A 57,671-nucleotide genomic window follows, 5' to 3' on the forward strand; every position below is an offset into this window, starting at 1 on the left:
TTATTTCCATAGGGTCGTTAAACGGCGATAATAAAATTCATATTTTTTATCTTGTTTCCCTTACAGTAAGGTTCCTTTTATCAGTGGCTTATGTGGTAATTGGTCTACTTAATACCGATTTTCATCCTGTCGTTTTCGCCTTAAACTTTTTTGTTTTGTATTTGTGTTATACGTGGTTTGAAATTTATTCCTTATTAAGTAACTTGCGGGCCGATTTTAAAAACAATGAAAAATCTGAGTAAAATATTCCTTATTGCATTTCTCTTCATCTCTTTGGTAAGAGGTGCTGCATATGCTAACGGACCTGCAGAATCCGGTGAAGAAAAGAAATTTAGCCCTGGCGACCTGATTATGCACCACATCCTGGATGCGCATGAGTGGGAATTTGCTCATGGTCTTGCTATTCCTCTTCCGGTGATCATTTATTCTGAAAAAGGCTTAGATGTGTTTTCATCATCTCATTTATACCATAGTCCTGACAGAACTTACAATGGATATCATTTGAATCATCATGATAAAATTGAGCCAGTAGATAAAAGCAGAACAATCTACGATATTTCTATTACGAAGAATGTTGCATCAATGTTTATCAGTGTGGCAATACTTGTATTAATCTTTATAGGAATTGCTAAATCTTATGGTAAAACGAAAGGCAAAGCACCTAAGGGTATCCAATCTTTCTTCGAGCCAATAATAATGTACATCAGAGATGACATAGGTAAAGGCACAATCGGACCTAAGTACGAGCGTTTTATGCCTTATCTTTTAACAGTATTTTTCTTTATTTGGTTTAACAACCTTTTGGGGTTATTCCCAGGTGGAGCTAACCTTACAGGAAATATAGCAGTTACATTTATTCTTGCATTGCTTACCTTTTTGGTAACCACATTTAGTGCAAACGGCAATTACTGGAAACACATATTGTGGACTCCTGGCGTGCCACTTCCATTAAGAATTATTATACTTCCTATAGAAATCGTCGGAATGTTTACCAAACCATTCTCTCTTATGGTCCGACTTTTTGCCAACATTACAGCAGGTCACATTATCATACTAAGCTTTATAAGCTTGATCTTTATGTTTGAAAGCTATGCTGTTGGATTTGCTAGTACAGCGTTTGCAGTATTTATGTCGATGCTTGAGCTGTTTGTTGCTTTATTGCAGGCATATGTATTCACTCTCCTTTCTGCTATGTACTTTGCATCGGCAGTAGAAGAGCACCATGATCACGATTATGATCATGGACATTGATATTGAGTTTAGTATTTAATAGCGAAGTTTTTAGAGCGTATTTGTTTAACTATAATTATATAATCATGCTTAACACTATTTTAATGGAAGTTAGCCTTTCTCTTTTCGGTGCTGGTATCGGTGCTGGTCTTGCTGCAATAGGTGCTGCATACGGTATCGGTCGTATCGGTGGTAGCGCTGTTGAGTCTATCGCTAGACAACCACAAGAGGCTGGTAAAATTCAAACTGCTATGCTTATCGCAGCTGCTCTTATTGAGGGTGTTGCTCTTTTCGCAGTGGTAGTTTGTCTATTGATCTATCTAAAAGGTCTTGCTTAAAAACTAAACTCCTGAATACAGACATTAGGTCTGATTCAGGAGTTTGAATTTTATAGTTAAACAAAAGAGGGAAATTTCTTAAAACAACATATATGTTAGTCCAACCTGATTTCGGTTTGTTATTTTGGCAAACAGTAACATTCCTAATAGTATTATTTATCCTGGGAAAATTTGCGTGGAAACCAATTCTTGGTGCCCTTAAAGAGCGTGAGGCAGATATAGAAGAGGCTTTGTCAGCTGCTGAAAACGCTAAGGAAGAATTGAAAAGATTGCATGCTGCAAATGAAAAATTACTTCAGGATGCAAGACTTGAAAGAGATAAAATATTAAAAGAGGCAAGTGCTGTTGCTAATTCTATTATTACCGAAGCTAAAGATAAAGCAACGGCAGAAAGCAATAGAATTGTTGAAGGAGCAAAGATTGCAATCAACAATGAAAAGCTTGCTGCAATGACAGAAGTTAAAAATCAGGCTGCTACAATTGCAATTGATATTGCAGAGAAACTTCTTAGAAAAGAGCTTTCTGATTCGACAGCACAAAAGGAACTAGTTTCAGAATATTTGAAAGAAGCTAAATTTAACTAAGATGCACGAGTCGAGAATAGCAGCGCCATATGCCAAATCTCTTCTTGAGCTTGCTCAGGAAAAGGGAGTACTGGAAGAGGTTCAAAAAGACATGGCGGGTTTTGCAAAAATCTGTAATGAAAATAGACAACTTGTAACTGTATTAAGGAATCCGGTAATAAAGCATGAAAAGAAATTGTCAATTCTGACGACTCTTTTTAAAGGCAAGGTAAATCCTGTTACTTTTTCAATTTTTCAAATACTGACAAAAAAGAACAGAGAGGCGTTTTTATATGATATCGCTGTTGAGTTCGGAAATCAGTATAGAAGAGTTAAGGGGATTCAAAGGGCAGTTCTAACTACCGCGACGCCTATTACAGAAGAGCAAAGAGCAGCTTTTGTTAAAATGGTTGAAACTGCCAAAACTAAAAAGGTTGAGCTTGAAGAGCATATTGACGAATCAATTATGGGAGGATTTGTACTGAATATCGGAGGTGACAAACAGGTTGATCAGTCCATCAAAACCAAGCTAGTACAATTAAAAAGTAAATTCAAAGATAATCCATTTATTTCTAAATATTAATCATGGAAGTAAGACCAGACGAGGTTTCTGCGATATTAAGAGAGCAGTTATCAAACTTCAGAACTGAAGCTGAGTTAGAAGAAGTAGGCACCGTTCTTCAGGTAGGTGACGGGGTTGCACGTATATACGGGCTATCAAAAGCTCAATCCGGAGAGCTTCTTGAGTTCCAGAACGGATTAAGAGCATTGGTGTTGAACCTTGAAGAAGACAATGTAGGAGCTGTATTACTAGGTGACTATAGTGATATTAAAGAAGGTGATACAGTAAAACGTACAAAGCAGATTGCTTACGTTAAAGTAGGTAATGGTCTTGTTGGCCGTGTTATTGATACACTAGGAAATCCAATAGATGGTAAAGGACCTGTAACTGGTGATTTGTATGATATGCCATTGGAAAGAAAAGCTCCAGGGGTAATTTTCAGACAGCCGGTAAATGAGCCTTTACAAACAGGTATCAAAGCAATTGACTCTATGATACCTATTGGTAGAGGACAAAGAGAGCTTATCATCGGTGACAGACAAACTGGAAAAACAGCTGTTGCAATCGATACTATCCTTAATCAAAAGGAATACTATGACAAAGGTCAGCCTGTATTCTGTATATATGTTGCAGTAGGACAAAAAGCAAGTACTGTTGCACAGGTTGTGGCTGCTCTTGAAAAAGGAGGAGCAATGGCTTACACGGTAGTGGTATCTGCATCTGCAGCTGATCCTGCTCCAATGCAATTCTTTGCGCCATTTACAGGTGCTGCAGTTGGTGAGTTTTTCAGAGATACAGGAAGACCTGCTCTTGTTGTTTATGATGATCTTTCTAAGCAGGCAGTTGCTTACAGAGAAGTTTCTCTTCTTTTGAGAAGACCTCCGGGACGTGAGGCTTATCCAGGTGACGTGTTCTATCTACACAGCCGTTTATTAGAGAGAGCTGCGAAAATCATTGCATCTGATGATATTGCTAAAAACATGAATGATCTTCCAGATTCACTTAAAGGAATCGTTAAGGGTGGTGGATCACTAACAGCATTACCGATCATCGAAACTCAGGCTGGTGACGTTTCTGCATATATTCCTACAAACGTAATCTCTATTACTGACGGTCAGATATTCCTTGAAACTAACTTGTTCAACTCAGGCGTTCGTCCTGCGATCAACGTTGGTATTTCAGTATCTAGGGTAGGAGGTTCAGCTCAGATTAAATCAATGAAGAAAGTAGCTGGTACTTTAAAACTTGACCAGGCGCAATTCAGAGAACTTGAAGCTTTCGCTAAATTCGGTTCTGATCTTGATGCTGCTACTAAATTGATTATTGAAAGAGGTAGAAGAAACCTTGAAATTTTGAAGCAAGCTCAATATTCTCCTGTTGCTGTTGAGTTCCAGGTTGCAATTATTTACGTTTCATCTAATGGATACATCGATAACGTTCCTGTAAAAGACGTTAAGACCTTTGAAAATGAGTTTTCTAACTTCCTGAAAGTTTCTCATAAAGAGACTCTTGATGCTATCCGTGCAGGTAAAATTGATGATTCAGTAACTGAAGTTTTAAAGAAGGTTGCTAAAGACCTTGCGAAGAAATATAATAATTAATTATGCCAAGTCTTAAAGAGGTCAGAGGAAGGATTATTTCCATTAATTCTACACAGCAGATTACCAAAGCCATGAAAATGGTTGCTGCTGCTAAGCTTAGAAGAGCTCAGGACAATATTATCAAGATTCGTCCTTACGCTGAAAAGCTCAATGGAATATTAAATAATATAACTGCAAGTCTTGAAGGATCTGTAGAAAATCCATACTCTGAGATAAGAGAAGTAAAAAACGTATTGATCGTTGTCGTTACTTCTGACAGAGGTTTGGCAGGAGCTTTTAATACTAACTCAATAAAAGCTGCTCTTGCTCTTGTTAATGGAAGGTACAAAGCTCAGTATGAACAGGGAAATGTTAAATTTCTTTGTATTGGAAAGAAAGGATTAGATACTTTCCAAAAAAGAGGAGCTAATGTAATTCCTGATTATGCAGGAATGTTTCATGAGTTAAATTTCAGTACAGCAAGAAAAGCAGCTGAGTTTGCAATGGAAGGATTCCTTAATAAGGAATATGATGAAGTTGTTATAGTTTATAATGAGTTCAAAAATGTTGCGACTCAGGTTGTGAAAACAGAACAGTTTCTTCCTTTGATTCAGGATAGTTCTGAAGAGCAGAATTCTTCTAAAGATCAGGAAATTGATTATATCTTTGAACCTTCTAAAGAAGAAATTGTCAAAGGATTAATTCCTAAATCTTTGAAAATTCAGTTCTACAAAGCTTTATTAGAGTCTTTTGCTTCTGAGCACGGTGCTCGTATGACTGCGATGGATAAAGCTACCGAAAATGCCAAAGAACTTTTGAAAGAGCTTCGTCTGATGTACAACAGAACAAGGCAGGCTGCGATTACCAAAGAGATCCTGGAGATTGTTGCCGGAGCAGAGGCACTTTCTAAATAAATATTAAGTAATATTGAAAAAAGCTCATCTACTTTGATGAGCTTTTTTGTTTTATCCGGAAAATATTTGATACAGAGACTTTTCCAATTTGTCATTTTCTCAAATCTTTTTATTAGTGTAAGTTCCATTACGCTTACATTATCTACTTTTCTTATACTCAATACTAATTTTGGATCTCACGATGTTCCTTTCTTACTTTTTATTTTTGCTTCGACTTTCCTAACCTATAATGTGCATATCTGGTATAAAAAAGCAGGAGATGATGCTTCACTGCCTAGAAATATCTGGAGAATGCGGCATTCTGTTCTCATAAAGAACTTGTTTGTATTTTTTTTGATGGGCTTACTCGTCTCTTTGTTTTTTATTTCGAGTAAAGTAATTTGGTTTACAATGCATCTTGCTGTATTTAGTCTTTTTTATTCTGCACCTTTATTAAATTTTAAAAGAATTCCTTTTCTGAAAATTTTTCTCATTTCCTATGTCTGGTCTGTTAGTACAGTAGTTCTTCCTTCCATTAATAAAGGGCTTGGTTTTTTTGATAAAGAGGTGATTGAAATTTTTGTACAGAGGTTTATTTTTATCCTAGCACTTGCCATACCGTTCGATATTAGAGATATAGAATTGGATAAAAGAAATAACATCGATACTCTGCCTACTTTAATGGGCTTTGGAGGGGCAAAGTTACTTTCTGTTATTTTACTGATTCTATTTATTTTGTTGGGTTGCCTTTTTTATGGTCTGGATTATACCTTTTATTCACGTCTGGCAATCGGAATTTTAGCAATATTTTTAATTTTAAAAATAAAGAGATCCAGGTCGGATCTCTATTATATGGTAGGTATAGACGGAATAATGATCCTGTCTTATGTTTTTTTGTTTGTTTTTAAGATGCTTTTTAGCCTTGGTATTTAAATTCCCCTTTTTCAGATTTGATTGTAAGGGTTTTACCTTCACCTTTTTCAACCTTCCCAACTATTTGTGCTTCAATATTGAATGATTGGGCTATTTTGATGATTTCCTGAGCATGTTTTTCCTCAAGATACAATTCCATTCTGTGCCCCATATTGAAAACTTTATACATTTCTTTCCAGTCGGTTCCACTTTCTATTTGTATTACCTCAAATAATGGGGGAACAGGGAATAGATTATCTTTTACAATGTGTAAATTTTCTATAAAATGAAGAATCTTTGTTTGTCCGCCTCCGCTGCAATGGACTGCTCCATGAATGTTTGACCTGTGCTGATTGAGAATTTCTTTCATAACAGGGGCATATGTTCTTGTTGGTGATAATACTAATTTACCAAGATCAACAGGAACATCATTTATTTTATCAGTTATATTTCTTGAACCTGAATATACAAGATCAGATGAGATTGCCTGGTCGAAGCTTTCAGGGTATTTTGCAGCTAATTCTTTTGAAAAAACATCGTGTCTTGCCGAAGTTAGGCCATTGCTGCCCATTCCTCCATTGTAAAATTTTTCATAAGTTGCCTGTCCATAGGATGCCATACCCACTATTACATCACCTTCTTTTATTCTGTCATTACTGATTACGTCACTTCTTTTCATTCTTGAAATTACAGTACTATCTACAATTACTGTTCTGACGAGATCGCCTACGTCAGCAGTTTCTCCACCTGTACTGTATATTTCTATACCATTATCTCTTAGCATTTGAAGAACATCTTCAGTACCATTGATGATTTCAGCGATTACCTCTCCCGGAATCAGGTTTTTGTTCCTTCCTATTGTGGAGGAAAGTAATATTGTATCCAATGCTCCGACACACAGCAGGTCATCAATATTCATAATAATGGCATCTTGTGCAATTCCCTTCCAGACAGATATATCCCCGGTTTCTTTCCAGTAAATATATGCAAGTGAGGATTTTGTCCCGGCACCATCTGCATGCATAACATTGCAATAATCCTTGTCTCCTCCTAAAAAATCGGGTACAATTTTGCAGAATGCTTTTGGGAACAATCCTTTATCAAGTGTTTTAATAGCATTATGTACGTCTTCTTTGGATGAGGAAACTCCTCTCTGCATGTATCTGTCGTTACTCATTTAATTAATTTTTGGAATTACAAAAATAAAAAAAGTCCCGGTTTCTGACCGGGACTTTCTAGGATTTATCTTTAATGATTATTCAGACTTAATTTCTTCACTTGTGCCTGTACTATCTTCATCTTCACCTTTCATCTTGATCTTTATTGTTTGATCTCCTTCAGCCTCATCCTTTTTCTTAATGGTTATATTAGGATTTGTTACATTGGTGATTGTAAACTCTGTACGACGGTTTCTCTGGTGATCTTCTTCAGTCTGAGCATTTTTAACAAGAGGCTTGTCCTCTCCATAACCTTTCGGTGTAATTCTATCTTTTGCTATGCCCTTGGAAATAATATAATCTACAGCTGACTGAGCACGTTTTTGAGAAAGTTTTCTGTTGTAATCTGCGGACCCCCTTTCATCTGTATGCGAACTTAATTCAATTTTTATCTCTGGATTGTCAACGAGTAATTGAACAATTTTTAGCAATTCCAAAGCTGCATCCGGTCTGATATCCCACTTGTTAAAGTCGTAGTAAATATTATCAATTACTATGGTTACGCCAACCTCGATTTTGGGTAATACCATTTTATAAGGAATTTTTATAAAGGATTCACCCGGACCTAATTTTTCAAACGGAATTTTGGTCCCGACAGTTGAGAGTTCTCCATTGCTTTCTTTTAAATAACCAAACCTTGCTCCTATAATTTTATAACGGGTTTCTGGTTCGATCTCATAGGTATATTTCCCGGCAGCATTTGAGGTAAGTGCTGCAATGGTATCTCCCTTTGCGCTTACCAGCTGAATTCTTGCTGAGTCCAAAGGTATCTCTGTTTTATCATCCTTAGTAACTCCCACTATTAAACCATCCAGAATATAATGGGCGATTTTAATTTTAGACTTGTCAAGAAACTCATAAATATCATCATCTCCTTTTCCATTTGGTCTATTGGAAGAGAAATAACCAGTCAACGTATCTTTAAATGTAATAGCGAAGTCATCATAGCTTGTATTGATAGGACGACCTAAGTTTTCAATTTTTAGTTTGTTTTTGGTTGAATCTTTTCTCACAACAAACAAATCCATACCTCCCAGAGATGGGTGTCCATCTGAAGAGAAGTAGAATATCCCTCTGCTATCTTCATAGGGGAAAAGCTCATTACCTCTGGTATTTATTGGAGTGCCAAGGTTGGTTACATTTCCCCATTCTCCTTTTTCATCCTTTGTTGCCTTATAAATATCTACCCCTCCGTTAGCATCACCGCTTTCTCTGTTTGATGCAAAGTAAAGTGTTTTTCCATCAGCAGAAAGAGCAGGAGAGGAGTCCCATGCATCCGGGTCACTTATTGGAAGCATCTTAGGCTCAGACCAGACACCAGCTTGCAGAACTGATTCGTAAATATCCACGTCTTTAGCGCCTTTTTTGCTACCTGTATTTCCACGAGAAAAAATCATTGTTTTGCCATCTTTGGAGAAGGTTGCTGACGCTTCATGCGCATCTTCAGTATTGATAGCTTCAGGGAGTTTTCTTGCCTGGCCACTGAAATAGTCTGCACCATCAAAAATAAACTCATATAAATCCGTAAATCCTGTTCCTGAGGCAGTATGCATTTTTTGTGCATCTCTGTTGGAGGTAAAATACAGCTTGTCATTTTTGAAAGTCGGAGAATATTCTGTAAATGGCGAATTCAGCTTGTCAAGGTTTTTAACCTCGAAATAAGACTTCTTCTCAACTATGTCATTAAGAACTTTAAGATTTTCCAGCTCATTCTTTGCCCTGTTTACAAGGTCAAAGTTCTGGCCTATTTTAACATAATTTGAAAGTTGTTTAGCTGCGCCAACATAATTGCCAACCGCTTTAAGTGCAAATCCGTAATAGTAATATGCTTCTTCCTGATTGGTATTGTTTTCTACAGCTTTCGCATAAAAGGGCTCAGCCTCCTGCATTCTGTTGGACCGTCTGAACGATTCTGCGATATAATAATTCGCATCTGATGGCCCTCCTTTACTTACAGATTGCTGAAAGTTTTCAATTGCAGGCTGATATTCGGCCTGCTCATAATGTTGCATTCCTTTTTTATAGGATTTCATGGCTGAAGGAGTACAGCCTGCAAGAATTACCAGTAAACAAAAGAATTTAGAAAGATTGAGCTTCATCTTGAGTTTTTATAAATAGTCTAAACTATGCTTTGCACAAATATGCATATATTAAAAGAGTATATGCTGAAATTATTTCAACATATTCCCTTAAAATATCAAATTTAAAAAACTTTTTGAAAAATATAATTATTTGCCTGTCAGTTATTAAAAAAACGGGATGCCCAAGAGTTTTTAGCGGGTATTTCCCAGTTCATTTGCAATTCCTGAAGACTGCTAATTGTATTGTTATAGATCAGAGTTTCCTTTGTAATTATACCTTGCTTTATGGCAGTGGAAACTTCGTTAAATTTTACAATGTGGATTGGAGATGAGGCATTTTTGTACGCCACTAAGGATCTGTCGAGGAGATTAGTGCCTGTCTGTGAAGCTATCTCTCTTATTATTACGACAGATTTATCAATAGAACAACCACTTGCATCTGATATACTTTCATCAACAGCTAAAATGATAAATCTGTTGAATCGGATTTCAAAAGTGCCTGTGAGCTTTCTGCCATGACTTTCCCATCCTGAAATGAATGTATATAATTTTTCAGAAATATAGTCCTGTTCTTCTAACGAAAATTCTCTGTCCGATTGATATACCCAGACTTTAGAAGTTTCTGGAAAACTGGCAATTTTGGGTTGTTCTGGAATAATCATTTTATAGTCCTTCGTACTTGGCAATTAATTCTGCAATATCGTAAACTTTTATTTCAGATTCTTTTTCTTTGTTTTTAACTCCATCAGATAACATAGTCATGCAAAAGGGACAAGCTGCTGCAATAACTTTTGCTCCTGTTCCGATCGCCTCTTCTGTTCTTTCAATATTTATATCCTTGAAACCGGGCTCGGGTTCTTTAAACATTTGTGCCCCACCTGCTCCACAGCACAAACCTTTAGTTCTGGATCTTTTCATTTCAACCAGTTCAGCATCCAGAATTTCAAGTACTTTTCTTGGTGCTTCATATATATTGTTTGAGCGTCCAAGGTAACAAGAGTCATGGTAAGTTATTTTTTTACCTTTAAATTCACCTCCCCCCTGCAATTTTATTTTTCCTTCATTAATAAGTTGTTGAAGGAATTCAGAATGGTGAAGCACTTCATAGTTTCCACCAAGTTCCGGATATTCGTTTTTGATGGTATTAAAGCAATGAGGACATGCTGTTACAATTTTTTTTATCCCATAAGCATTCAATACTTCAATATTACTCACTGCCTGAACCTGAAAAAGGAATTCATTTCCGGCTCTTTTCGCAGGTTCTCCCGTACATGATTCTTCTGTCCCTAAAACTGCAAAGTTAACAGATAGTTTATTTAAAATTTTAACAAATGCTGCAGTAATTGATTTTGCACGTTCGTCAAAGGAGCCTGCACAACCTACCCAGAATAAAATTTCCGGAGTTACTCCTTTTGCTGCCAGCTCGGCCATTGTTGGAACATTTATCATATTTTCACTCATATCTTTATCAACTTCAATTATTTATTGATTTAATTTTTGAACCCAGTTTAACCTGTCCGAAGGGGAAAATTTCCACGGTGCAAAGTTGTTCTCAATATTGGAAAACATACCATTCCATGCAGCAGGAGCTTGTGATTCCTCCATTATTTTGAATCTTCTGAGCTGAAGGATAATGCTAACCGGATCGATATTTACTGGACAGGCCTCAACACATGCGTTGCAGGTAGTACAAGCCATAATCTCTTCCACTGTAATATAATCCCCAAGTAAAGATTTACCGTCCTGATGGTCTTTTCCGTTTGCTTCAATATTCCTTCCCACTTCTTCAAGTCTGTCTCTTGTATCCATCATGATTTTCCTGGGACTCAGTTTTTTACCTGTCAGATTAGCAGGGCATTGAGATGTGCATCTGCCACACTCTGTGCAGCTATATGCCTCCATTAAATTTTTCCAAGTCAGATCTTGAACATCTTTTGCCCCAAACCTTCCGGGTGCTACATTTTCATTGCCTGAATCAACAGGAAGATTAAGCATTAATTTAACCTCTTTGGTTACTTCAGGCATATTTGATAATCTACCTGCCGGGTCCAGTTTACTGAAATAAGTATTGGGGAAAGAAATAAAAATATGCAGATGCTTTGAATCTGTGAATACATACATGGCAAAAGCAAATATCCCCATGATATGTGCCCACCATCCAAATCTTTCAATAAATATCAATTCAGAAGTTCCCAGACCATTAAATAATGGCTTCAGAAAACTTGTAAAGAAGAAATCACCTGTAGAAATATAGTGTTCAGAGCCTCTTGATTGTAGTATGCCATCAGAGGTGTTCATGCTAAGGAAGCAAATCATAAGAAAAATTTCAATGGAAAGAATAAGGTTTGCATCTAGCTTTGGCCAACGCTTCATTTCTTCTCCATCAAATCTTTTTACTTTTATAATATTTCTTCTGACTAAGAAAATAGCACATGAGACTAGTACTGAAATGGCCAGGAATTCGAATATATTGATCAGGGAAGGATATAAGCCTTTAAAGACCGGGGCAAATATTCTGTGGGTTCCAAACAGTCCGTCAATTATAATTTCAAGGACTTCAATGTTTATGATTATAAAGCCGAGATAAACAAAGAGGTGAAGAATGGCAGGTAAAGGTTTTTTAAACATCTTTTTTTGACCCAAAGCAACCAATACCATCATTTTAAGCCTTTCTCGCGGCCGGTCATACAGGTTGACGTCTCTACCCAATAAAATATTTCTTCTTATTCTCAAGATGCTTTTTGTTATGAAAAATCCTGATACAGAAAGAAGAATCAAGAAAATAACCTGGGGTAAAAATTCCATAAATGAAAATATTTTAAAATTTATGTAAATATTGTTTGTTTAGTTATCAAAACCTAATATCTTTGCGCCACTTAATCGGGAACGTAGCTCAGTTGGTAGAGCAAAGGACTGAAAATCCTTGTGTCGGTGGTTCGATTCCACTCGTTCCCACAGGGGCCTCAAAAGGGCCCTTTTTTATTTTTAAAACGAATAATATAGTAAAACCGGGTTCTGGAGCTTTATTTTTTTCTTCTATCATATTCGTATCTCTTTCGGGCCAAATTTAATTTTAAAATTTATTAAGAGATTGATTCAAATTACAACCAGTTAATAATTTAAATCCTCTTGGATTGTTTATTCAATCACTATCGATTTAATGAGAAACTTGGTTGCATTTATTGAGGATTAATTTATATTTTTTTGCTGATTTTTGAGCATTCAGTTCAGAGTTTATTTGACAAAAAATAAGGCTGCCCTTTGTTAGAGCAGCCTTGGTGAGTTTTATAAAAGGAACATTTAATTAATGTCCTAAGTGCTTCAACTTTATTACTTCTTTCTCTGTCAGATGTCTCCAGTGACCTCTTGGTAAATCTCTTTTTGTTAGCCCTGCATACATAACTCTGTCCAGTCGGGCTACTTCATATCCCAAATGTTCGAACATCCTTCTGACAAGCCTGTTCCTGCCTTCATGTACCTGAATTCCGATCACCCAGCCATCAGGAGTTACAAATTCAAGCTGGTCTGGTTTAATTGGACCGTCTTCTAGAGTAATTCCGTTCTTTAACCTGGCAAAATCTTCATGACTCATAGGCTTGCTTAGCTCTGCCTGATATAATTTTTTTGTCCGGTTAGATGGATGCATTAATTTCTCCGCAAGTTCTCCATCATTAGTGAAAAGAAGCAAGCCTGTAGTATTTCTGTCAAGTCTTCCAACAGGGTAAATTCTTTCAGGGCCTACGTTTTTCACAAGGTCCATCACAGTCTTGCGTTCATTTTCATCATCAGTGGTGGTGATAAAATCTTTAGGCTTGTTGATGAGTACATATACAAGCTTTTCAGGGGAAAGTATTTTACTGCCATACTTAACCGTATCGCCTTTCTTTACTTTATAGCCCATTTCAGTCACAACTTTTCCGTTGACTTTGATAAGTCCGTCGGAAATAAGTACATCTGCCTCTCTTCTTGAGCATACTCCTGCATTAGAAATATATCTGTTTAGTCTTATTTCGTCAGATGAAGTTTTATTTCTAACACCGGATTTCTTCCCTTCAGTTTTTTTGAAGGGTCTTTTTGAGCTTGTTTCTTCAGACGATTTTTCGATATCATTATCCCCCCCGTCATATTCTTCATCCTTAGATTTTGAGAATGACTTTTTGAATGATGGCTTATCTGAATAGTTTTTTAATCCTGTCTTTTTGAAAGGCCTATCTTCCGGTTTCCCAGAAACTGTTTTCCAGTCTTGTTTCGGCTTAGAAAAAGATTTCCCAGATCGTGTTTCCTCACTTTTCCCTCTCGGTTTGCCCCTAAATGACTTTTCATCTGAGGACGATCTTTTTTTGCTATCAAAAGTTGAATCTGATTTTCTTCCTCTTTTTTGATCTCCTTCTCTTTCTCTCCCTTTAAATTCAGGAGTTTTGGCTTTAGGATCTTCACCAAATTTATTTCTTACAAATTTATTTCTTCTATTGTCAGAATCTCTTGATGAATCTTTTTTAAAATCTCTTCCTTTTCCTGATCCAGACAAAGAGTTTGGTTTCCTTCCTTCTGCGGATTTTTTACCTTTAAATTCGGAGGGTCTTTCTGGTTTTCCTGAATCTCCCTGAGAATCAAATTTTCTTCTTGGTTTTCCTGCTGGTACACGACCTGCTGGTGTTTTCTTCGCAGCAAAAGAAGATTTTCTGGAGGGGCGGGTTCCTGATGCTCCATCACTCTTTGGTGTAGAAGATTTTTTTGAAGAAAACTTAGAAGCCTTGTCTCTATCCGAAGCCCCTCTGCCTTTCCTCTGAGGTTGATCCTTTTTCATAATTCAATAATATTATTATTCAAAGTTCATAAAAAAATAATCAGGAAATTATGTTCCTGATTATTTTAATACAAATAAATTTTTTTTGTGGGAATTTTATTGCTCAGGCTCTAATGGGTTTTGACTTTCTGAGGAAAAATCTTCTTCTGATTGGGAATTGGAATTGGCCTGAGAAGAAAAGTCTCGAAAAGTATCCTGAGTGTTGTTTTCCTTATTTTGAGTTTCCGTGCTATTGCTGTCCTGAGCCTTAAATTCCATTTCTTCTAACTCAGCAGCAATAATTTCATGTTCTTTTTCCACCTCGTCGCCGATCTCATTTTCATCTTTCGAGAAATCTTTTGGCATAGGCAAATCTTTAAGACTATTGATGCCGAAATATTCCATAAACTTGGCGGTGGTACCATATAGAATCGGCCTGCCAACCCCATCAGATTTACCTTGAATTTCAACAAGTTCTTTTTCAAGAAGTTTTTGAATTGCATAGTCGCAGTTTACTCCTCTGATCTGCTCTATCTGATGTTTGGTAATAGGTTGTTTGTAAGCTATAATAGCACAAGTTTCAAGTGCAGACGTCGATAATCTTTTTTTAGATTTTTGCTTGAGCAAAATACTAATACTGGATTGATAGGCAGGTTTCGTCAGAAACTGATAACCTCCTCCCATTGAAAAAACTTTAAATGGGTAATTATCATCTTCATACTTTTGAAGAAGATTCTCCAATGAAGCTTGAATATCTTCAATAGGTACCTCTGCTTCAAACATTTCAGAAAGACAGGTTCTTATATCTTCCGCCTTTATGGGGTCGGGAGAACAAAAGATTAAACTCTCAATATGATGCTGAAGGAAATCCAAATTAGTCTTTTCTATTAAGTTTTGCCTCTATTGAATGCTGGGTGTGAGGAACAGCACGAAGACGTTCTTTTGGAATAAGTTTTCCTGAATCTACACAAATACCATAAGTTCCGTTTTTAATTCTGGCCATGGCATTTTCAAGCTGCTGAATAAATTTCTGTTGCCTTGCAGCAAGCTGTGTAAAGCTTTCTTTTTCGGCAGTATCAGCACCATCTTCAAGCAGTTTTAACGTACCTGCTGTATTGTCAGTTCCAGAATCATTTCTTCGGCTCAGAGTTTCCTTAATGTAATTTAATTCTTTTCTGGCTCTATCCAGTTTGTCAGCTATAAGCTGCTGAAACTCCTTTAATTCTTCGTCGGAGTATCTGAGTTTTTCTTCTGCCATAACGCGGATTTATTTTATATTAAAAAACGGGACGAAAAGTTTACCTCTTTTTGTTGAGAAACGGAATTCCCTGATTTTTGGTGCAAATTTAGTATAAAAAATGGTATCCCTGGGAAAGATCCAATAAATTAATTGTTAAAACTTTGTGGTCAGCAAGTTGAACAGAATTATTTATTTAAGGGAAATTTCCCTTATTAGAAATTATAATTCTGTTTTACCGCTTTTATGCGTGAAATAATTGACTGTCTGTCCATTTCAATATGGTGTTTCATACGCAGGTAGCGGTCTATTACATCTACTTCCTTGTTTTTTTCCATACAGGAAGAAATTATATCATTGATCAGGCATTTCATAAAATGCTACATTTAGATATTAATATACTGAACATCAGTATGATAATATAACCGCCTTCTTAAACTTTTGTTTTTCCCCGTTCAGACGGAAAATTTCAAATATGATCATATAAACTCCAATGTCTGCTTTCCGATTATCCTCAGCAATCCCATCCCATTGGAAAAAACCTTCATTTCCTAAAAGTTGATTAGATGCAATTTTTTTTATCTCTCTTCCTAGTCCATCAAGAACTGTGATGGTTGCGATTTCACCAGGATTATCAAGTCGGTATGTCAATAAAGCAAAATCATTTTTGCCGTCATCATTAGGAGAGAACTTCAATGGTTGTACAGAAAAGGAATTTTCTAAAGTCTCAAATTCGAAATGCTGACTATTACCATAGCCAGGAGTTGACCTGATTCCGGATGCAGCCGAATGCCAGTTAGATTCATCTGCTGTCGGATTTGTAAAAGAAATCCTTTCGAGACTGATCCCTTCAGGATCTTTAAGGATCTTATGATGCATTTTTTCAGTGTAGCTAAAACTATCAAAAAGTTCACCCGATGAATTTAACAAACTAATATTTCCTGAGTCATCATTAAAAGATGGCATTGAACTCATTTTTATAAAATTTTTGGATTTACCATTCGGATATTGATTTATCAATGATTTTGGATCGGATGTCAATACCAGAAATTGCATGGGCTCCATAATCAGTGGTCTAGTGGAAATTGAAAAAGTAGTAGCATTCTTATTTTCTGCATTGAATATTCTCCAGTTTTTAAGGTCAATAAAATGAGCTGAATTGTTATAAAGCTCAACAAAATCAGCTCCTCCGGGATATGGGTTAAACAGGATTTCATTAATCAGAACATCTCCTTCATGGGGAATTTCAGGTAAAGCAAATGATACCTGATTTTTCGCTATGTAATTTCCGTTGCAATCTCTTATTCCATTTAATGAAATCTGATATAATGTGCTGACCTTTATGGCATTGGTAAGAGCAATCAGAATATTTTTATTCTCTTTATACATTGCGTTTTGTATCCCAGTTTCAGGTGATATTGTAATGTTGTCTTCTCTGATTTGATTAGAAATATCCAGTTTTTCATCTAATTCAATTAGAATAGTCAGAGAATCAAGAAGCTGGACGTTTTTAATTATCGGTCCTTGTAAATCCGGTTTGATTGAATTTACTGAATTTTCACTACCAGGTGTGCCTCCTATTGATGCAACTGACCCATCCCAATTATCACTTTCTCCACAAGGGTTTGAAAGGTCTATCATTTCTAAAGCGACACCTCCTTCCATACTTAACCTATTGGTAAACCAGTCCAAAGAATAATTGACAGAATGAATAATTTTTCCCGATGGATCTTTAAGGTTAAGAGAGTCAGATGCATTATTCAATGATGGCCAGGGAGTAATACCAATGACTTTTCCGAAAGGCCTAAATTCAGCAATCGAAGGTGAGGGACAGATAATGAGGTATGACTTGGGAAATATTTCAACTGATGGTAATACTCCTGAAACAGAAGGATCAGAAAATCGCCATCCGGCAAGATTGATAGTGTCAAAAGAATTGTTGTACAATTCAATATATTCTTCTTCCGGAAGCCCCTTGCTGGGGGTAGGGTCCGAATAAATTTCAGTTATTAAAACGCTGCCGGGCTCTATTGCTGGTCTGTAATTAAATTCAAAAGAGTCTTGCAGTGTTTCTTTCAGGTGAAGATCCAGAATGCCATCAATAGCAAGTATATTTTTCCCTTTTCTGAAGATGACTTCAGATTTGAGAATCAAGACAGAGTCGTTAACAAAAGCTATATCTCTGATATAAGAATTGTTAATTTTAATATTATGAGTTTTAACGGATCTGGAAATTTTTTTGTTGAATTGAATAACAATGTCAGTGGCGTTGGAAACTTTTAAATCAATTATTGAAAGAGGAGCTCTTTGAATTGAAATGTCATCAAAATAAAAGTCTTTATTTCTGGTTGAACTGTGTATACAGGTTATCCCAAAGTAATCTCCGGTTTTATAAGTTGAATCTTGAAAAGAGAGTTCAGGTGAAAAATCGAATCCACCTAATGTGTCCGAAAAAACTTTCCACATATAGTTTAAATCTCTTATAACTTTAATTCTTAAAGTATTGCTGTTCTTACCTGCTCTGCCTGGAATTCCTGTACTTAGTTTAATAGAAGAGGCTCCATCTTGTCTGTATAAATCAATTCCATCAATGTTTCCACTTGATCCACCGATTTTCAAGTAGTATCCATATAATGAATTGGTCAGGTTAGGAGAGGAGCTGGTTAAATAAATCTTTACATAATTGCTGCTACTGGGGTTAAACGGCATTTTTACCCAAAAATGCCATTCAGCGTTTGTTGTTAAAATATTTCTTGTAGCTAGGTAGATTTCTTCACTTTGCTGCTTGCCGGAGCTTTGAAGCTGCAGATCTGCATTTATAAAAAATAAAGCAGTATCTCCCGTCCACCTAGGGGATGAGTTGAAATTATTATCAGAGAAAGAGTCATTAAACTGTGCAAAACTCTGAATATAAGAGAATAAAAAAAGTAAGAAATAGCTGGTTTTCACATGGTAAAAATAATAATAAATTGATTAATTTTGCCTTTGAATAAAAATTCAATAAAAAATAATACAAAAATGAAAATTGCAGTAGTAGGTGCTACCGGCTTAGTTGGTGGACAAATTTTAAAAGTGCTGGAGGAGAGAAATCTTCCTGTAACAGAACTATTACCTGTTGCTTCTGAAAGATCTGTTGGAAAAGAAATCATTTTCAAGGGTAAGCCATATAAGGTGGTCGATGCAGCCACTGCAATCAGTAAGAAACCTCACTTTGCAATATTTTCTGCTGGTGGAAGTACTTCTCTGGAGCTTGCTCCAAAATTTGCAGAAGCTGGTATCACTGTAATTGATAACTCTTCTGCCTGGAGAATGGACCCTACAAAGAAACTTGTAGTTCCTGAAATCAATGCAAATACCTTGACAAAGGAAGATAAAATCATTGCTAACCCAAACTGTTCTACAATACAGATGGTAGTTGCATTGAATCCTTTGCACAAAAAATATAAAATCAAGAGAATTGTAGTTTCTACTTACCAGTCTGTAACTGGTACTGGTAAAAAAGCTGTAGACCAATTAATGAATGAAAGAAACGGCGTTGATGGTCCAATGGCTTATGCATATCCGATTGACCTTAATGTAATACCTCACATTGATGTATTTACAGAAAATGGATATACAAAAGAGGAGATGAAAATGATCAATGAGACTAAAAAGATCATGGGAGACGATTCTATAAAAGTAACTGCCACTACAGTAAGGATACCGGTAATGGGTGGGCATTCTGAATCAGTTAATATTGAATTTGAAAATGAATTTGATATGGAAGAGGTTAAAAAGATCCTAGGTAGCGCTGAAGGTGTTATTTTGGAAGATGATGTGAAAAATCTGAAATACCCTATGCCTATGAATGCTCATAATCGTGATGAAGTATTTGTTGGAAGATTAAGAAGAGATGAAACGCAGCCTAAAACTTTAAACATGTGGATCGTAGCTGATAATCTTAGAAAAGGTGCAGCAACGAATGCTATTCAAATTGCAGAATATCTTCTTAAGAATAAAGTTGTAGTTGCTAATTAATAATTAGGATCACTAATAAAGATAAAAGGGGATTGACTTAAATGTCAGTCCCCTTTATTTTTTAAAAGATTTTTTTTGCGTGACATTATGCAAAATCATGTTATTTTTTGTTGTTAGGAGCTGCTTCGTAGGAGAGTTAAAGAGTCTCTTCCTGTAAATTGAGATATCCAAAAGTTGTCGAATCCTTAAAACAGTATGATCGGATAATTAAAATTAAGACATTTAGTGCTGTTTAATTAAAGAATTTATGAAGAAAAAAATTACTTTTACCTTTCGTATTTGAAAAATGCCTCATTGAGTTTACAGACTACTAGGGTTTTTCTTTATTTAAATATTTATAGAATGACGACACTTAGGTCAATGACCGGCTTTGGAATGGTAAAGTCGGATGCTGAAAATATTGAAATTAAGGTGGAAATTAAATCTTTAAATTCCAAGTTTTTGGATTTGGGACTTAGACTTCCAAAAGAATATCAGGATAAAGAAATGGAAATCCGAAATATGGTGAGCAATACACTTGAAAGGGGGAAAATCAGCATTTCTTTGGATGTGCAAACAAAAGTTGATGCCAAACCGAGGGTTTCTATAAACAAAGAGCTTGTTAAAAAATATTATGATGATCTTGTAGAGGCTGCAGCTTTTGTGGGAACTAAAGAAAGTGATCTTTTCAAGATTGCTTTAACAATGCCCAAAGCAGTGAATCAGGATCTGGATAATGAGGATAATTCAAAAGAGTGGGAAGTAATAGTATCTGTTATTGGCAAAGCTCTTGATCAATGCGATAAATTCAGACAGGCAGAGGGAGCAGCACTTGGTGAAAAGTTAAAAAGCTATATCATTCGAATTAAGGAATTGCTTGAACGAGTTTCAGAATTTGATCCACAAAGGATTCAAATGATACGTGAGCGGATTAAAGCGCATTTTGTAGAGTTTGGCAATGAACAAATGGACAAAAGCAGATTTGAGCAGGAGCTTATTTATTACATTGAAAAACTTGACATTACTGAGGAAAAAGTTAGATTGAACAATCATCTTGACTTCTTCCTGGAAAATATGAAAGTGGATAAGAGCGGAAAGAAGCTTGGCTTTATAAGTCAGGAAATAGGAAGGGAAATAAACACTATCGGCTCTAAAGCTAACGATGCGAATATCCAGAAGTTGGTAGTTGAAATGAAAGAAGAACTGGAGAAGATTAAGGAACAATCCCTTAATATCCTTTAATGTCGATTTACTTTTTACTGTCCCAGAAAACAGAGGTAAAAATTAGTATCATTCCTATGTTGGTGTTTAACAATTTGTTCCCCATAGTGTATTTGAAATAGTCAGCGGGAAACAGTGTAAACCATGTAGCTGCAACAAGGCAGATGAGGGCAAGGCCAAGAAGGTAATTAAATACCCTCATCAGCTTAATATTATTTGTAAAAAGTACAATACAAGCGATTAAGCCCGCATCAATATAAAACATATTTGAAACAAGAGATTTGCTAAATAGATCTGCATTCAAAGGATAGTATTGAACTGCAAGACCTATTAAAACGAAAACAGGACCCAGAACTTTTAGCAGAAGAGCGTTCATTCTTAATTCGATTGCTGCCATTTAAATTTTCTTTACAAAGGTTGTAATTAGACTGAAGACCTCTTTAAATCTTGTAAGAGGTAAAGTTTCCGGTCTGTCCATTACATCATGGTATGCACTTATGCCACCAAGGGTATAAAAGAAGAAAGCTGGTACTCCCTTTTCTGAGAAAAAGAAATGATCAGAGTTTGCCGCCGGACCTCTTCTTTTTATCGCAGGAAGTAGCTTCAGGGTTTCGTTTATTTCAAGTAATTTATTGTATTCTTCAGGGTGAAGTGTGGCGTTTACCACTGTCATTCCGTCATCCCCTGTTCCCAGCAAGTCCAAGTTGATCATAAATTTTATCTTTTTCAATGGAAACAAAGGGTTTTCAGTGAAATATCGTGACCCGATCAGACCAATTTCCTCGGCTCCGAAAGCCATAAATACAATTGTAAATTTGGGTCTATTCTCTTTTTGAGAATAGTATTTGGCTAATTCCAAGAGCATTGAGACTCCACTTGCATTGTCATTCGCTCCTGGGAAATATACTTTTTTGCCCATTGTACCCAAATGATCATAATGAGCAGAAATAATAATAACAGAATCGGATTTGCCAGAACCTTCTACAATTCCAATTACGTTTTGTGAACTATAGTTTTTTTTCAGAATAGCGTCCAACTTGAATCTGACCTTTTTAGTGCCATCTGGGAAAGAACTTTTGGCTACCTGAAAAAATGAATTGCTGAATTGTTTCTGAGATAATGAAGCTGTTAGTTTTTTATCATGGAGTTCTATAATACATTTTCCTTCATGAATTTTATCCAGGATTTCAGGTTTTTCTATTAGTTTATTATAAAATTTAACATCGTAGATTACCGCTTTGTTTTTGGTTTTCTTTGATAAAAAGGACTTTAGCGCATTTTCATTATAAAACACCATCGTGTCAAGAAATAATGCCCTCACATTACCATGTCCTCCCCTCGAGATACAATTAGCTATGTAATCTTTCCCAGTAACAAGTTTTTTCTTATCTGTTTGCAGTGAAATTCGTCCTTCAAAGCAATTGACATCATATTGAAAATGTTGAAAATAATCATCTCGGATGGGTTTAAGTCCGGATTTCTGAAATTCTGACTTGATAAAATCGGCAGCTGTTTTTGCTCCATCAAAATTTGCTCCTCTTCCATGCATTGAAGGGCTGCATAATGTATCAAGATAAGCTCTGACTCTGGAGATGTCTTGAGAAAAACATTTATTTGCGGTGAAAACTGCAATAGCTAAAAAGAATGCCAGATTCTTTCTCATAATACAAAACCTGTTATAAGTTGGAATATAATAAATGAAGGGTGAAGATAAATGTTATTTCACCTCAAACTTTTTCAGCAGAAGATTTTTTCTTAATAAAAATAAGAGGAAAAAATGTCCCTGCAGTGTTTGCTATAATATCAAGAAGGTCAAAATTCCTGTCCGGAACAAAATATTGAAGGCACTCCAAGGTAAAACCATAAAGGAAACTGATTAAGAATGCCTTTCTTATTGTATTAACTTTTAAGGCCGGGTAGGAGTTCTGAACGTTAAAGCTTTTTACCAGCAACCAACTCAATACAAAAAATAAAGTAAAATGAACCAGCTTGTCAATTTGAAAAAGACTGGAGAATGAAAATTGAGGAATTGCTTTACCTGACATGAGGTAGAGTACTAAAATTATAAGCACCCATGTCCAGGTAAAGACAATAGTAAATTTTTTACTCATATTTTAGTACTAAACTCCAATCAACTTTTTGTATGCCGTGGCATCCAATAATCCGCTCAGTTGATCAGGGTTTTTAATGTTGATTTTAATAACCCATCCTTTTCCGTAAGGATCGCTGTTTACTAGCTCAGGACTTGACTCCAGATCTTTGTTAAACTCTACAATCTCAGAGGTAACTGGCATGAAAAGATCAGAAACGGTTTTTACAGCTTCTACTGTTCCGAATACCTCTCCTGCATTTACTGTTTCTCCAACAGAGTCAATGTCGAAGTAAACGATATCTCCCAATTCGTTCTGAGCAAAGTCTGTGATACCTACGATAGCAGTATTGCCTTCTATTTTGATCCACTCGTGTTCTTGTGTATACTTTAATTCTTCCGGAAAATTCATTTTGTCTAAATTTTTTAATTTCTGTTCAAAAATACACTTTTTTTTAAATTGAAGAACATTATGACAGGGTGAACCTTAATTGAACGCCAAAAGATGTTGTTGCTCTTCTGTATGAACTTGAAATTCTCGGAGTATTGATCGTCCGCTCAAAGTAGAATAATAGATTAACTCTTTGGTTTACTACATAACTGATGGTCGGCCTTAACTGGAAGTTGAGGTTACCGTTTGTTACAACTGCAGGATCTCCGATTTTTCTTTGAACCGTTTTTAAATCACTGACAGTGACATCTATTTTTACATTCAGCTCATTCTTCAAAGGAGGAATTTCCCTGCCCTGCCATCTGAAAGGGAACTTGAACCCTGTTTTAGCAACACCTATACCCAGCACAAGATCATTTTTATTATTTTCCTGTATCTGAGCATTTGACATACTCAATGCAAGTCTTCTGTCTTTTCTGTATTCAACCTTATAGGTCATTTTTCCCTTGGTCCGAACGTTAATACCCACTAACGGTGCAAATGTTTCCTGAATAACCACCTGGTCTACTACATAAACAGGGACAAGTTTGCCATCTATTACTGAAGATGGCGGTGCATTTTCAATGTCGGAGTTGGGGTTTATTTCTTTAGAACCATAAGCGAGCGAAGAGGTAAAACTTGACACACTGTACTTGCTCGTATATCCATGAGAAATAATTACACTTGGGAATAACTTTTTAATTTTATCAATTCTGGTTAATCCTGAGAAATCCACCCTCCAGTTTGGCAGTGGAATTTTAGGGAATGATGTTAAGCCCACTTTAGAAGCATCTTTGCCTGAATAAGCGGCAATAAATGCAGGAATGAGTACATCCTGGGAATTTAGGCTGTAGGTAGTATCGCCCTGGTTATTTGGATATTGACGTCTTGAAAAAATAACTCTTCTGTTCTCTACAAACTGATCAAAGGTTTTTGAAGAGTATTTTCCTCCGCTTCCTTTTCCTTGAAAGGCAGTTCCTATACTTATAAATGTTACTTCATAACGACCATTTCTATAAGGGTTGTCTGAAACGAAATCATTGCCAAATTCGTCAATTCTGAAAAACTCTTTATAATCGCTCGCTTTAGTCCTGGACGCTTCCACCTGAATTCTCAGATCTTTAACAGGCTCCAGGGCTGTTCTTAAATTGATAGTTTCGGTCTTTACCTGGGTGAGTGGTGTTGTTACATTTCTGAAAGCAGCATTTTTGGTAATGTAACCATTTTCTGCAAATTCCCTCTTGAATTTTTGAAGATCCTGGTCACCCAGAATAAAAGGGAGCATTGTGCCAGCATTAACACCTTCTCCTATACCAAAATATTTTGCAATAGGCATGTAGCCCGGCATCAATATCCCTTGGGTTAGATTGTATGTAAAATTGATAGTCTTAATGCTAATGACAGCTTTAGTTACCGCTTTGAGCCCTTTCATCTCGGGTTTAGGAAGTTTTTGAGTCGTGTCTTTTTTGATTTCCGGTTTAGGCAGCTTTTTGGGTGGAGGGCTGTTTAACTCTTTCAGAAATTTAACTCTGTTGTATATTTTTTCAAGGTTTATTTTGCCGTTTACTCCAAAAGTACGTTCATTTCTGACAGAGTTTCCAAGCGTATCTCTTTGATATAAGGCTCCTGAATTCCATGTATATCCTGCAGTATAGCGGATGTCTGCACCAATCCAGTCAGTAATAGGCAGCTTATCAAATGGAACTTTATAATTTGCTCCGAGCGACTGGTTATAGTCTTTCATGCGACCAAAGTGTCTCAGATTTTTCCAGATTGTGTCCCTGTTTTCTCTTGAGTCAGGAGCATATTTAGTAGTTTCATCAATTATAGCGTTGGCTGTAGCTGAATAATCTATTGATAAACTTCTTGTAAAGTTCCAAACAAGGCCGTACACCCTATTGAAGGTAAACATCTTTTCATAATAAGGAGCTGATAGAATGCCATAAATCGGACTTGCTTCATAGAAAACAGTTGTTTTGGCTCTCCTGTCAAGATCTCCTCTGAAAGAAATTGTAGATGGAATAAAGTTAAAGTTTAAGTCTTTGATGAGTTTGAGGTATTTTTTGTCAAATGCCTTTACTTTTTTAAAGGGCTCAAATGGTTTTGCCTGGCTGGTGAAGTTATATCCCAGACCACCTTTATACATTTTAATGGTAGAATCCTGTACAGTAGAACTTGTTCTCCTGGTATCGCTATACCCGAGGGTTAGAGACAGATTTTCTATATCCCATAAATGGCTTTTGGCATCTTTTTTGGTCTTTACTTTTTGTATGTTTGTAAAGTTGATAGCTCTCCTAGTTGTCTGGGTAAGTATAAGATTTTTATACGCATCTCTTTCTGTGTTTGTACCAAAGCGGGAGAGGGAGTTCTTCATAAGTACATCCGGATCAAGGGGGTCGTACTTAGGGGAGATTACCTCTCTGTCATAGCCTACAAACAGAGGAAGACGTATTCCAAGTTTTTGTGGTAAAAACTTGTCAAGGCTGATATTACTTTGAATCCCCCATTGTAAAGTATTGTTACGTTCCCTTTGAGAAACTTTTTGCTCAAGAGTACCAAATCCTACAGATGTATATCTTAGTGATCCCGAAACAGTGGCAAGATCTGCCAGCTTAACATTTGCCCTTGCAGTAGCGGCCCACCCCGGACTTTCCTGAAAGTTTGTTGCCCTTAACTCATTAACCCAGATACAGGCAGATTTTGGCTGTCCGTCTTTAGTATATGGGTTTCGGATACCTATCATAATGGTTTGTACAGAGCTTATGTCTGGCCTTCCAACAACAGTGATTACTCTGCCATTAACAGTTTGAGAGAAGGGGCTGCTCATAATTCTTCCGGATTTATCACCCAGAACTTTAACGTCTATAAGGTCTGCAATACGCAGGTTAAGTTCGTTTTCCGATCTCCAGATCTGGTTTACATCTCTACTGCCTTGTGGAGTGAGATAAAGAGGAATGGCGACTTCATAGAAATTTTCTTTAAAGTCTGTTCCTAATCGGATGAATGCTTCTAGATCTCTATCTTTTGTATTGATATCTTCTGTCTCAGCGTGGACAAACATTCTGAGGTTTTTGTAGTTCAGAAGATCAAGGTTGATGATCTTATAGGCAGCTCCTGCTTTTTTATCAGGAATGTCGTCTGCACAAATTCTCAAAGACTGTTCATTTAATCTTCTGTTATTCTGAGCTGTGGCATCCTGATCTCTTGAGAACCCGGGAGGTAATACATATGGTATTTTACTCCCTTCTACTTTACCATTTTCTTCAATACTAACTGTTGAAATATTAACAGGGGTCACAGAAGGCTCAAGGAACTCACCCGTATTTTCATAAAGAGGTTCATTAAACGGTCTCCACTGACTTGATACCAGCTGAAGTTTTACAAACCTCATAACAACAGGATCTTCAAAGCCGGTAACGTACATTCTCATGAATTTAATCGTCTTGAAACCATTGATATTACCGACAATTGAATCGGGCTCTCTGATCGGTATTCTGAATTGATACCAGGTAACTCCGCTGTCTCCCGTTACTTTATCAACCACGTGATTTTTACCTATTACAAAATCATTCTCATTAATATTGATTTTATATTCATAATATTCGTCAAGATCATTAATGGTGTTATCAGCATTCAAATCTTCATTATCAGGAAGTGTAGAGTTCGATTGAGTGAAGTTATTGTCACCTGCTGCGATAGGAGAGTTGTTCTCCATACCATTATAGTTTTTATATCGCTGAAGCACGCTAAGTTGTTGAGCATCATTTTCTTTTCCGAGGTAATGTCTGAAGTTATCACCTGAAGGGTCGCCAAGAATTACATTTTTCGCGTCTTCTGTAATACCAGGAATGGAAGTTACCTTTGTAAGAAAATCATTGAAATAACTTTCCTCTGCATTATTGTCAAGACCATCCAGACCTACGTCTTGTCTGCTTCGTGTGGTAGGGTCATTATCAAAGGCATTGGTAAGAAATGTTCTTGTAGTTACTTTACCCCATTGGTTTTCCTTAACTCCATCAGTAGCATCTGCATCGGTTACCGGAAGTCCGTTTTCGAAAGCATGTTGTCCGTCTTTCATGACGTCTTCTGAAATACTTCCGAGGTTAAAGAATAACTGACCGCCTTTTGTTACTCTGCTGTTTTTACTGTCATCCAGATATACAGGAACCTTAGATTTAGATGAATTAGGGTTCGTTCCTGTCATAAAGGGATTCATCATCCAGAATTCTATGTATTGCACATTTGCATTATCAAAGTCAATTTCATTACGAAAGTCTCTGGTAATAGCTCCCCAATTTTTTGATGGATTTGGAAGCTCTCCAGAAGCGTTTAGATTGGGATTATAGTTATATGGCCCTCTTTCACTCGGGAAATAAGCAAGGTCAAAAGTTGTCTGGTTAAGCGTATAGACCTGCCTATCCTGGTTGGGAAAAATTTCCTGAGGTCTTACAATTCTGATAAAGTGGTTTTGAATATGCTCTTCAAGGCCTTTAGGTACTCCGGTTCCGTTGTTGCGGTAAAATACGTTGTCTATATTGTACCATGCAAGTTTTGCTCTGCCGTAAGTATATTCTGTAGTTGTGCTGGTGCTTTGCGGAAAGCGTTTGGGTGTACTACCAATTCTCCACTTAGACCATGATCCGGTTATATCGTTAGCAGTTTTTGCACCTTCAAAGTCATCAATAAAAGCAGTACCGCCATTTTTGGAAACGGCTTTTGAATGCCCTGGAATAAGCTGGGCAACTTCACCGGCAGCAGTTATTGTAGAAGGTGCTTTCGTCTGGATTCCGGGTAAAAGGTCAACAGCTTTGGTAAGAATTCTGGAATCTTTCCTAAAGTTAGCATCAAACCCAAGCATAGTATTTCTGCTTGGTTCATCACCTATACTAACCCTTGTAATATTCGGAGTCTCATTCTGATGCAGCACTGTAGCTCCTAAAAGGAAATCATCGTTGATTTTATAGTCAAAGCGGGTTCCGAAAAATGATTTTCTGCGGAAGTTGAAGATATCCTGCTTTTCATATCTCACTTTAATTTCTTTATTGGAAGCAAGAATACCTTCATTAGTAATGGTCAATCTTCCTGTCCCGTCAATTGTGTAATCAGAACCATATACAAGAGGCACACTTCCTGCTGTCACGATGACTGATTCCTGAGCTATATTTATACCTGGTAGTTGTATGGAGTTTGTAGCTGTGGATTGATAGCGGCCTTTCAGATAATATTTATTCTTGGAAGCAACAAGCATCGCATCCCTTTGTGTAGAGTCGTAAAGTTCGGTGAAAACGTATTTGTTGATGAGATTTTGTTCTGTATTAGGATCAAAAAATTGATTCATATTGGTACCGAATGGCTCAAGCACAGGAAAGATTATCCGTCCGTATTTGGAATCTATGGTTACATCCTCTACATAGTCAAAGTTACCATCAGCAATTGGGTCATTATTCATATTCAGCCTGTCAAGGCCGGTCATTTTAAGGATGGTTCTCCCTGAAGCGATTGTGCCTTCCTGCAACACAGGCAGATCCAGTCCACTATAGTCATTCTTGTAAATAACCCTTAGCTGGAAATTGTCTCTTGTAAGCTGCGTTCCTCCTACCTGGTAAATGTTCTTCATCATCAGGTCCCATGTTGGAAGTCTTGTCTTTGTGGCAGAGGGCTTAATCATTTTCAGGATTATTAAAGAATCACCAGTAATATTGGTGATGTCTTCATTCATCTCACCTACTTTGTAAGTTTTACCCTGATAAGTATATTCAAATGCTACTGCAATACCGGCATCTTCCTGTATCTGTGTATTCAACGTGATGTAGCCAAGGTCAGGTTGAAACTTATAGTCTGTAGGTAAAAGTTTTCTTGCACTTTTGATAATCTCATAATCAGTTCCTTTGGTAAGGCCCTGGCTATTGAGGTTAGCTTCCATATTATCCGAAGTTCTGTAATTTCTAACCTTATCGTATAGGTTATTACTTTCGTTGCTCGCAGCCTTGTTAGAATTGCCCTGTAAATTTTTGTTATAAGGAGTTGATTCGCCGAGATCAAGATACCCTATAATACTTCTCAGGTTTTGGGTATTATTGGTCCTATTTGTAACGTATACATCTACCCTTGTAATTTTTACTCCGGAGTTTAATACAGGCAGACTGGAAAGAGAACCTTCATAATTGTTTCTGAAGAATTGACCAAGGAAGAAGTGTCGCCTGTCTTCATAGTTATCCGCTTTAATGTTAATTTCCCGTGCCTGTGATCCTCCTTGGATTCTTATTTCTTCACTTTTACCTCTTTGGCTTGAGAATACTGATGTTACAGACAGCCTTCCGAATTGTAATTTTGTTTTAATACCAAAAAGGTTCTGAGGGCCCTGCATGAGAGTACTGTTTAAAGGAAAGCTTACAGTACCAGCTTCTATCTTTTGTATGATATCTTCTTCAAATCCGGTGTATTCAAGTTTAAGATTGTTCTGAAAGTCAAATGTGGCCTTAGTGTCCCAGTTGGCAGTAAGCTTAAGTTTTTCTCCGATCTTTCCAACCACGTTCATACTGATCTGCTGGTCAAAATCAAATCCACCAGTCCTTTGTTGCCTTACAGGAATATTGGGGTTATTGACGCGTTGCCATTTGCCTCCAAAGTCCAGCATTACCAAGCCATTAGGTCTTATGTCCACGAAATTACTTCCGAAAGGTCCTTCAAGACCACGCACATATATTTTGGGGATAAGGTTACCTCTGGAAGAAACAGGGGTTTCCCCATCAAGACCCTGTGACTTAGATTTCCAGTAAGACTTCATCATTTCTTTCTGACGATACGTTGAGTATTCCTCGAAAGTCATAGTGGAAGGAGGTCTATAATCTAATTCACCTACTTTTTCATAGATATTATAATTCTCCATGCTTGAATCAAGCTCCACTTCTGTTTGCACATTGGTTGGGTTTTTCAGCAGAAAAGGAGATTTAGAAGACCTGTTGGAAAAAGGGTCACCCTCTCTGTCATTAGGATTGTAGTTAGGTCTTTTCTTTCTGTCTTTATTCTCTTCAGTTGAATCACCTGGCGGCCCAGATCTTCTGTGATTATAGGTGATATTGCTGGGCTTTCCGAAGGAAACCCAGGTATAAAAAGTTACACAGCTAAGTGTTGCTACGAGTATGTATTTATTCAGATTCAGCACTTGAAAAAAAAAATTATGCTGTTTTAAGCGCTTGTTTAATTAAATTTTCCAAAGAGATATTATCCCCCTCTTTTTTTATAATGCTATCAATACTCTTTTCAGCAACATTTTTAGCGATGCCCAATGTAATGAGTGCGGATAACGCTTCACCTCTGATTAAATTGTGTGAAGATTTTGTTAAATTCAATGTTGTTTCGTTTCCTACCGGTTCCTTCTTGATTTTATCTTTTAGTTCCAGGACTATCCGCTGAGCTGTTTTAAGTCCTATGCCTTTTATTGACTGAATGGTACGTACGTCTTCCTGAACAATAGCTCTGCTTAATTCTTCTGCATTTAATGAAGAGATAATCACCATGGCAGTCCCTGGTCCAACTCCGGAGATAGATATCAGGTCAAGGAAAATTTTTTTCTCTGCAACATGAAAAAAACCAAAAAGGGTATGGGCATCTTCTTTAATATGTAAGTATGTATGCAGTTTTATTTTTTCTTCATCCTTAATTAAAGAATAAGTTTGTAGAGAAATTCTGATCTGGTAACCAATTCCGTTAGTTTCAATTATTACAAAGAATGGATCTTTGAATGTTAACTTACCCTCTATATATGCAATCATATTTGCTGATTAAATGTATGGTTCTGAGTATCTACCACTGCTATAGCTGCCATATTGACGATTTCTCTGATTGAGCTGCCAAGCTGAAGTATGTGCACAGGTTTTCTCATTCCCATTAATATTGGTCCGATTGTCTCAGCTTCACCAATTTCCTGGAGAAGTTTATAGCAAATATTGCCAGCAGCGAGGTCTGGGAATATAAAAGTATTTGCACCTTCCTGAGCCAGAGCGCTAAACGGATAATTTTCCTGTTGAAGTTTTGTGTTCAATGCTATATTTGCCTGAATGTCCCCCTCTATAACGAGTTCCGGAAACTTTTCTTTTGCAATTCTTGTTGCAATTGCAGATTTTTCCGGAACCACTCCTTTTGATGATCCAAAATTCGAATAAGAAAGTACTGCAATGCGTGGAGTGAAATCAAAAAAGCGGACTGCATTTGCTGTCAGTCCTATCAATTCTGCTAATTCTTCGGCGTTTGGATTCTCATTTACTGTAGTATCAGCAAAAAAATAGGGCCCCTTTTTATTAAGGATGATATACATTCCAGCTACTTTTTTGGTGCCTGGGGCTACTCCGATAACCTGTAAAGCGGGTTTAATTGAAGTTGCATAGTCTTTAGTCAGACCAGTAATGAAACAATCTGCTTCTCCTTCATCCACCATCATAGCTCCAAAGTAATTCCGATCGCGCATCATCTTTTTTGCTTCATCTGGAGTGATGCCCTTTCTTTGACGTTTTTTATAAAATTTCTCCCCAAAGCTATAGCGTTTCTCTCTTTCCTCCATCGGGTTTATAATTTCACATCCGGACAGATCAATCATATATTCATGACTCATCTTCCGGATCTTTTCTTTATTGCCCAGTAGAACTGGTATGCCTATACCTTCGTCAACTATTGTTTGCGCAGCTTTAAGTATTTTGAAATGTTCACCTTCAGCAAGAACAATCCTTTTAGGGTTTTGTCTTGCCCTGCTGAAGATACGGTTCATCAATTTCTCATCCTTACCTATTTTTTGAAGCAGTTGATCATGGTACAAATCCCAGTCTGTGATCTGGCTTTGAGCTACTCCTGATTCCATAGCAGCTTTAGCTACAGCAGGAGATATTGTAGTGATAAGCCTTGGATCCAAAGGTTTGGGTATAAGATAGGTTTTGCCAAATGAAATCTTTTCATCTCCATAAGCTTTGTTCACAATTTCAGGAACTGGCTCTTTGGCCAGGTCTGCAATCGCTTTCACTGCTGCCAGCTTCATGGCTTCATTTATATCAGTTGCTCTAACATCCATGGCACCCCTGAAAATATAGGGAAAGCCCAGAACATTGTTAACCTGATTAGGAAAATCTGATCTGCCTGTGGCTATAATTGCATCTGGCCTTGCTTCAAGTGCAGAAACATAATCTATCTCAGGTACAGGATTGGCTAATGCGAAAATAATGGGTTGCTTAGCCATTTTTTTCAACATCTCTTTGGTGAGTATATTTCCAGCTGAAAGACCAATAAAAATATCAGCTCCTTCTATTGCCTCATCAAGTGTATACACATTTCGGTCTGTAGCGAACTGGATTGTTACAGGATTCAGGTCAGTCCGGTCTTTTCTTAGCACGCCGTTAACATCAAGCATAGTAATGTTTTCCAGCTTTGCCCCAAGGTCCAAGTAGATTTTTGTGCATGCTATAGCTGCTGCACCAGCTCCACTAATAGTGAAACGCACAGATTCTATTTTTTTATGAACAAGTTCGAGGGCATTAAGTAATGCAGCACCAGAGATTATAGCCGTGCCATGCTGATCATCGTGCATGACAGGTATCTTCATTTGTTCACGTAGCTTTTCCTCTATTACAAAACATTCCGGAGCTTTAATGTCTTCAAGATTGATACCTCCAAATGTAGGCTCAAGTGATTTCACTATTTTAACAAATTCGTCAGGATCTGTGCTGTCAATTTCTATATCGAATACATCAATACCAGCAAATTTTTTAAACAGCACTCCTTTGCCCTCCATTACTGGTTTTGATGCGTCGGGACCGATATTGCCCAACCCAAGCACAGCTGTGCCATTGGAAATTACTCCTACGAGATTTCCTTTTGCCGTATATTTGTAAACCTCCTCCTTGTTTTGATGAATTTCTTTACAGGGCTCGGCAACGCCAGGAGAATAGGCTAGTGCAAGGTCCAGTTGGGAAGAGAGCATTTTGGTTGGTACTACTTCAATCTTTCCTGGCTGTCCATGACTGTGATAGTTCAGGGCATCCTCTCTTCTTATATGAATAGCCATAATCTTAGTAAATCATTCAGGTTAATTTTTTTAAGAGAAGAATTAATTCATTTAAAAAATGTAGGAAGTACATTGAACTGTAAGCAAAGAATTTTTAAATCTACTCGCGACAATTTGGATCTTCTGAATTTCTTAATTGGTAATTCCCTTTTAAAAATTGTTTTCTAAAGAGTAAAAATAGCTAATAAATCTTAAAAAATTGTAAGTTTTGTTTACTGAGTTTTGTAGGAATAGGCTTAAAAATCAAAGTTTAAAAGAATAATGATATTGGAGTGGGGGAAATAAAAAAATGCTAAGTTTTAATTGTATTCTATTAAAACTTAGCATTTGAAAATTGCTTCTGAATTTGTTAACTCATTATTAATTTTTGTCCTACTTTTATTTCGTTGGACTTAAGATTATTCAGTTTTTTAAGTTTTTCAACAGGGATGTTATTGGATCTAGAGATAGTCCAAAGAGTGTCACCTGGCTGTACGTAATATACCTTCTTATGAGGATCATACTTTTTATTGCTTTCCGTTTGCTTTGCCAAGGTCGGTTTTTCCATTACCAATCCGCCCTTGTAGATTGTAAGTTTTTGTCCGGATTTAATAGTTGAGCCTTTCAGGTTATTCCATTTCTTAAGATCAGAAAGACTTACTTCAAATTTGTCTGCAATTTTAGAAAGGACATCTCCTTGTTTTACAGTATAATAAACCTTTTTCTTTTGTGCAGTCGCAGATCCGTGAGATTTATTTTCTGATGCGGGCTTTGTGCTTGCAAACTGAACTGGAGGCTGTGATAATTCATCATCAATTTCATCACCTGATCTTTTTGAGCTTTCATCCAGAATGGCAAGTTTGTTCATCGCAAAATATTCAGATTTATCTGAAGGTATTCTGATATGAAAAGGATAATTATCTGGAAGATAATTTCTTTTTATAGCCGGATTCAATTTAGTGAACTCATCTTTGCAGATATTCAACTGCTCACAGAACGTATCAAGATTTACATATTGGTTGATATGTACTGTATCGAAGCGAATCGGATATTCAAGGGAATCCGCGAAGATATTATGATCCTGTAGGTGATTCATTGTGTAGGTTAGGGCTACAAATTGAGGTACATATCCTCTGGTTTCCTGAGGAAGGAAGTTATATATTTCCCAGAAAGTATCTTTGTATCCTGATTTCCTAATGGCTTTTCTGACATTACCAGGTCCGCAGTTATAGGAGGCCAGGGCTAGTTCCCAGTCATTAAAAATGTTATATAGGTCTTTAAGATATCTGCAGGCCGCTTCTGTTGATTTGTATGGATCTAGTCTTTCATCTACATACTGATCTTGTTTCAGTTTGTAGATTTTACCTGTGCTTGGCATAAATTGCCATAAACCTGCAGCACCAGCTCTTGATATAGCTTTAGGGTTAAGCCCTGATTCTACAATAGCCAGATACTTTAATTCCTGAGGCATATTGTGCCTTTTTAGAGCTTCTTCAAAAATGTCGAAATATAGACGTTTTCTGCGTTCCATCACGACAGAATAGCGTCTGTTACGAACAGTGAAATAATCAATAAAACCTCTAATTTTTTTATTAAAGGTTAGTTGTACATTTTTTTCGAGACATTTTAATCTGTCTGCTATCAACTCATCCGGAACTTCAGGAATACTATCGGCAACTGCGACAACTGCCACTGTCGCTTCCTCTGGTTGAGGCGCAACATTGGTAGTGGTATCTTGTTCAGTTGAAAACTGCCCATAAGAAACAGTTGACAGTAAAGTACAAACAACAAGGATTAACCCCTTTAACTTTCCAGACTTGTTGAATAATTTTTCCATATTAATTTTTGCTAGTTAAGTATTTGGAGAAGGCTAGTAAACTGCTTTCTTCAAATGCTTTTGTCATGATCTGAATACCGATCGGCAAGCCTTGACTGTCGTTTCCGGCAGGTACCGAGATTGCAGGAATTCCTGAGAGATTCGCCTGAACAGTAAAAACGTCGGCGAGGTACATTGAGATGGGATCTTCTGTTTTCTCTCCTATCTTAAACGCTGTTGTAGGAGTGGTTGGTATAACCAGAAAGTCAACATCTGAAAGTATTTTTTCAGTTTGTTCCTTGATCAGTCTTCTGACCTTTTGAGCTTTGGTATAGTACGCATCATAATAACCCGCACTAAGTACAAAAGTTCCAAGCATAATTCTCCTCTTTACTTCTGCTCCGAAGGCTTCAGACCTTGTTTTTTTATAGAGACTTTGCAAATCAGTAGCTTCAGAACTTCTGTAACCATATTTTACGCCATCATATCTGGAAAGGTTGGAACTTGCCTCTGCTGTTGTAAGGATATAATAGGTAGGAAGAATATATTCCAGCAAGGAAAATTCAACAGGTTTTACTGTATGTCCTTCTTTTTCAAGAGAAGTTAAAATGTCCTGAGTTTTTTTACGGATGTCTTCGTGCACTCCAGGACTTTCGACGGATTCCTTTAAATACCCGATCTTTACTTTTTTTTCAAAGCCGAGTGACTTGGAATAGGCCGGAACTTCTTTATGTGAAACTGTGCTGTCAAAATTATCGGCACCAGCCATGATTTCAAGTAAAAGAGCTGCATCTTCCACTGATCTTGAGATAATACCTATTGTGTCGAAAGAAGATGAATAGGCAATAAGACCATATCGGGAGATACGTGAATAAGTAGGTTTCAATCCATAAATACCGCAAAAAGCCGCAGGCTGTCTAACTGAACCTCCAGTATCAGATCCAAGTGATGCAAGACAAAGGTCAGCTTGCACTGCTACTGCAGATCCACCTGAAGATCCACCTGGTACGCGGGTGGTATCGGCTTCATTTAAAGAGGGACCGAATGCAGAATTTTCATTGGAAGATCCCATTGCAAATTCATCACAATTCTGTCTTCCAATGATTATTGCATCCTCATCAATAATTCTTTGAATTGCAGTTCCATTGAACTGAGAAATAAATCCGGACAGTATTTTACTGGAAGCTTGGAGCCCATGGTTTTTATGACACAGAACATCTTTTATTCCAATGACCATTCCTGCAAGTTTCCCTGCTTTGCCTTCTTTAATTTTCTGATCAACTTCGCTAGCTTTGGCTAATGCTTCTGTGTCGTATACTTCCAGATAAGCATTTAGGTGAGCTTTTTTCCTGATATTATCTAAGTAATATTCCGTAAGCGATCTGCATGAAATCAGTCCTTTGTTAAGGTCTGAACGCACTTCTTCTAAAGAATTATATCTTTTCAATTCCCCTCCCTAATTATTGGTTATTTTTTATCCTCTTTAGCGCCTTCTTCGATTTCGCTTTTGATCTCTTTAGTGGCATCTTTAAATTCTCTGATACCTCTTCCTACTCCTCTTGCAAGTTCTGGGATTTTTTTAGCACCAAATAATAAAATAACTACGGTAAGGATAAGGAATACTTCCCAACCACCCATATTTGGAAGAAACAATAATATTGATGAATATGCCATTGTCTTAATTATTTATAATAATTGATAATTTGTTACAAAGATAGGTAATAAACTGCAGGCCGCAAAACTCAGATCCTGAAGTCTGGAGACGAAATGTGGAAAACTTTCCCCGTAAGTTCCTTTTTATGAGTTAATTATAAGATTAGCTGATTTTCCCCATGAGAATTTAATTGCCTTATTTATTTAATATAAAGCCATTTTTCGGGATCCAATTTTTCATTGTTTTTCCAGATCTGAAATTGCAGTTCGGAAACATCATTTTTATCAGTATAAATATATCCCAGTGGAGTTTTAGCATCAATTTCCTGTCCGGTTTTAACCAGTACTGTTTTTAACTTGGCATATACGGAAAAATATTCTCCATGCTGCACCATTACTACATAATTCATTCCCGGAACTTCAGCTACTGCTATAACCTTTCCTCGGAAGACACTTCTGACCTGTTCATCTTTCAAGGTTTGAATGTCTATACCCAGATTTTCGACATAAACCCCTTTTAAAACCGGATGTGGCTGTTTTCCGAAATGGTGGGAGATACTTCCATGAACAACAGGCCAAGGAAGTTTAGCCATATTTCCGGCAAAGGAATTGGATAAATTATTTGCTTCAGGAGTTAAGTTTGGCGAGACTGGAGTATTTTTGCTATTGGACTTTCCGGAATTCTTTTCTTTTGACTCTTTCTCCTTTGTTTCTTTGGCAACCTTGGCAGCCTCTCGTTCTGCTTTTTCTCTTTCTTCCTTAATTAAGTCTGTTATGAGTTTCTCAAGTTTTCTGATAGATTTTTTTCTATCCTCAAGTTCTTTAATGAGCTCTTTTTCCTTATTGCTTAATTCTTTTACAACTTCATTTTGCTGTACTTTTAACTCTTCCAGATTTCTAGTTTCTGTGGTTTTATTTTCAATAAGTGCCTGCTTTTCCAGCTTTTTTTGTACAAGTCTTCTTTTTTGTTTTGCTAAGGAGGCTTTTACTTTTTCTATAACTTCGACCTGACTTTTTCTTGCCTCAGAGTACTGTCTGAAGTACTTTATTCTTTGAAGCATTTGATTAAATGATTCCGAAGCAAAAATAAATGTCAGCTTATCATAATAGTTATTGACTTTTGAAGCAGTATAAATCATTTCCGCATACTCTTTTTTCAATATCTCAATGTCGTTTTCCAGAGCAGCAATAAAGTCTTCTGTTTCACGGATGTCCTGGTCAAGTAATTCAATTTCCTTTGAGATAGCATTGATCAATGCGTTTCTGGCATTGATTTGCTGATTGAGTGCAGAAAGTTGTCCGAGGGTTGCCTCTTTTTTAGATTTTGTCTCTTGTAAAATCTTGTGAGCTTCCTTAATTTTTCTCAGATTTTCTTCTTTTTCTTTTTCAAGCTGAGATTTACTTTTTTGTCCGAATGCAGCAATTGAAGAAAATAGAAGGAGTAAAAAAATGCTAACGGTTTTCAAATCTTCTAGGGACGTTAAACGGGAAACCGAGCTCTTTTTCAGGGAATTCAATTTTGGTGTAATTAGCGTCGATTGTAGTTTGAAGAACAGTCCCACCTTGCTTGTAATTTAAATTGACCGAAATCTTATTTGGGAAATTATAATTATTTATCGGTGTAAAGTTATCATAATTTATGATGAGATGGTTATGATTTACCTTTTCAGTTAACTCAAGTTTTTGAAGAACCATGGAAACCAATGAAATAAAGTTGGTAGCAATAAGGTCGGTTTTGTTTTGTTCTACCATGCATGTACTTGTTTCCGTGTTTTTTATGATTTTATCATGATGGTCTCTCTTAAATGGCATATTTCCTACTAAAAGCGATTGAATAGTAGGGAGATCCATGGGGACATTGAATTTCTGACTTAAAAAGGATAAATCATACGTGGAATATTTATTATTGATTCTGTCTATCATATAGATAGAATCCTTAAGTATAAGGCACCGGGCTGCTTCTATGCCGAGAGCAGGGGAAATGGAAAGCCAAACAATGCTGTCTTTCTTCATTCTGATATTTACAGTAAAATGAAGATCCTGTTCATTGTCTTTAAAATCTACCTTTGCTTTAGCGGAAAGGTAATTATAATCGATTTCCTGAACCGTAAGGTTAATTATTTCTTCCCGGGTAGCTGTTGTAGGGGTTAGATTTTTTTTGCAGGAAGAGAATATTAAAGTCAGGCCAATTAAGAAAAAGAGACTTTTAATATTATTCATAAATTTTTTTGTCTCTTATTTTCTTATCTATAAACTCGCTTGTTTCACCAGCTATTTTGGCTTTTTGCCAAAATTCTAATGCTTTTTCTTTATCTCCAAGTTGGTAGAGTACATCTCCGTAGTGCTCGTAAATAGTACCATTAGCGGAATTCAGAGCTGCCTTTTCAAGATAAATTTTAGCATTGGGATAATCTTTTAAAGTATATAAAACCCAGCCGAATGTATCCAGAAAAGTAGGTTCGGATGGATATTCTTTTATAAGTCTTTCACACAAGGTTTTTGCATGGTCAAGTTTATCTTTTCTTAGTGAAAGAAAATAACTGTAGTTGTTCAGTACATGCGCATTTTTACTATCAAACTTCAGCACTTCTTCATATGCATCATCGGATTTCTTAAACTCTTTTGCTCCATTGTAGGCATCACCTAACTGCATTAAGAATTGAAGTTTCAGGTCATTGTTTGATGATGAAAGTTTTTTGCCCTCTTCCAGCGCTTCAATAGCTCTGCTGTAGTTGCTCTTCATCAAGTGGGCGCCCCCATTATATAACCATAGCAAAGCCTGATTGGGGAATATCTCCAATGCCTGTTCCGAATGCTTGATTAAACTGTCTCTGCGATTAAGGTCAGAATCCAACATCAGTATCCTGTTCCATAGATTAAAGTTGTTTGGATTCAGATTTTTGGATTGAGTATAATTAAGAAGTGCCTTTTCTTTATTACCTGCAATGAAATAAACATCCCCACTTGCAGCGTATGCTGCAGCATCGGTAGGGTGCACTTTCTTTAAATCTTCACATAGGGATATTAACTGTTCAGAAGATATTTTATCTGATTGAAGTTTTTTAAGATCTTCTAGTGCTGTGATTTTTGAGCCTATCTGAACTTCAGGATTTTGAAAAGCTTTAGCCACAGCTTTAAAAGATTTGTCATAATCTCCTTGATTTTTATAATACTCAGCGAGGGCAATCCAGGCATATCCGTTATCCGGCTCTTCTTTTACAAGGGTTTCTAATATAGCCAGACCCTCTTTTGCTTTGTTGTTAGAGTATAAAATCTCTGCCTGCCTAATTTTATATTCGCTTTCTTCAGGGTATGCTTTTATCAGGCTTTCTCCTTCGGCAATAGCTTCTTTAAGTTTATTTCCCTGCAGAAAAATGAGTTGTTTTTGTTTACTTACTTCAGGATTTTTCCCGAAATGAGATTCAATTTTATCATATATTTTTATTGCCTCTTCAACATTGTTTGTATATAAATATAAAGCTGCGAGGTCAAAAAGATAGTCTTCAGTGTCAGGCACTTCAGCCACTAATTTTTTTATAACTTTAAGAGCTTCAGGATAATCCTGTTTTTTCTCATAAATTTCGCACAAAAGAAGATAGTAGTATTTGTTTTTAGAGTCTTGTTTTAAAGCTTTTTGAGCATAGCTGATGGCCTGAGCATATTTGTCTTGCTGAAGAGCAAGCTTGCCCATCATGTAGTTGATTCCGGCGTTTTCCGGATTTATTTCGTAGGCTTTCTGAAAATTGCTGAGGGCATCAGCATAGTTATTTAAAACATACAGCTTCATACCCTCAGTAAAATAGCCTTCAGCAATCAGATATTTCTCTTTCTTGTCGGCTTTGGATTTTTTTTGGCTAAAACCCTCTTGAACAGACAATAAGTAAAATAGAAAAAATGGTATTGCAAAAGTAACAAGTAATCTTTTCATAAATAATATTAAAGCACAATGGTATTGAAGTCTCCAACACTAAGGTCGGATGGCTTTCCTTCAAAGGTAGCAGAGTTTCCAAGCATCGAATTGCTGATGTTGGCATTTTTAACGACAGCCTTTTCCTGGATTATAGACTTTTTAACCACAGAATCAGTAATTTTTGTTCCATTTCCCACAGAAACGAATGGTCCCAGGATTGTATTGCTGATTTCAGCATTTTCACCGACGTAACAAGGAGGGATGATTACAGAGTTTGTAATTCTGGCCGACTTTGCAACAAGTTGCTGATCTTTAATATAATCCAGGTATCTTTCGTTGGTCTGAACTGTAGAATCTTTGTTTCCGCAATCAAGCCACTCGGTAACTTTTCCAGGTTTAAACTTAGTCCCTTTGTTTTTCATATTATCAAGTGCGTTGGTAAGCTGGTACTCACCTTTGTCTTTGATATTATTGTCAATAAGGTACTGAAGTTCTTTTGATAAATATTCTCCGTCTTTGAAATAGTAAATACCGATAATTGCAAGGTCGGATACGAATGTTTCCGGTTTTTCTACAAATTTAGTAATTTCTTCTTTCTCATTTAGAGTTACGACTCCAAATGGTTTTGGATCTTCAACTTTCTGTACCCAGATAATGCCTTCAGAAGAAGTGTCAAGTTTAAAATCTGCTTTAAAAAGTGTATCAGCAAATGCTACCACAAGATTTCCTTTTAAAGCTTCTTTTGCACAAAGAATTGCATGAGCCGTTCCCAATGCTTCTTCCTGATAGTAAATGCTTCCTTTTGCTCCAACTGATGCAGCAATTTCCATCAGTTTTTTTTCTACTTCTTTTCCAAAGTTACCAATGATGAATGCTACTTCGTCTACTTTTGTTCCACAAACTTTTGCAATATCCTCTACAAGTCTCTGCACAATAGGCTTGCCAGCGATCGGGATAAGTGGTTTTGGAACAGTTAAGGTATGAGGGCGCATTCTCTTGCCCATTCCCGCCATTGGAATAATTATCTTCATACTTAAAAATTAGTTAAGGTTATTATAGTTAAGGATTATGTCAAAATATCTCTGAAAATTATCTGGTTCCGGTACTGCCGAAACCGCCTGCCGCCCTTTGGGAATTGGCTAGCTCTTTAACAGGTAACCAGCTAATTTGTTCATATTTACTTATTATCATTTGTGCAATTCTTTCTCCATCGTTAATCAGAAAATCTTCAGTGGAAAGATTAACTAACAGAACTTTAATTTCTCCTCTGTAATCTGAATCAATAGTGCCGGGGGAATTAAGCACTGTAATTCCGTTCTTAAAAGCAAGGCCACTTCTGGGTCTTATCTGTGCTTCATATCCTAAAGGGAGTTCAATAAATAATTTTGTAGAAATCAAAGCTCGTTCCATTGGTTTTAACAAAACCGGTGTGTCAAGATCTGCCCGCAAATCCATGCCTGCCGAACCTTCAGTTTGATAGGATGGAAGTCCGTGTCTGGAATTATTTATGATTCTTACCTGCATTTTTAAATTTTATAAGTCGGGTAAAAATACAAAAATTATGATGCTTTAAAATTCATTTGCTTTCTTTCGATCAAAAATACCACAAATAGATATGTCCCAAGCAGAATCACCTGAAACCCGTAGCTCATAATACTACCTTTCCCAAAAGGATAACTGAGAGCTAGTATACTTAAAATGACAGCAAAGGTTAGGTAAAATAATGCAGAACCTATATTATAAGGTACTGGAAAATATTTTTTGCCCCATAAATAACTTACAGCGGACATAATGAAATAACATATTAGTGTGGTGACTGCACTGCCCATGTATCCGAAAAAAGGTATCAGTATAAAATTCGCTATGATTGTAATAGCCGCTCCCAGTATGCTTATCAGAGTGCCAAGCTGAGTTTTATCTGTCAGTTTATACCATATAGATAAATTATAATATATTCCGAGAAACAAATTGGCCATCAGAAGTACAGGCACGACAAGTATTCCTTCTCTAAATATTTCTCCTCTCAATATTTTTTCAAAAAGAGAAAGATTACAGCTGACAACAACATAAAGGAATGAGCATGCTATTACAAACCATTTCATAACAGTCGCAAAGAGTTCAGGAGCATTTTTATCTTTGGCCTGGGAAAAAAAGAAGGGGTCTGAAGCATATCGAAATGATTGCACTGCCAGGGTCATAAACATAGAAAGCCTGTAACAAGCGCCAAAAATTCCCAGAGCTTCAAGATTGGTTCTATTCGGATAAAAGCCTTCAGGTAAAACATATTTTAATATGATCCTGCTTAACATTTCATCAACCATTCCAGCTAGTCCTATGAATAACATCGGGATAGAATATATAAGCATGGGTTTAAGCCTTTCCCAATTAAAATCTATTTTAAAGCCTTTAAACGTTTTTAGTAAAAAGAAGATAGTAAGAAAACTGGCTATAAGATTTGAAATCAGGATATATTCTACAATATACTCTTCAGAATAAATAGATTGAGCCAATGGTTTCAAAGATGGAAACTGTTCTCCAGCAGCTATTTTTTTACAGAAAACAAGAAAAAATATGTTAAAGCCAACATTTACCAGTATGTTAAACAATTTGGCTGTTGCAAATACTCCCGCTTTGTTTTGCAGTCTTAATCTGGCGAACGGAATTGCCAACATAGAGTCTATAGCGAGTATAGTTCCGAGAAGGATGAAGTAAGAGGAATGCCCGTGATAATCAAGTCCATTTGCAATAACTGGTGAAAGAAGAAGAATTGCACCACTCAGCAGGAGACTTGAGAAGATTAATGAAGTCTCGGACTGATTAAAAACAGTTTCTTCACTGAGATTTTCTTTAGTTGCAAATCGAAAATATGCAGTTTCCATACCATATAAATAAAGTATGTTGAAGAAAGCTACATAGGCATAAAGCTCTGTTATGGTTCCAAACTGAACAGGTGCCAAAACCGCGGTATAAAAAGGGACGAGCAAAAAATTGATTGCCCTTCCAAGAATACTGCTTAGTCCATAAAGGGCTGTCTGCCCCGCTAATTTTTTGAGAAGTGACATAAATTAAAAAAGGGTTTTAAAACCCTCATTATAATAATGTATTAAAAAGAATTGCTGGATTAGATAATTCAGAGAACATTATTTCCCCTTAAATTCAGGTTTTCTTTTATCAAGAAATGCAGAAGTGCCTTCATGAAAATCTTCCGATTTGCAGCAGATCCCAAATGAATTAGCTTCTGTCTGATATCCGTCTTCTTCTTTTGAATAAGCAGCATTGATGCATTCTACAACCTGGGCAATGGCAATCGGAGCTTTGGTTGAGATTTTCTTCAGAATCTCAAGGCATTTTGGTATAAGCTGATCTTTGTCGGTAACGTGATTCACTAACCCGATAGCAAGTGCATCTTGAGCTGAAATCATGTCACCTGTCATAATCAATTCAAATGCTTTGCCTTTTCCTACTAATTGAGGAAGTCGCTGTGTGCCTCCATAGCCAGGAAGAATACCAAGCGTAACTTCCGGAAGACCGAATTTGGCGCTGTCGGATGCAATTCGGATATGACAAGCCATTGCCAGCTCGCAACCTCCGCCAAGGGCGAATCCATTAACGGCAGCAATAACGGGTTTAGGGCATTTTTCAAAAGCGTCAAAAATTTCCTGACCATATTCGGAAAATTTTCTGGCGTTAACTTCCGGTACTTCTGATATCTCCTTGATATCAGCTCCAGCCACAAAAGCCTTTTCTCCTGCACCTGTAAGGATTACGCCTTTAATGCTGTCTTCATCGTAAGCTTTCTGAATAGCAACTTTCAGTTCTTCCAGGGTTTTGTGGTTCAACGCATTCATTTTCTCCACCCGACTGATCGTTATATGAAGTATTCCGTCTTTCTCTGTTACTGATAAGTTTTTAAAATCCACCATTTGCATAAAAAATATTGGGCTGAAACTGTTAAGATATTAATGTTATTTTTTACTGCTTGCTCTGAAAAGTCTTTCCTTTTCTCGCTTTGTAAGACTGGAATACCCGGATTTTGAAATTTTATCCAGGATGGCATCTATTTCTTTCTGATCCGGTTCTTTATCTTCATTATTGAAGCTTTTTTCACTGTTTCTATAGCTTACTTTAATTTTTCTTCTGGTAAATAGTTTATTGAAAAACTCACTGACAGCGCTTACCGGTTTTCCCAGATCTATACCTTTTTTAAGTTGCTTGATGAAAATATAGCCTAATAGGGCTCCTCCTAAATGAGCTAAATTTCCTCCAGCATTCATGCCGACAGAGCCAATAAAAGAAACGAAAATAAAGAATGCTGCAATGTATTTGATTCTGACAGGCCCAATAAATACCAAATGAAAGTAATAATCTGGGAGGAGAGTGGCTGCTGCAACTATTACTGCATATACACTTGCAGAAGCTCCGATCATGCCATATAATGGGGCTCGGTGCATAAAATAAGGAATAAAATTATATAGCAGCAAATATATAGCAGCACCTGCAAGTCCACCAAGGATATACAAACTAATCAGCCTTCTATTGCCAAGATATTCAGAGACCAGTCTACCAAACCAGTAAAGACCTAACATATTACCTAAAATATGAAAAGGATTAGGTACTGTATGGCTAAAGAAGTAAGTTGCTAATGACCAGGGCCTTTGAAGAAAATCACTGAAATGAGCCGGGAGATGTTGATTAATGTAGATGAGGTCGAAAAGTCTCATATCCCCAAATCCTTTTGAGAATACCCACAAAATGGTGCCTGTTATATAAACAATGACATTGATCAGAATGATCTTTGTCAGACCATTTTCCTTTTGCCGAAACTGATATTTTAAGTCTTCTAAAAGATTCATTTTAATAAAAACGATTTCTTTCTCTTTCCCAGTATTTAACAATCAGGAATGCGAATAACATTCCGCCTAAATGAGCAAAGTGACCAACATGATCGCCTGGATTTCTTTGAACCCCCGAATAAAGTTCAAATATGCCATACATTGCAACAAAATATTTAGCTTTTATTGGTATGGGTATAAAAAGCATCATTAATTCTGTATTAGGAAAAAGCATTCCAAATGCTAATAATATTCCGAATAATGCCCCAGATGCACCTACACTAGGAATATTTGATATTTTATTATAAACTGAAATTACTCTGTTTTTCGCTAAATCTATAATCTCTTTATTGTCTGGATTTTTTTCGAATAAATTTAGTAGCTGAGGATAGCTTAAGTCATCATTTCCCAAAGCATCTCTCGAGAATTTTATATAAGATTCTGGAGATGGAGAAGAAATAAATGAAAGTTTTAAACGGTTTAATTTTTCCATTTCAAAATATTCAACTCCTGAATAAATAAGAGCAGCTCCAAGTCCACAAATCATGTAAAAAGCTAGAAATCTTTTTGAACCCCACATTTTCTCCAAAAGTGGTCCAAACATAAAGAGTCCGAACATATTAGAAAAAAGATGACCCCATCCTGAATGAATAAACATATGAGTAAAGAGCTGGTAAGGTCTAAAATCAGTAGCTTCAAGGTATCGAAGGCCAAATATATCAATAAGATCAACTTTGGTAAACACCATAATAAGAAACACCCCGATATTTAGGATCAGGAGATTTTTTACCATGGGAGTAAGGGACATTTGCATGACTGATTAAAATTGGGTTTTTGTAAAAAACTTTTCTATTCTGTTCATGTCAAGAATTACGATTGTATGGTTTCCATTTGGCGCGTAATTCGGACTTTTACAGGCAAATAACTGATCTATCAGGGTGTTCATTTCCAGCAAGGTAAGTCTTGTGCCCGGCTTCAATGAAGCTCTTTTCGCAAGGGCCCTTGCCAGGTTTTCTTTCCTATCAATACTTAATTCGTCTCTATTGTTTTTAAATTGCTCGATAAGGCCTTCAAAAAGATCCTTTTCATTTCCTCCGGTAATATCCGCAGGGATTCCATTTACAACAATCGTGGTATTCCCGAATACATTAAAGACAAATCCCAGAGATTTGATTTCTTCTTCCATCTCCATAATCAGAGCAAAATCTGAGTGGGAAAGTTCAATTTTCAAAGGAAAAAGAAATTGTTGAGAGGCTCCGAATTTATTCTGAAGCATATTCAGGTATTTCTCATAGAGAATTCTTTCATGTGCTGCCTGCTGGTCTACTATCAGCATTCCTGATTTAACCTGAGTAACAATATATTTCTGGTGAAGCTGAAATGTGCTTTGGTTTTCGTTATACAAGAGATCTTTATTTAATGAAACATCCTTTTCTTCCGGTTTGGTATTTACCGCACTTCCCAGTCTGATTGTTTCAAAAGTCTTTGGCTTTTCTTCGTTTTCGAAAGATTTGTAAAGCTGTTCCCAGTTATCTTTATTTTTTTCCTCCAATGGATTGGTTGAAGAGGGGAATCGCAATCCCTGTTTGAATGCTTCGTTTCCTCTCTCTATTTCATGTTCTCTCCTTGGCGGAAAATTTTGATAACTTGAAGGATTTTGACCAAGTGAAAAATTGATATCCTGTTCGAAATCAAGGGAAGGAGCAATGTTGTGTGTCGCAAGTGCCTTTTTTACAGCAGCTCTGATGATGGCATAAATGGTTTTTTCATCATCAAATTTAATTTCGGTTTTGGTAGGATGAACGTTGACATCTATGTGTTTAGGATCGATTTCTATAAAAAGCACATAAAAAGGGAAACTGTCATCCGGAAGGAGATTGTCAAAAGCATGAACTACAGCATGATGGAGGTAATTATTTTTGATAAATCTGTTATTTACAAAGAAATACTGATCGCCTCTTGTTCTTTTGGCATTCTCAGGCTTTCCGATATAGCCATGGATTTTCAATTGGTCCGTTTCTTCCTGACAAGTAATAAGTTGTTCCTTGTAATTTTGACCAAAAAGGGAAATTATTCTTCTGCTCAGTTTTTCTGAAGGCATGTTGAATATTTCCATATCATTCTGAAACAGTGTAAAGCCGATTGAAGGATAAGCCAGAGCAGCTCTGTGAAACTCATCCAGAATATGGCGCATTTCCACAGGGTTAGATTTCAGGAAGTTTCTTCTTGCAGGGACATTGAAGAACAGGTTTTTAACACTAAAACTAGTGCCTACAGGTGTATTTACAGGTTCCTGAGCTTTTATTTCCGAGCCTTCTATTCTGATCAGGGTTCCTACTTCATCATCGGCCCTTCTGGTTTTCATTTCGACTTGAGCAACTGCGGCAATGGAAGCCAGCGCTTCTCCCCGGAACCCGAAAGTTCTTATTGCAAAAAGGTCTTCTGTAGAACTTATTTTGGATGTTGCATGTCTTTCAAAGCTAAGTCTTGCATCAGTGTCAGACATACCTTTCCCATTGTCAACCACCTGAATAAGTGCTTTCCCTGCATCTTTTATTATTAGTTGAATTTTATTGCTTCCCGCATCTATGGAATTTTCCAGAAGCTCTTTTACCACAGAAGCTGGTCTTTGAACAACTTCACCTGCAGCAATCTGATTGGCTAAGGCATCTGGTAGGAGACGAATTATATCTGGCATTTGGTTTTATTCTGGAGACAAAAATAACCCGTTTTTTCTTATAATAATTTTAAATTAAAAAAGTTATTCATTTATCCTTTCTTAAAAAAGTATAACAAATTCTTAAACATTGATTTGAAATTCATTTCCCGCAAACATTAATTGATTTATATTTGAAGAGAATATTACCCTTACAATAAATATTTTACTTAGTTATTTAAAACATAAAATACTGGTCCGTTTGTTGTATCTGTAAAGTTTTCTCTTTTAATTCCGAGTTGTTGATGTATAGCAGGTATTTATTGGTTTCGTTTCTTATCCTTTGTGGAGCTCTTTTTCTTTCGTGGAATAATCCAAAAAAGACACCAAAAAGGCTAATGAATCAGGATGCATGGGTAGATAGCATCATGAACTCAATGTCTCCACAGCAGAGGATTGGTCACTTATTTATGGTGGCAGCCTATTCTAATAAAGGGGAAAAACACGTTAAGGAAATTGAAGAGCTCATCACAAAATATGGTATCGGAGGCCTGATTTTTTTTCAGGGAGGTCCCGTTCGCCAGGCAATTCTCACAAACAGATTTCAGGCTCTTTCCAGGGTTCCTTTATTTATTGCCATGGATGCAGAGTGGGGATTGGGCATGCGACTGGATAGTGTTATCAGTTTTCCCAAGCAGATGACACTTGGAGCAATTGCTGATGACAAATACATTTACAAAATGGGTAAGGAAGTTGCCCGCCAATGCAGAAGACTTGGGGTGCATGTTAATTTTGCCCCATGTGTGGACGTTAACAGCAATCCTAATAATCCGGTCATTGGGATGCGCTCTTTCGGGGAAGATAAAGTAAATGTTGCCAATAAAGGCATCGCTTATATGAAAGGGATGCAGGATAATTTTGTGCTGACTACAGCTAAACATTTTCCAGGGCATGGAGACACAGAGACGGACTCTCACCATACTTTACCAGTTATTAATCACGGTATTCAAAGGTTGACGGATGTTGAAATGTATCCTTTCCGTCAGCTCATTAAAGACAGTGTAATGGGAGTTCTTGTGGGCCATATTCATGTACCTGCATTGGACAATACTCCGAACAGGGCTACAACACTCTCTCCTCATGTTGTAACTGACATACTTAAAAATGATCTTGGTTTTAAAGGTCTTATTTTTACTGATGCCCTGAATATGAAAGGGGTTAGCAGTTTTTATAAGCCTGGGGAAGTTGATTTATATGCTCTGCTTTCGGGTAATGATGTCTTGTTGTTTCCCGAAAATGTTCCTGTCGCAATTGGCAAAATTGAAAAAGCAATTGAAAACAAGCAGCTCTCTCAAGAGGATGTAGATCAAAAAGTAAGAAAGATATTAAGAGCAAAATACTGGGCAGGCCTGGATCATATTGCACCTGTTGCATTAAAAAACCTTTATGAAGATCTCAACAACACTGCAGCTAAGGCCGTTCAGCAGGAGTTGTATGAAAAAGCAATGACAGTTGTTTTTAATGATGATCAGCTTATACCACTAAAATATCCCGATACTACTTCGATAGCTTCAGTTTCAATTGGCAGAGAGAAGGGAAATACTTTTCAGGAAATGCTGAGCAAATATGCCAATGTAGCTCATTTTGCTGTTGCAAATAAAAATTCTGATGAGGCCGTATATGATGCGGTTCTAAATGAATTAAAGAAATTTGAGGTAGTAATTATCGGCGTTCAGAATACAAATATCTTTAATAATAAGGATTATGGTATAAGTGAAAATTCCAGAAAATTTATTAAAAAGCTGCAGGCTACTACTAAAACTATTGTTTGTGTTTTTGGCAATCCTTATAGTCTGAAATTCTTTTCTACAAGCCCTAATCTTCTATGTGCTTATGAAGATAACGAAGTGACTTATAAGGTTGTACCCCAAGTTATTTTCGGAGGAATACAGGCGACAGGGCGTACTCCGGTCTCTATAGGCCACGAGATAGCGATTAATTCAGGATATGATACCAATCCATTTGTCAAGAGACTTCGTTACGCCTATCCTGAAAATGCTGGCATGGATGGGGCGACATTAAAACAAATAGATTCAATTGCTTTAAAAGCAATTGCAGATAAAGCAACTCCTGGTTGCCAGGTTCTTGCAGTGAAAAACGGAACGGTAGTTTTTGAAAAGGCTTATGGGACTCTTACTTATGATAAAAAAGAGCAGGTGACAAATAATACTCTTTATGATGTTGCCTCAGTCTCAAAGGTAGCCGGAACCCTCCAGGCAGTAATGTTTCTGCAGGAAAGAGATTTGATTGACCTTGATAAAAAGGCTTCGTTTTACCTTCCTGAACTAAAAAATACCAATAAAGAAGATCTGGTAATCAAGGATATTCTCACACACCAGGCAGGGTTAATCCCGTTCCTTCCACACTGGAAGCGTACATTAGATACTTCTGGTTTTAATAAATGCTACTACAGTCCTGAGAAAAATGATACTTTCTGCAGAATGGTAATACCGGGATTGTATTGTATCAATACCATCGAAGATTCTTTATGGAAATGGACTATTGAATCTGATCTGCTACCTAAACCTATTCTGAAAAAAAATAAGAAAGGTAAGGTGGAAAAACGGTCTGATAAGAATGCTTATGTATATAGTGACCTTGGGTTTTATATCATGAAGCGTGTCGCCGAAAAGGTTTTAGACCAGTCCCTTGATGAATTCCTCAGGCAGAATTTCTTTGATCCTCTTGGCCTGAACACCCTGACTTATTGCCCATTAGGGAAATTTCCTCTAAATCAGATTGCTCCAACAGAAGATGACAAGTATTTCAGAAAAGCACTGATACGGGGAACAGTGCATGACCAGGGAGCAGCATTACTTGGTGGCGTGGGCGGCCATGCGGGCATGTTCAGCAATGCAAATGATCTGGCAGTGCTTATGCAGATGAATCTACAAAGGGGACTTTATGGAGGGACCAGATATTTTCTGCCGAAGACAGTTCCTTTATTTGCAGAGAAACAGTTTGAAGGCAACAGAAGAGGTTTGGGATGGGATAAACCAGAACCGGACGGAAACGGGCCAACTTCAGATTATGCCTCTCCAAACACCTTTGGACATACTGGTTTTACGGGAACAGCTGTATGGGCAGATCCTGATCAGGAGTTAGTTTATGTTTTCCTTTCAAACAGAGTTTATCCGGATGCCGGAAATCAAAAGCTGATTAAAGGAGGCGTAAGGACTAAGATTCAGGATGTATTGTATAAAGCAATATTAAATTATAATACAGATAAAAGAATAACGCTCAAGTAAGCTTATATTTGTCCGGTCGCATTGTTGTTTTAACTTTGAACTTGTAAATAAGTCTAAATAGGACCGGATTATGAAGATTGGAATAGTTTGTTATCCCACTTTTGGAGGTAGTGGTGTCGTTGCGACAGAGCTTGGTATTGCTCTCGCAAAGGAAGGTCATCAGATTCATTTTATTACTTATACGCAACCTTTAAGGCTGGATTTTTTTAATGAAAACCTTTTCTACCATGAAGTAGCAATTTCTTCTTACCCTCTGTTTCAATATCCTCCTTATGAGCTTGCACTTGCCAGCAAGATGGTTGATGTTGTTTTGCACGAGAAGCTTGACTTACTTCATGTACATTATGCAATACCACACGCTTCTGCTGCATATATGGCCAAGCAGATATTGAAGACAAAAGGAATAATTATTCCGGTAGTAACTACTCTTCATGGTACAGATATCACATTAGTAGGCAAAGATGCATCTTATGAACCTGTTGTAACTTTCAGTATAAATGAGTCTGATGGGGTTACAGCAGTAAGTGCAGATCTGAAAAAAGATACTTACAAACATTTTGAAGTTACCAAAGACATTGAAGTAATTCCTAACTTCATTGACCTTAACAGATTTAAGAAACAGAAAAAAGAGCACTTCAAGCTGGCTATTTGTCCGCATGGAGAGCAGCTTCTTGTACATACTTCTAACTTTAGAGCAGTTAAAAGAGTTGATGATGTAGTGAGGGTCTTTGACAAATTGCGTAAATTGATTCCGGTAAAACTCCTCCTGGTAGGAGATGGTCCTGAAAGAATTAAGATAGAAAACCTTTGCAGGGAGTTAAAGACATGTTCTGATATAAGATTTCTTGGAAAGCTGGATGCTGTCGAAGAAGTACTTTCTGTCGCTGATTTATTCATTATGCCTTCAGAAAAAGAAAGTTTCGGCCTTGCAGCTCTTGAAGCAATGGCATGTGAAGTGCCGGTACTAAGCTCTGAAACCGGAGGTATCCCTGAATTGAATATCAATGGAAAAACAGGATTTATGTCTAAGGTAGGTGATATAGACGATATGGTGGAGAAGGCCATGATAATTTTAAATCCGGAGAATCATCAGACATTCAGACAAAACGCTCTGGAAAGAGCTAAAGAATTTGATGTGGTAAATATTTTGCCTTTATATGAAAGTTTTTACCAGAGAATTCTTACAAATGTTCGGGAAACCTTAAAAGTGTAATTTTAAAAAGTATAGCGAAATAAAATCAATTTGTTTTTAGTAAATAAAGATTAGAGATATGGAAGATAAAGGATTTACTACAAATAAGCCGAAGAATAGTGGTACTAAGCAATTATTCGACAATCCGATATTAGAAAGACTCAGCAGAACACATATATCAATACCGATTTCGATTTTTGTTGTGATATCAGCTGTTTTATTATATTACGCATTTAGGTATACCACTCTCCCTGGGTATCTGATCCCGCTGCTGTTTCTGGGAGGATTTCTGTTTTTTACTCTGATTGAATATCTCGTTCATCGGTTTGTATTTCACATGGAGCCTACAAGTAATTTCAAGAAAAAGATCCAGTACAACATGCATGGTGTGCATCATGAATTTCCTAAGGATAAAGACAGGCTGGCAATGCCTCCCTTACTGAGCATTACGCTTGCAGTCATTTTCTTTGTAATTTTCTATTCATTAATGAATACCAAAGTATTTGGATTCTTACCAGGGTTGCTTATGGGATATGCTTCTTATTTATTTGTTCATTATATAGTGCATGCTTATGCTCCTCCAAAGAATATTTTTAAAGAACTTTGGGTGAATCATGCCATACATCATTATAAAGATAATTCTACAGTGTTTGGGGTGTCTTCACCTTTGTGGGATTATGTTTTTGGGACGATGCCTCCTAAAAAGAAACAAGCATAAATAGAATTAATTGTAATGCTCAAGAGCTTTTTCTGAAACTATGAAAAGCTCTTGAGCTTTTTTATAGGCTTTTTCCATTTCCTCTTTTTCATGAGCCTTTGCGTAATTTTCCAGCTTATTCAGAGCTTCTTTTAATTCTGGAATTCCAATTACATCAGCAGTCGATTTCATTTTATGCGCTGTATTGGAAATTGCTTCATAATTTGACTCTCCAATATGGAAAGTCACTTGTTCAAAAAACTCTTTCTTGTGTTTCTTGAATAAGGAAATCATCTTTGCCAAAACATCTTTGTTGGTGATATTTCCGAATGTAAAGGGGACAATCACTTGTTCGCTGATTGTAGTGGCTTTGATATCCTTTCCAAGGTGTTTTGCAAGAATTTCTTTCAGTTCTCTTACTTCAAATGGTTTGCTGATATAACCATTCATTCCGGCATCCAGAAATGCCTTCATGTTGCTGTTTTCAGCAGCAGTCATAGCAATAATTGGTAACTGGTCGCCAGAAAGATTAATATCGTTTCTGATCATTTGAGTGGCTTTAATCCCGTTGAGTTTTGGAAGATTGATATCCATGAAAACAATATCGTAGTGATTCTTCCTTATTTTTTCTATTGCTTCATAACCGGATTCTGCAAATTCAACTTTATCCTTATACGTAGATAGCAATTTGGATATAAGGAATTGATTCAACTCATTATCCTCAGTAAATAAAATGGAAATAGGCTGTTCCTGAAACAGATATTCGCTTGAAGTAGTCATAACTTTACCTCAGGAAAAGGATTATTGTAAAAAAAATAATGAAGATTATTGCGACAATTGTGCTTACGCTTTTATACTTGTTAATTTTAAGTTTTAGGGTAATGTTTTCTGAACGGAGAAAACGAAATTCCTGAGCTTTGCTGATAGCATTTAAAATACGCTCAACGGAATCATTGTTTTTGATGACATAATCAAATGCACCGGATTTTATCAGATCTATTGCAACCTGAATATCGGACTGATTAGAAAGAATTATTATTTCGGCATCAGGTAATCGGTCTCTTAAAATCCTCAAGGTGTCCAATCCCTTTAAGCCTGGAAGGTTATAATCTAGAATAAAAATATCAGTGTTTTTTTCAAACTCCAGATTATTAATGAGTTCTTCCGAATTATTGTATATTTTGAAATTACAATTAAGAAGGTCTTTTATCTTATGTTCAAGGAATAATGCATATAGTTCGTTGTCCTCAACTAAAGTAATATTGATTTTTATCTCCTCCATTCTAAAGCTTAATTTAAAGTCCTATACGCAAGCTGTTGCTAAATGATTCTTAAAAAATTATTAAAAAGACCCTGCCTCGGAATGATTCCTTTAAAGGTAAATATATTAAAACATGCTGAATATTAATAAGATTTGAAAATATTGTAAGGAGAAAAGAAAAATAGAAAGTGCAAAAAGAAAATCAATTCAGTGTCTCCTTTTTTGCTTTACTTATTATTACAAACGAAATATAAATCCGATAAAGAATGTCAGACAGATGTTTATAAGAATTAGAGAAGATATAAAAGCAATGTTGGAAAAACTTATTCTTTCTCACATGATTTTAGGTTCTCCGTTTTTACAAATAAATTAAAAATATAAATTTATGCCACCTCTCTGAATTGTTTTGATAGTCAATTACATATAACTTTTAATGTAAATTTCAAATATTAAGATTCTATACCATCTTATTCTTGGAAGTTATTAATTTCTGGATTTCATTTACTATGATCGGGCTTATTGCAAGAATTACAACAATGAACCATTGATGGCCATTCAAAGGAATTACTTCAAAGGTTTGTCTTAATATCGGAATAAACATAATCAAAACGGTAAGAAAGACGGAAGTTAATGTTCCCAGAAATAACTTCCTGTTTTCTAATAAACCGGTTAAGAATATTGAATCCTTACTTCTGATATTAAAGATATTCAAAGCAGATGATAGGGACATTACAATGAAAGCCATTGAGACTCCCAATTCTTTGGAACCGATTTCAGGAGCATTAGCCCCTAAAAAGAATGCCAAGAGAACAATGATAACAAAATTTAAAGAACGTTGGAAAATTTTAAATCCCAATCCATTTTCGAATACTCCAGAATCTTTTCTTAACGGTAGTCGTTTCATAACACCTCTTTCTGATTTTTCAAAAGAAAGAAAGAATCCTGGAATGCCATCTGCGATTACGTTAACCATCAGAATTTGGACTGCAGTCAACGGTGCGCCCCAACCTAATGTTACTCCAGCCAGCATTATAAAGATTTGAGCAAAATTTACAGACAATAAGAAATAAATGGTTTTCCTGATATTATCAAAGGAAGTACGGCCTTCTTTGATAGCGCTAACTATAGTCGCAAAATTGTCATCTGTAATAATCATATCAGAAGCATTTTTCGAAACTTCAGTTCCTGTTATACCCATGGCAACACCTGCGTCTGCAGCTTTCAGAGCCGGTGCATCATTGACACCGTCTCCAGTCATCGCTACTACTTCACCTTTTGATTGCCAGGCCTGTACAATTCTGATCTTATCCTGAGGAGATACTCTGGCATAGACTGAAATAGACTTAATCTTTTCTTTCAATTCATCGTCACTCATTTCCGTTAGTTCCTGACCAGTGACTACTAATTCTGAATCTGTATTTCCTAAAATTCCTATCTCTTTTGCAATGGCCTGAGCAGTTGACTTGTGATCACCAGTTATCATAACAGTCCTAATACCAGCTTCTTTCGCTTGTTTAACTGCTTCTTTCGATTCGTACCTCGGAGGATCAATCATTCCGATTAAACCGAGGAATTCTAAATTAGCTTCCAAAGTTTTTTCGTCAATTTCTTCAGGATACTGAGCCAATCTTTTCGCAGCGATAGCAATTACTCTTAAAGCTTTTGATCCGAATTCATCATGGATTTTTTGAGCTTTTATTCTTTGTTCTTCATTTTTCCAGATGACTGGAATCCTGTCGAAAGCACCTTTTGTTACTACTAAATATCCGTCCTCGACAAGGTGTACAGTAGTCATTAATTTTCTTTTAGAATTAAATGGCAATTCTTCAACTCTTGGAAATTCCCGCTCAGCATCTACTCTCGTTAACCCTTTTTTATGTAATAATCTTATAATGGCTAATTCAGTCGGGTCGCCAATTACTTTTTCATTCCCCTCTTCATCTACTTCTATTGTCGCATTTGAACAAACTGTTAGTAACACTAAAGTCTTCATTTCTGCTTTGGAAAATTCTTTTGTTGATTGGGTAGGTTCACTTGATTCTATCCAGATCTGTTGAATCTTCATTTTGTTTTGCGTCAGCGTTCCGGTTTTATCTGAACAGATGACAGAAGTATTTCCGATAGTTTCAATGGCAGGAATTTTTCTGATGATAGTATTCTTTTTAACCATATTGAACACGCCACGGGAGAGAATCATGGTAACAATAATTGGAAGCGTTTCCGGCACTGCTGCCACGCCTAAGGAGATACCAATTAACAGCATGTCCAGGGTAGACTGGTGATGAATGAATTTACCAATTAGGAATATTGCTATTGCAGCTATTAAAGCAATGAGAGATAATCTCTTTGATAATTGTGTTAATTTGATTTGGAGAGGGGTTTTCAGTTTTTCAGTTTGATTCAGAAGCTTGGCAATCTTACCCATTTCCGTATTCATTGCAGTTTTGACTACTACTGCCCTTCCTCTACCATTGGTAACGAGAGTCCCGGAGAAAACCCAATCAAATCTGTCACCAATTGGTGAATCATTTTTCGAGTGAAAATGCTCATTTTTCAGGATGGGTTCAGATTCTCCTGTCAGGGAAGCTTCATCAATTTGAAGGGAATTAGTTTCCAGTAGTTGACAATCTGCAGTAATGATATCACCGGTGTTAAATTCAACAATGTCTCCCGGTACCAGTTCGTTTGCATTAATCCTGGATTTCTTTCCATCTCTGATGACCGTTGTAGTGTTGGTATTAAGCCGTTTTAATGCTTCTAATGCTGCCTCTGATTTACTTTCCTGGTATACTGCTACAATAACATTAATGAAAACTATAGAAAGAATTACGATTACTTTAGCCCAACCCGTTCCCTGGGTGATAGCGACATATCCTGAAATAGAAGCAGCTATCATTAAAATGATAGAAGTAATTTCGGTTAAATGGTGGAGGGATTTCTGAAGAAGAGTTTCTTTCTTTTGACCTTCAAATTCATTATATCCATGGAGGTCTAATCTATTTTTAGCTTCTTGTTGAGTTAATCCATTAAGAGAATTAGTTTTCAACCTTCGGACAAACTCTTCTTTTGATTCTTTATATACCATAGAGCTTCTTACCTCACTTTTTCATTTGAAACCAATATTTCGAGGATTAACCCTTATAATATAGATTGGTTATTGAAAAATATTAGGGTCAGGATT

General features: G+C 36.6%; 45 protein-coding genes and 1 tRNA gene. 13 read left to right on the top strand and 33 right to left on the bottom strand.

Features of this window, described 5'->3' with window-relative positions; translation table 11 throughout:
* The first annotated feature begins 225 nt into the window (after window positions 1–225).
* From atpB to MYP_RS04545, 7 genes are all read left to right on the top strand, one after another.
* On the top strand, window positions 226–1,251 hold the full coding sequence (gene atpB / locus MYP_RS04515) for a F0F1 ATP synthase subunit A (RefSeq protein WP_045459363.1): 1,026 nt from the start codon (window positions 226–228) through the stop codon (window positions 1,249–1,251).
* 65 nt (window positions 1,252–1,316) lie between these two features.
* Window positions 1,317–1,568: an ATP synthase F0 subunit C gene (gene atpE / locus MYP_RS04520; RefSeq protein ID WP_028981168.1), complete on the top strand. Its 252-nt coding sequence runs from the start codon at window positions 1,317–1,319 to the stop codon at window positions 1,566–1,568.
* A gap of 92 nt (window positions 1,569–1,660) precedes the next feature.
* Window positions 1,661–2,152 carry a F0F1 ATP synthase subunit B gene (locus MYP_RS04525; RefSeq protein WP_045459366.1) on the top strand — a complete coding sequence of 164 codons (492 nt, stop codon included), beginning with the start codon at window positions 1,661–1,663 and terminating at the stop codon, window positions 2,150–2,152.
* Between the two features lies 1 nt (window position 2,153).
* Entirely contained in the window at window positions 2,154–2,714 is a 561-nt protein-coding gene (gene atpH, locus MYP_RS04530) for an ATP synthase F1 subunit delta (protein WP_045459368.1), read from the top strand.
* Window positions 2,714–4,294, top strand: coding sequence for a F0F1 ATP synthase subunit alpha (gene atpA, locus MYP_RS04535; protein ID WP_045459370.1), 1,581 nt, complete (start codon window positions 2,714–2,716; stop codon window positions 4,292–4,294). Before atpH ends, atpA begins: the two co-directional genes overlap by 1 nt.
* A gap of 2 nt (window positions 4,295–4,296) precedes the next feature.
* Window positions 4,297–5,187 (top strand): ATP synthase F1 subunit gamma, encoded by an 891-nt coding sequence (atpG, locus tag MYP_RS04540; protein WP_045459371.1) that lies wholly within the window; start codon window positions 4,297–4,299, stop codon window positions 5,185–5,187.
* A gap of 36 nt (window positions 5,188–5,223) precedes the next feature.
* Window positions 5,224–6,099, top strand: a complete 876-nt coding sequence (locus MYP_RS04545) for a UbiA family prenyltransferase (RefSeq protein ID WP_045459372.1) — start codon at window positions 5,224–5,226, stop codon at window positions 6,097–6,099.
* On the opposite strand, the gene MYP_RS04550 is transcribed toward MYP_RS04545, so the two are convergent.
* The 5 genes from MYP_RS04550 to MYP_RS04570 all read right to left on the bottom strand — a co-directional run bounded on the left by MYP_RS04550 (window position 6,083) and on the right by MYP_RS04570 (window position 12,181).
* A complete protein-coding gene (locus MYP_RS04550) occupies window positions 6,083–7,255 on the bottom strand; it encodes an AIR synthase related protein (RefSeq protein ID WP_045459373.1) in 1,173 nt (390 codons plus the stop codon). The genes MYP_RS04545 and MYP_RS04550 overlap by 17 nt on opposite strands.
* Before the next feature lie 78 nt (window positions 7,256–7,333).
* Window positions 7,334–9,394 carry an OmpA family protein gene (locus tag MYP_RS04555; RefSeq protein ID WP_081990398.1) on the bottom strand — a complete coding sequence of 687 codons (2,061 nt, stop codon included), beginning with the start codon at window positions 9,392–9,394 and terminating at the stop codon, window positions 7,334–7,336.
* Between the two features lie 140 nt (window positions 9,395–9,534).
* Complete coding sequence (locus MYP_RS04560) at window positions 9,535–10,038, bottom strand: hypothetical protein (RefSeq protein ID WP_045459374.1); 504 nt, start codon at window positions 10,036–10,038, stop codon at window positions 9,535–9,537.
* Between the two features lies 1 nt (window position 10,039).
* On the bottom strand, window positions 10,040–10,837 hold the full coding sequence (locus MYP_RS04565; RefSeq protein ID WP_045459375.1) for a (Fe-S)-binding protein: 798 nt from the start codon (window positions 10,835–10,837) through the stop codon (window positions 10,040–10,042).
* 21 nt (window positions 10,838–10,858) lie between these two features.
* Window positions 10,859–12,181: a (Fe-S)-binding protein gene (locus tag MYP_RS04570; protein WP_045459376.1), complete on the bottom strand. Its 1,323-nt coding sequence runs from the start codon at window positions 12,179–12,181 to the stop codon at window positions 10,859–10,861.
* A 77-nt stretch (window positions 12,182–12,258) separates the two neighbouring features.
* On the opposite strand from MYP_RS04570, the gene MYP_RS04575 reads away from it, so the two are divergent.
* Window positions 12,259–12,331, top strand: a tRNA-Phe gene (locus MYP_RS04575).
* Window positions 12,332–12,680: 349 nt separating this feature from the next.
* Here MYP_RS04575 and MYP_RS24730 read toward each other — a convergent pair.
* From MYP_RS24730 to MYP_RS04595, 5 genes are all read right to left on the bottom strand, one after another.
* Window positions 12,681–14,183 (bottom strand): pseudouridine synthase, encoded by a 1,503-nt coding sequence (locus MYP_RS24730; RefSeq protein WP_052429947.1) that lies wholly within the window; start codon window positions 14,181–14,183, stop codon window positions 12,681–12,683.
* Window positions 14,184–14,279: 96 nt separating this feature from the next.
* Window positions 14,280–15,035, bottom strand: coding sequence for an SMC-Scp complex subunit ScpB (gene scpB / locus MYP_RS04585; RefSeq protein ID WP_045459377.1), 756 nt, complete (start codon window positions 15,033–15,035; stop codon window positions 14,280–14,282).
* Between the two features lies 1 nt (window position 15,036).
* Complete coding sequence (locus MYP_RS04590) at window positions 15,037–15,420, bottom strand: TraR/DksA family transcriptional regulator (protein WP_045459378.1); 384 nt, start codon at window positions 15,418–15,420, stop codon at window positions 15,037–15,039.
* Between the two features lie 194 nt (window positions 15,421–15,614).
* On the bottom strand, window positions 15,615–15,737 hold the full coding sequence (locus MYP_RS26720) for a hypothetical protein (RefSeq protein ID WP_262506730.1): 123 nt from the start codon (window positions 15,735–15,737) through the stop codon (window positions 15,615–15,617).
* A 70-nt stretch (window positions 15,738–15,807) separates the two neighbouring features.
* A complete protein-coding gene (locus MYP_RS04595; protein WP_045459379.1) occupies window positions 15,808–18,348 on the bottom strand; it encodes a lamin tail domain-containing protein in 2,541 nt (846 codons plus the stop codon).
* 69 nt (window positions 18,349–18,417) lie between these two features.
* Here MYP_RS04595 and MYP_RS04600 point away from each other — a divergent pair, with 69 nt between their 5' ends.
* Together MYP_RS04600 and MYP_RS04605 are read left to right on the top strand one after the other, a co-directional pair.
* Window positions 18,418–19,416 carry an aspartate-semialdehyde dehydrogenase gene (locus tag MYP_RS04600; RefSeq protein WP_045460948.1) on the top strand — a complete coding sequence of 333 codons (999 nt, stop codon included), beginning with the start codon at window positions 18,418–18,420 and terminating at the stop codon, window positions 19,414–19,416.
* Window positions 19,417–19,758: 342 nt separating this feature from the next.
* Window positions 19,759–20,637, top strand: a complete 879-nt coding sequence (locus MYP_RS04605) for a YicC/YloC family endoribonuclease (protein ID WP_231570006.1) — start codon at window positions 19,759–19,761, stop codon at window positions 20,635–20,637.
* 7 nt (window positions 20,638–20,644) lie between these two features.
* Here MYP_RS04605 and MYP_RS04610 read toward each other — a convergent pair whose 3' ends face one another.
* The 20 genes from MYP_RS04610 to mutL all read right to left on the bottom strand — a co-directional run bounded on the left by MYP_RS04610 (window position 20,645) and on the right by mutL (window position 48,074).
* Window positions 20,645–21,013, bottom strand: coding sequence for a hypothetical protein (locus MYP_RS04610; protein ID WP_045459381.1), 369 nt, complete (start codon window positions 21,011–21,013; stop codon window positions 20,645–20,647).
* Window positions 21,014–22,279, bottom strand: coding sequence for a M28 family metallopeptidase (locus MYP_RS04615; protein ID WP_045459382.1), 1,266 nt, complete (start codon window positions 22,277–22,279; stop codon window positions 21,014–21,016).
* 64 nt (window positions 22,280–22,343) lie between these two features.
* Complete coding sequence (locus tag MYP_RS04620; RefSeq protein WP_081990399.1) at window positions 22,344–22,727, bottom strand: VanZ family protein; 384 nt, start codon at window positions 22,725–22,727, stop codon at window positions 22,344–22,346.
* Between the two features lie 9 nt (window positions 22,728–22,736).
* The gene (gene gcvH, locus MYP_RS04625) at window positions 22,737–23,117 is read right to left on the bottom strand and encodes a glycine cleavage system protein GcvH (protein ID WP_045459384.1); all 381 of its coding nucleotides are present in this window, start codon (window positions 23,115–23,117) and stop codon (window positions 22,737–22,739) included.
* Between the two features lie 58 nt (window positions 23,118–23,175).
* The gene (sprA, locus tag MYP_RS04630; protein ID WP_052429948.1) at window positions 23,176–30,300 is read right to left on the bottom strand and encodes a T9SS outer membrane translocon Sov/SprA; all 7,125 of its coding nucleotides are present in this window, start codon (window positions 30,298–30,300) and stop codon (window positions 23,176–23,178) included.
* A gap of 13 nt (window positions 30,301–30,313) precedes the next feature.
* Window positions 30,314–30,910 carry a Holliday junction branch migration protein RuvA gene (gene ruvA / locus MYP_RS04635; RefSeq protein ID WP_045459385.1) on the bottom strand — a complete coding sequence of 199 codons (597 nt, stop codon included), beginning with the start codon at window positions 30,908–30,910 and terminating at the stop codon, window positions 30,314–30,316.
* Window positions 30,907–33,186: an NADP-dependent malic enzyme gene (locus tag MYP_RS04640; protein ID WP_197060010.1), complete on the bottom strand. Its 2,280-nt coding sequence runs from the start codon at window positions 33,184–33,186 to the stop codon at window positions 30,907–30,909. The genes ruvA and MYP_RS04640 overlap by 4 nt, the downstream gene beginning before the upstream one ends.
* A 349-nt stretch (window positions 33,187–33,535) precedes the next feature.
* Window positions 33,536–35,002 carry a lytic transglycosylase domain-containing protein gene (locus MYP_RS04645; protein WP_052429949.1) on the bottom strand — a complete coding sequence of 489 codons (1,467 nt, stop codon included), beginning with the start codon at window positions 35,000–35,002 and terminating at the stop codon, window positions 33,536–33,538.
* A 1-nt stretch (window position 35,003) separates the two neighbouring features.
* Entirely contained in the window at window positions 35,004–36,428 is a 1,425-nt protein-coding gene (gene gatA, locus MYP_RS04650) for an Asp-tRNA(Asn)/Glu-tRNA(Gln) amidotransferase subunit GatA (protein ID WP_045459386.1), read from the bottom strand.
* 20 nt (window positions 36,429–36,448) lie between these two features.
* On the bottom strand, window positions 36,449–36,655 hold the full coding sequence (locus MYP_RS04655; protein ID WP_045459387.1) for a Sec-independent protein translocase subunit TatA/TatB: 207 nt from the start codon (window positions 36,653–36,655) through the stop codon (window positions 36,449–36,451).
* A gap of 179 nt (window positions 36,656–36,834) precedes the next feature.
* Window positions 36,835–38,100: a murein hydrolase activator EnvC family protein gene (locus MYP_RS04660; RefSeq protein WP_045459388.1), complete on the bottom strand. Its 1,266-nt coding sequence runs from the start codon at window positions 38,098–38,100 to the stop codon at window positions 36,835–36,837.
* Entirely contained in the window at window positions 38,087–38,854 is a 768-nt protein-coding gene (locus tag MYP_RS04665) for a DUF4292 domain-containing protein (RefSeq protein ID WP_052429950.1), read from the bottom strand. The genes MYP_RS04660 and MYP_RS04665 overlap by 14 nt, the downstream gene beginning before the upstream one ends.
* Complete coding sequence (locus MYP_RS04670; RefSeq protein WP_045459389.1) at window positions 38,847–40,562, bottom strand: tetratricopeptide repeat protein; 1,716 nt, start codon at window positions 40,560–40,562, stop codon at window positions 38,847–38,849. Before MYP_RS04670 ends, MYP_RS04665 begins: the two co-directional genes overlap by 8 nt.
* Window positions 40,563–40,570: 8 nt before the next feature.
* Window positions 40,571–41,575 carry a sugar phosphate nucleotidyltransferase gene (locus tag MYP_RS04675; protein ID WP_045459390.1) on the bottom strand — a complete coding sequence of 335 codons (1,005 nt, stop codon included), beginning with the start codon at window positions 41,573–41,575 and terminating at the stop codon, window positions 40,571–40,573.
* A 58-nt stretch (window positions 41,576–41,633) separates the two neighbouring features.
* A complete protein-coding gene (gene dut, locus MYP_RS04680; RefSeq protein ID WP_045459391.1) occupies window positions 41,634–42,068 on the bottom strand; it encodes a dUTP diphosphatase in 435 nt (144 codons plus the stop codon).
* Window positions 42,069–42,103: 35 nt separating this feature from the next.
* Window positions 42,104–43,606: an oligosaccharide flippase family protein gene (locus tag MYP_RS04685; protein WP_045459392.1), complete on the bottom strand. Its 1,503-nt coding sequence runs from the start codon at window positions 43,604–43,606 to the stop codon at window positions 42,104–42,106.
* Between the two features lie 78 nt (window positions 43,607–43,684).
* Entirely contained in the window at window positions 43,685–44,467 is a 783-nt protein-coding gene (locus MYP_RS04690) for an enoyl-CoA hydratase/isomerase family protein (RefSeq protein WP_045459393.1), read from the bottom strand.
* Window positions 44,468–44,509: 42 nt separating this feature from the next.
* Entirely contained in the window at window positions 44,510–45,397 is an 888-nt protein-coding gene (locus tag MYP_RS04695) for a rhomboid family intramembrane serine protease (RefSeq protein WP_045460960.1), read from the bottom strand.
* A 1-nt stretch (window position 45,398) separates the two neighbouring features.
* Complete coding sequence (locus tag MYP_RS04700) at window positions 45,399–46,190, bottom strand: rhomboid family intramembrane serine protease (protein WP_045459394.1); 792 nt, start codon at window positions 46,188–46,190, stop codon at window positions 45,399–45,401.
* Between the two features lie 6 nt (window positions 46,191–46,196).
* A complete protein-coding gene (mutL, locus tag MYP_RS04705) occupies window positions 46,197–48,074 on the bottom strand; it encodes a DNA mismatch repair endonuclease MutL (RefSeq protein WP_045459395.1) in 1,878 nt (625 codons plus the stop codon).
* A gap of 356 nt (window positions 48,075–48,430) precedes the next feature.
* Here mutL and MYP_RS04710 point away from each other — a divergent pair, with 356 nt between their 5' ends.
* The 3 genes from MYP_RS04710 to MYP_RS04720 all read left to right on the top strand — a co-directional run bounded on the left by MYP_RS04710 (window position 48,431) and on the right by MYP_RS04720 (window position 53,250).
* A complete protein-coding gene (locus MYP_RS04710; RefSeq protein ID WP_231570008.1) occupies window positions 48,431–51,340 on the top strand; it encodes a glycoside hydrolase family 3 N-terminal domain-containing protein in 2,910 nt (969 codons plus the stop codon).
* 70 nt (window positions 51,341–51,410) lie between these two features.
* The gene (bshA, locus tag MYP_RS04715; protein WP_045459397.1) at window positions 51,411–52,553 is read left to right on the top strand and encodes an N-acetyl-alpha-D-glucosaminyl L-malate synthase BshA; all 1,143 of its coding nucleotides are present in this window, start codon (window positions 51,411–51,413) and stop codon (window positions 52,551–52,553) included.
* A 58-nt stretch (window positions 52,554–52,611) separates the two neighbouring features.
* Complete coding sequence (locus MYP_RS04720; RefSeq protein ID WP_045459398.1) at window positions 52,612–53,250, top strand: sterol desaturase family protein; 639 nt, start codon at window positions 52,612–52,614, stop codon at window positions 53,248–53,250.
* A 6-nt stretch (window positions 53,251–53,256) separates the two neighbouring features.
* On the opposite strand, the gene MYP_RS04725 is transcribed toward MYP_RS04720, so the two are convergent.
* The 3 genes from MYP_RS04725 to MYP_RS04735 form a co-directional block, all read right to left on the bottom strand.
* Entirely contained in the window at window positions 53,257–54,009 is a 753-nt protein-coding gene (locus tag MYP_RS04725) for an Hpt domain-containing response regulator (protein WP_045459399.1), read from the bottom strand.
* A 4-nt stretch (window positions 54,010–54,013) separates the two neighbouring features.
* A complete protein-coding gene (locus MYP_RS04730; RefSeq protein ID WP_045459400.1) occupies window positions 54,014–54,511 on the bottom strand; it encodes a response regulator in 498 nt (165 codons plus the stop codon).
* A 436-nt stretch (window positions 54,512–54,947) separates the two neighbouring features.
* Window positions 54,948–57,575 carry a cation-translocating P-type ATPase gene (locus MYP_RS04735; protein ID WP_045459401.1) on the bottom strand — a complete coding sequence of 876 codons (2,628 nt, stop codon included), beginning with the start codon at window positions 57,573–57,575 and terminating at the stop codon, window positions 54,948–54,950.
* Window positions 57,576–57,671: the final 96 nt, after the last annotated feature.

The organism is Sporocytophaga myxococcoides, assembly GCF_000775915.1.
Classification (GTDB): Bacteria; Bacteroidota; Bacteroidia; order Cytophagales; family Cytophagaceae; genus Sporocytophaga; species Sporocytophaga myxococcoides_A.

Coding starts and splice junctions, on each gene's coding strand:
- atpB (WP_045459363.1), top strand. CDS start 226: ATGAAAAATCTGAGTAAAATATTCCTTATTGCATTTCTCTTCATCTCT.
- atpE (WP_028981168.1), top strand. CDS start 1,317: ATGCTTAACACTATTTTAATGGAAGTTAGCCTTTCTCTTTTCGGTGCT.
- MYP_RS04525 (WP_045459366.1), top strand. CDS start 1,661: ATGTTAGTCCAACCTGATTTCGGTTTGTTATTTTGGCAAACAGTAACA.
- atpH (WP_045459368.1), top strand. CDS start 2,154: ATGCACGAGTCGAGAATAGCAGCGCCATATGCCAAATCTCTTCTTGAG.
- atpG (WP_045459371.1), top strand. CDS start 4,297: ATGCCAAGTCTTAAAGAGGTCAGAGGAAGGATTATTTCCATTAATTCT.
- MYP_RS04545 (WP_045459372.1), top strand. CDS start 5,224: ATGAGCTTTTTTGTTTTATCCGGAAAATATTTGATACAGAGACTTTTC.
- MYP_RS04550 (WP_045459373.1), bottom strand. CDS start 7,255: ATGAGTAACGACAGATACATGCAGAGAGGAGTTTCCTCATCCAAAGAA.
- MYP_RS04555 (WP_081990398.1), bottom strand. CDS start 9,394: ATGAAGCTCAATCTTTCTAAATTCTTTTGTTTACTGGTAATTCTTGCA.
- MYP_RS04560 (WP_045459374.1), bottom strand. CDS start 10,038: ATGATTATTCCAGAACAACCCAAAATTGCCAGTTTTCCAGAAACTTCT.
- MYP_RS04565 (WP_045459375.1), bottom strand. CDS start 10,837: ATGAGTGAAAATATGATAAATGTTCCAACAATGGCCGAGCTGGCAGCA.
- MYP_RS04570 (WP_045459376.1), bottom strand. CDS start 12,181: ATGGAATTTTTACCCCAGGTTATTTTCTTGATTCTTCTTTCTGTATCA.
- MYP_RS24730 (WP_052429947.1), bottom strand. CDS start 14,183: ATGAAAAAGGATCAACCTCAGAGGAAAGGCAGAGGGGCTTCGGATAGA.
- MYP_RS04590 (WP_045459378.1), bottom strand. CDS start 15,420: ATGGCAGAAGAAAAACTCAGATACTCCGACGAAGAATTAAAGGAGTTT.
- MYP_RS26720 (WP_262506730.1), bottom strand. CDS start 15,737: ATGGAAAAAAACAAGGAAGTAGATGTAATAGACCGCTACCTGCGTATG.
- MYP_RS04600 (WP_045460948.1), top strand. CDS start 18,418: ATGAAAATTGCAGTAGTAGGTGCTACCGGCTTAGTTGGTGGACAAATT.
- MYP_RS04605 (WP_231570006.1), top strand. CDS start 19,759: ATGACGACACTTAGGTCAATGACCGGCTTTGGAATGGTAAAGTCGGAT.
- MYP_RS04610 (WP_045459381.1), bottom strand. CDS start 21,013: ATGGCAGCAATCGAATTAAGAATGAACGCTCTTCTGCTAAAAGTTCTG.
- MYP_RS04615 (WP_045459382.1), bottom strand. CDS start 22,279: ATGAGAAAGAATCTGGCATTCTTTTTAGCTATTGCAGTTTTCACCGCA.
- MYP_RS04620 (WP_081990399.1), bottom strand. CDS start 22,727: ATGAGTAAAAAATTTACTATTGTCTTTACCTGGACATGGGTGCTTATA.
- gcvH (WP_045459384.1), bottom strand. CDS start 23,117: ATGAATTTTCCGGAAGAATTAAAGTATACACAAGAACACGAGTGGATC.
- ruvA (WP_045459385.1), bottom strand. CDS start 30,910: ATGATTGCATATATAGAGGGTAAGTTAACATTCAAAGATCCATTCTTT.
- MYP_RS04640 (WP_197060010.1), bottom strand. CDS start 33,186: ATGGCTATTCATATAAGAAGAGAGGATGCCCTGAACTATCACAGTCAT.
- MYP_RS04645 (WP_052429949.1), bottom strand. CDS start 35,002: ATGGAAAAATTATTCAACAAGTCTGGAAAGTTAAAGGGGTTAATCCTT.
- MYP_RS04655 (WP_045459387.1), bottom strand. CDS start 36,655: ATGGCATATTCATCAATATTATTGTTTCTTCCAAATATGGGTGGTTGG.
- MYP_RS04665 (WP_052429950.1), bottom strand. CDS start 38,854: ATGAATAATATTAAAAGTCTCTTTTTCTTAATTGGCCTGACTTTAATA.
- MYP_RS04670 (WP_045459389.1), bottom strand. CDS start 40,562: ATGAAAAGATTACTTGTTACTTTTGCAATACCATTTTTTCTATTTTAC.
- MYP_RS04675 (WP_045459390.1), bottom strand. CDS start 41,575: ATGAAGATAATTATTCCAATGGCGGGAATGGGCAAGAGAATGCGCCCT.
- dut (WP_045459391.1), bottom strand. CDS start 42,068: ATGCAGGTAAGAATCATAAATAATTCCAGACACGGACTTCCATCCTAT.
- MYP_RS04685 (WP_045459392.1), bottom strand. CDS start 43,606: ATGTCACTTCTCAAAAAATTAGCGGGGCAGACAGCCCTTTATGGACTA.
- MYP_RS04690 (WP_045459393.1), bottom strand. CDS start 44,467: ATGGTGGATTTTAAAAACTTATCAGTAACAGAGAAAGACGGAATACTT.
- MYP_RS04695 (WP_045460960.1), bottom strand. CDS start 45,397: ATGAATCTTTTAGAAGACTTAAAATATCAGTTTCGGCAAAAGGAAAAT.
- MYP_RS04700 (WP_045459394.1), bottom strand. CDS start 46,190: ATGCAAATGTCCCTTACTCCCATGGTAAAAAATCTCCTGATCCTAAAT.
- mutL (WP_045459395.1), bottom strand. CDS start 48,074: ATGCCAGATATAATTCGTCTCCTACCAGATGCCTTAGCCAATCAGATT.
- MYP_RS04710 (WP_231570008.1), top strand. CDS start 48,431: ATGAATCAGGATGCATGGGTAGATAGCATCATGAACTCAATGTCTCCA.
- bshA (WP_045459397.1), top strand. CDS start 51,411: ATGAAGATTGGAATAGTTTGTTATCCCACTTTTGGAGGTAGTGGTGTC.
- MYP_RS04720 (WP_045459398.1), top strand. CDS start 52,612: ATGGAAGATAAAGGATTTACTACAAATAAGCCGAAGAATAGTGGTACT.
- MYP_RS04725 (WP_045459399.1), bottom strand. CDS start 54,009: ATGACTACTTCAAGCGAATATCTGTTTCAGGAACAGCCTATTTCCATT.
- MYP_RS04730 (WP_045459400.1), bottom strand. CDS start 54,511: ATGGAGGAGATAAAAATCAATATTACTTTAGTTGAGGACAACGAACTA.
- MYP_RS04735 (WP_045459401.1), bottom strand. CDS start 57,575: ATGGTATATAAAGAATCAAAAGAAGAGTTTGTCCGAAGGTTGAAAACT.